Source organism: Massilia varians (assembly GCF_027923905.1).
Taxonomy (GTDB): Bacteria; Pseudomonadota; Gammaproteobacteria; order Burkholderiales; family Burkholderiaceae_D; genus Telluria; species Telluria varians_B.
The window spans coordinates 5,109,432-5,164,467 of record NZ_AP026966.1; the positions used below are offsets into that span (position 1 = coordinate 5,109,432).

The 55,036-nt window shown below is 66.5% G+C and carries 55 protein-coding genes and 1 pseudogene (2 of these 56 only partly in view); 23 read left to right on the forward strand and 33 right to left on the reverse strand.

What is annotated here, in order from left to right; genetic code table 11:
* Together MasN3_RS23025 and parC are read left to right on the forward strand one after the other, a co-directional pair.
* On the forward strand, positions 1–1,753 hold the 3' portion of the coding sequence (locus tag MasN3_RS23025; protein ID WP_281910528.1) for a DNA topoisomerase IV subunit B. 245 nt of this gene lie to the left of the window's left edge; the window shows 1,753 of its 1,998 coding nt (coding positions 246–1,998); the start codon falls outside the window, past its left edge; it ends in the stop codon at positions 1,751–1,753.
* A gap of 31 nt (positions 1,754–1,784) precedes the next feature.
* Complete coding sequence (gene parC, locus MasN3_RS23030; RefSeq protein ID WP_281910529.1) at positions 1,785–4,112, forward strand: DNA topoisomerase IV subunit A; 2,328 nt, start codon at positions 1,785–1,787, stop codon at positions 4,110–4,112.
* Between the two features lie 66 nt (positions 4,113–4,178).
* Here the strand turns inward: parC and MasN3_RS23035 are convergent, their stop codons facing one another.
* Positions 4,179–4,667 carry a hypothetical protein gene (locus MasN3_RS23035; RefSeq protein WP_281910532.1) on the reverse strand — a complete coding sequence of 163 codons (489 nt, stop codon included), beginning with the start codon at positions 4,665–4,667 and terminating at the stop codon, positions 4,179–4,181.
* A gap of 142 nt (positions 4,668–4,809) precedes the next feature.
* A complete protein-coding gene (locus MasN3_RS23040) occupies positions 4,810–6,225 on the reverse strand; it encodes an IgA Peptidase M64 (RefSeq protein WP_281910533.1) in 1,416 nt (471 codons plus the stop codon).
* 116 nt (positions 6,226–6,341) lie between these two features.
* Between MasN3_RS23040 and MasN3_RS23045 the strand changes: the two genes are divergently transcribed.
* Entirely contained in the window at positions 6,342–7,385 is a 1,044-nt protein-coding gene (locus MasN3_RS23045) for an alpha/beta fold hydrolase (RefSeq protein WP_281910534.1), read from the forward strand.
* Positions 7,386–7,392: 7 nt separating this feature from the next.
* Here MasN3_RS23045 and MasN3_RS23050 read toward each other — a convergent pair whose 3' ends face one another.
* From MasN3_RS23050 to MasN3_RS23060, 3 genes are all read right to left on the reverse strand, one after another.
* Entirely contained in the window at positions 7,393–8,676 is a 1,284-nt protein-coding gene (locus MasN3_RS23050) for a cyanophycinase (protein WP_281910536.1), read from the reverse strand.
* Positions 8,677–8,743: 67 nt separating this feature from the next.
* Positions 8,744–9,181 carry a GNAT family N-acetyltransferase gene (locus MasN3_RS23055; protein ID WP_281910538.1) on the reverse strand — a complete coding sequence of 146 codons (438 nt, stop codon included), beginning with the start codon at positions 9,179–9,181 and terminating at the stop codon, positions 8,744–8,746.
* An 85-nt stretch (positions 9,182–9,266) separates the two neighbouring features.
* Entirely contained in the window at positions 9,267–9,845 is a 579-nt protein-coding gene (locus MasN3_RS23060; protein WP_281910539.1) for a hypothetical protein, read from the reverse strand.
* Between the two features lie 131 nt (positions 9,846–9,976).
* Between MasN3_RS23060 and argH the strand changes: the two genes are divergently transcribed.
* The 4 genes from argH to MasN3_RS23080 all read left to right on the forward strand — a co-directional run bounded on the left by argH (position 9,977) and on the right by MasN3_RS23080 (position 13,979).
* Positions 9,977–11,374, forward strand: coding sequence for an argininosuccinate lyase (gene argH, locus MasN3_RS23065; RefSeq protein WP_281910540.1), 1,398 nt, complete (start codon positions 9,977–9,979; stop codon positions 11,372–11,374).
* 78 nt (positions 11,375–11,452) lie between these two features.
* Positions 11,453–12,391, forward strand: a complete 939-nt coding sequence (locus MasN3_RS23070; RefSeq protein ID WP_281910541.1) for an HAD-IA family hydrolase — start codon at positions 11,453–11,455, stop codon at positions 12,389–12,391.
* 389 nt (positions 12,392–12,780) lie between these two features.
* A complete protein-coding gene (locus tag MasN3_RS23075) occupies positions 12,781–13,659 on the forward strand; it encodes a DUF535 family protein (protein ID WP_281910542.1) in 879 nt (292 codons plus the stop codon).
* 92 nt (positions 13,660–13,751) lie between these two features.
* Entirely contained in the window at positions 13,752–13,979 is a 228-nt protein-coding gene (locus MasN3_RS23080) for a hypothetical protein (RefSeq protein WP_281910543.1), read from the forward strand.
* Here MasN3_RS23080 and MasN3_RS23085 read toward each other — a convergent pair.
* The 13 genes from MasN3_RS23085 to paaA are packed head-to-tail and all read right to left on the reverse strand — an operon-like array spanning position 13,976 to position 26,178.
* Entirely contained in the window at positions 13,976–14,443 is a 468-nt protein-coding gene (locus MasN3_RS23085) for a cupin domain-containing protein (protein WP_281910544.1), read from the reverse strand. The genes MasN3_RS23080 and MasN3_RS23085 overlap by 4 nt on opposite strands.
* A 42-nt stretch (positions 14,444–14,485) precedes the next feature.
* Positions 14,486–16,537, reverse strand: a complete 2,052-nt coding sequence (paaZ, locus tag MasN3_RS23090) for a phenylacetic acid degradation bifunctional protein PaaZ (protein WP_281910545.1) — start codon at positions 16,535–16,537, stop codon at positions 14,486–14,488.
* A 23-nt stretch (positions 16,538–16,560) separates the two neighbouring features.
* A complete protein-coding gene (locus MasN3_RS23095) occupies positions 16,561–17,160 on the reverse strand; it encodes a phenylacetic acid degradation protein PaaY (RefSeq protein WP_281910546.1) in 600 nt (199 codons plus the stop codon).
* A gap of 2 nt (positions 17,161–17,162) precedes the next feature.
* Entirely contained in the window at positions 17,163–18,365 is a 1,203-nt protein-coding gene (gene pcaF / locus MasN3_RS23100) for a 3-oxoadipyl-CoA thiolase (protein ID WP_281910548.1), read from the reverse strand.
* 16 nt (positions 18,366–18,381) lie between these two features.
* The gene (gene paaK, locus MasN3_RS23105) at positions 18,382–19,695 is read right to left on the reverse strand and encodes a phenylacetate--CoA ligase PaaK (protein WP_281910549.1); all 1,314 of its coding nucleotides are present in this window, start codon (positions 19,693–19,695) and stop codon (positions 18,382–18,384) included.
* A gap of 31 nt (positions 19,696–19,726) precedes the next feature.
* A complete protein-coding gene (paaI, locus tag MasN3_RS23110) occupies positions 19,727–20,158 on the reverse strand; it encodes a hydroxyphenylacetyl-CoA thioesterase PaaI (protein ID WP_281910551.1) in 432 nt (143 codons plus the stop codon).
* Positions 20,151–21,689, reverse strand: coding sequence for a 3-hydroxyacyl-CoA dehydrogenase PaaH (gene paaH, locus MasN3_RS23115; protein WP_281910553.1), 1,539 nt, complete (start codon positions 21,687–21,689; stop codon positions 20,151–20,153). Before paaH ends, paaI begins: the two co-directional genes overlap by 8 nt.
* Before the next feature lie 4 nt (positions 21,690–21,693).
* Complete coding sequence (paaG, locus tag MasN3_RS23120) at positions 21,694–22,485, reverse strand: 2-(1,2-epoxy-1,2-dihydrophenyl)acetyl-CoA isomerase PaaG (protein ID WP_281910555.1); 792 nt, start codon at positions 22,483–22,485, stop codon at positions 21,694–21,696.
* A gap of 48 nt (positions 22,486–22,533) precedes the next feature.
* On the reverse strand, positions 22,534–23,610 hold the full coding sequence (gene paaE / locus MasN3_RS23125) for a 1,2-phenylacetyl-CoA epoxidase subunit PaaE (protein WP_281910556.1): 1,077 nt from the start codon (positions 23,608–23,610) through the stop codon (positions 22,534–22,536).
* Position 23,611: 1 nt separating this feature from the next.
* A complete protein-coding gene (gene paaD, locus MasN3_RS23130; protein WP_281910557.1) occupies positions 23,612–24,124 on the reverse strand; it encodes a 1,2-phenylacetyl-CoA epoxidase subunit PaaD in 513 nt (170 codons plus the stop codon).
* On the reverse strand, positions 24,124–24,876 hold the full coding sequence (gene paaC / locus MasN3_RS23135) for a 1,2-phenylacetyl-CoA epoxidase subunit PaaC (protein WP_281910559.1): 753 nt from the start codon (positions 24,874–24,876) through the stop codon (positions 24,124–24,126). Before paaC ends, paaD begins: the two co-directional genes overlap by 1 nt.
* Positions 24,877–24,884: 8 nt before the next feature.
* Entirely contained in the window at positions 24,885–25,169 is a 285-nt protein-coding gene (paaB, locus tag MasN3_RS23140) for a 1,2-phenylacetyl-CoA epoxidase subunit PaaB (RefSeq protein ID WP_027865558.1), read from the reverse strand.
* 19 nt (positions 25,170–25,188) lie between these two features.
* Entirely contained in the window at positions 25,189–26,178 is a 990-nt protein-coding gene (paaA, locus tag MasN3_RS23145) for a 1,2-phenylacetyl-CoA epoxidase subunit PaaA (protein WP_281910561.1), read from the reverse strand.
* 91 nt (positions 26,179–26,269) lie between these two features.
* Between paaA and paaX the strand changes: the two genes are divergently transcribed.
* From paaX to MasN3_RS23160, 3 genes are read left to right on the forward strand one after another with little or no spacing between them, the layout of a single operon-like run.
* Positions 26,270–27,187 (forward strand): phenylacetic acid degradation operon negative regulatory protein PaaX, encoded by a 918-nt coding sequence (gene paaX, locus MasN3_RS23150; protein WP_281910562.1) that lies wholly within the window; start codon positions 26,270–26,272, stop codon positions 27,185–27,187.
* 52 nt (positions 27,188–27,239) lie between these two features.
* The gene (locus MasN3_RS23155) at positions 27,240–28,379 is read left to right on the forward strand and encodes a M14 family metallopeptidase (RefSeq protein ID WP_281910563.1); all 1,140 of its coding nucleotides are present in this window, start codon (positions 27,240–27,242) and stop codon (positions 28,377–28,379) included.
* Positions 28,380–28,389: 10 nt separating this feature from the next.
* Complete coding sequence (locus MasN3_RS23160; protein ID WP_281910564.1) at positions 28,390–28,626, forward strand: hypothetical protein; 237 nt, start codon at positions 28,390–28,392, stop codon at positions 28,624–28,626.
* Between the two features lie 63 nt (positions 28,627–28,689).
* Here MasN3_RS23160 and MasN3_RS23165 read toward each other — a convergent pair whose 3' ends face one another.
* Together MasN3_RS23165 and pmbA are read right to left on the reverse strand one after the other, a co-directional pair.
* A complete protein-coding gene (locus MasN3_RS23165; RefSeq protein WP_281910565.1) occupies positions 28,690–28,929 on the reverse strand; it encodes a hypothetical protein in 240 nt (79 codons plus the stop codon).
* A 21-nt stretch (positions 28,930–28,950) separates the two neighbouring features.
* Positions 28,951–30,315, reverse strand: coding sequence for a metalloprotease PmbA (gene pmbA, locus MasN3_RS23170; protein ID WP_281910566.1), 1,365 nt, complete (start codon positions 30,313–30,315; stop codon positions 28,951–28,953).
* Positions 30,316–30,422: 107 nt separating this feature from the next.
* Between pmbA and yjgA the strand changes: the two genes are divergently transcribed.
* Genes yjgA through MasN3_RS23185 form a run of 3 tightly spaced genes read left to right on the forward strand, consistent with a single transcriptional unit; the run spans position 30,423 to position 32,302 of the window.
* A complete protein-coding gene (yjgA, locus tag MasN3_RS23175; RefSeq protein WP_281910567.1) occupies positions 30,423–31,022 on the forward strand; it encodes a ribosome biogenesis factor YjgA in 600 nt (199 codons plus the stop codon).
* Complete coding sequence (gene mog, locus MasN3_RS23180; protein WP_281910568.1) at positions 31,000–31,620, forward strand: molybdopterin adenylyltransferase; 621 nt, start codon at positions 31,000–31,002, stop codon at positions 31,618–31,620. The genes yjgA and mog overlap by 23 nt, the downstream gene beginning before the upstream one ends.
* Positions 31,621–31,636: 16 nt before the next feature.
* Positions 31,637–32,302 carry an alpha/beta hydrolase gene (locus MasN3_RS23185; RefSeq protein WP_281910570.1) on the forward strand — a complete coding sequence of 222 codons (666 nt, stop codon included), beginning with the start codon at positions 31,637–31,639 and terminating at the stop codon, positions 32,300–32,302.
* Positions 32,303–32,401: 99 nt separating this feature from the next.
* On the opposite strand, the gene MasN3_RS23190 is transcribed toward MasN3_RS23185, so the two are convergent.
* Complete coding sequence (locus tag MasN3_RS23190; RefSeq protein ID WP_281910571.1) at positions 32,402–33,727, reverse strand: aspartate aminotransferase family protein; 1,326 nt, start codon at positions 33,725–33,727, stop codon at positions 32,402–32,404.
* 127 nt (positions 33,728–33,854) lie between these two features.
* Here MasN3_RS23190 and MasN3_RS23195 point away from each other — a divergent pair, with 127 nt between their 5' ends.
* Positions 33,855–34,409 (forward strand): carboxymuconolactone decarboxylase family protein, encoded by a 555-nt coding sequence (locus MasN3_RS23195; RefSeq protein WP_281910572.1) that lies wholly within the window; start codon positions 33,855–33,857, stop codon positions 34,407–34,409.
* Positions 34,410–34,413: 4 nt separating this feature from the next.
* Here MasN3_RS23195 and MasN3_RS23200 read toward each other — a convergent pair whose 3' ends face one another.
* From MasN3_RS23200 to MasN3_RS23210, 3 genes are all read right to left on the reverse strand, one after another.
* Entirely contained in the window at positions 34,414–35,262 is an 849-nt protein-coding gene (locus tag MasN3_RS23200) for a fumarylacetoacetate hydrolase family protein (RefSeq protein ID WP_281910573.1), read from the reverse strand.
* Positions 35,263–35,343: 81 nt separating this feature from the next.
* Positions 35,344–35,703: a c-type cytochrome gene (locus MasN3_RS23205; protein ID WP_281910574.1), complete on the reverse strand. Its 360-nt coding sequence runs from the start codon at positions 35,701–35,703 to the stop codon at positions 35,344–35,346.
* The gene (locus MasN3_RS23210; protein ID WP_281910575.1) at positions 35,700–36,266 is read right to left on the reverse strand and encodes a c-type cytochrome; all 567 of its coding nucleotides are present in this window, start codon (positions 36,264–36,266) and stop codon (positions 35,700–35,702) included. Before MasN3_RS23210 ends, MasN3_RS23205 begins: the two co-directional genes overlap by 4 nt.
* Positions 36,267–36,408: 142 nt before the next feature.
* Between MasN3_RS23210 and MasN3_RS23215 the strand changes: the two genes are divergently transcribed.
* From MasN3_RS23215 to MasN3_RS23230, 4 genes are read left to right on the forward strand one after another with little or no spacing between them, the layout of a single operon-like run.
* The gene (locus MasN3_RS23215; RefSeq protein ID WP_281910576.1) at positions 36,409–36,759 is read left to right on the forward strand and encodes a c-type cytochrome; all 351 of its coding nucleotides are present in this window, start codon (positions 36,409–36,411) and stop codon (positions 36,757–36,759) included.
* 5 nt (positions 36,760–36,764) lie between these two features.
* Complete coding sequence (gene coxB / locus MasN3_RS23220) at positions 36,765–37,694, forward strand: cytochrome c oxidase subunit II (protein WP_281910577.1); 930 nt, start codon at positions 36,765–36,767, stop codon at positions 37,692–37,694.
* The gene (gene ctaD, locus MasN3_RS23225; protein ID WP_281910578.1) at positions 37,691–40,216 is read left to right on the forward strand and encodes a cytochrome c oxidase subunit I; all 2,526 of its coding nucleotides are present in this window, start codon (positions 37,691–37,693) and stop codon (positions 40,214–40,216) included. The genes coxB and ctaD overlap by 4 nt, the downstream gene beginning before the upstream one ends.
* 3 nt (positions 40,217–40,219) lie before the next feature.
* Positions 40,220–40,549, forward strand: a complete 330-nt coding sequence (locus tag MasN3_RS23230) for a hypothetical protein (protein ID WP_281910579.1) — start codon at positions 40,220–40,222, stop codon at positions 40,547–40,549.
* Between the two features lie 23 nt (positions 40,550–40,572).
* On the opposite strand, the gene MasN3_RS23235 is transcribed toward MasN3_RS23230, so the two are convergent.
* From MasN3_RS23235 to MasN3_RS23250, 4 genes are all read right to left on the reverse strand, one after another.
* Positions 40,573–41,889 (reverse strand): PQQ-dependent sugar dehydrogenase, encoded by a 1,317-nt coding sequence (locus tag MasN3_RS23235; protein WP_281910580.1) that lies wholly within the window; start codon positions 41,887–41,889, stop codon positions 40,573–40,575.
* 82 nt (positions 41,890–41,971) lie between these two features.
* Positions 41,972–43,255, reverse strand: a complete 1,284-nt coding sequence (locus MasN3_RS23240; protein ID WP_281910581.1) for an MFS transporter — start codon at positions 43,253–43,255, stop codon at positions 41,972–41,974.
* Positions 43,256–43,295: 40 nt separating this feature from the next.
* Positions 43,296–44,702 (reverse strand): KamA family radical SAM protein, encoded by a 1,407-nt coding sequence (locus MasN3_RS23245; RefSeq protein ID WP_281910582.1) that lies wholly within the window; start codon positions 44,700–44,702, stop codon positions 43,296–43,298.
* A 204-nt stretch (positions 44,703–44,906) separates the two neighbouring features.
* Complete coding sequence (locus MasN3_RS23250; protein ID WP_281910583.1) at positions 44,907–46,871, reverse strand: acyltransferase family protein; 1,965 nt, start codon at positions 46,869–46,871, stop codon at positions 44,907–44,909.
* A gap of 243 nt (positions 46,872–47,114) precedes the next feature.
* Between MasN3_RS23250 and MasN3_RS23255 the strand changes: the two genes are divergently transcribed.
* The gene (locus tag MasN3_RS23255; RefSeq protein WP_281910584.1) at positions 47,115–47,570 is read left to right on the forward strand and encodes a cache domain-containing protein; all 456 of its coding nucleotides are present in this window, start codon (positions 47,115–47,117) and stop codon (positions 47,568–47,570) included.
* 36 nt (positions 47,571–47,606) lie between these two features.
* Complete coding sequence (locus tag MasN3_RS23260) at positions 47,607–49,337, forward strand: methyl-accepting chemotaxis protein (protein ID WP_281910587.1); 1,731 nt, start codon at positions 47,607–47,609, stop codon at positions 49,335–49,337.
* 3 nt (positions 49,338–49,340) lie between these two features.
* Here MasN3_RS23260 and MasN3_RS23265 read toward each other — a convergent pair whose 3' ends face one another.
* On the reverse strand, positions 49,341–49,910 hold the full coding sequence (locus tag MasN3_RS23265) for a DNA-3-methyladenine glycosylase (protein WP_281910588.1): 570 nt from the start codon (positions 49,908–49,910) through the stop codon (positions 49,341–49,343).
* Positions 49,911–50,074: 164 nt separating this feature from the next.
* Between MasN3_RS23265 and MasN3_RS23270 the strand changes: the two genes are divergently transcribed.
* Both MasN3_RS23270 and MasN3_RS23275 read left to right on the forward strand, forming a co-directional pair.
* Positions 50,075–50,932 carry an HDOD domain-containing protein gene (locus MasN3_RS23270; protein WP_281910590.1) on the forward strand — a complete coding sequence of 286 codons (858 nt, stop codon included), beginning with the start codon at positions 50,075–50,077 and terminating at the stop codon, positions 50,930–50,932.
* 72 nt (positions 50,933–51,004) lie between these two features.
* Positions 51,005–52,174, forward strand: a complete 1,170-nt coding sequence (locus tag MasN3_RS23275; protein ID WP_281910592.1) for a tetratricopeptide repeat protein — start codon at positions 51,005–51,007, stop codon at positions 52,172–52,174.
* A 31-nt stretch (positions 52,175–52,205) separates the two neighbouring features.
* On the opposite strand, the gene MasN3_RS23280 is transcribed toward MasN3_RS23275, so the two are convergent.
* The 3 genes from MasN3_RS23280 to MasN3_RS25340 all read right to left on the reverse strand — a co-directional run bounded on the left by MasN3_RS23280 (position 52,206) and on the right by MasN3_RS25340 (position 54,161).
* Complete coding sequence (locus MasN3_RS23280) at positions 52,206–52,763, reverse strand: hypothetical protein (protein WP_281910594.1); 558 nt, start codon at positions 52,761–52,763, stop codon at positions 52,206–52,208.
* 77 nt (positions 52,764–52,840) lie between these two features.
* Positions 52,841–53,410 carry a DNA-deoxyinosine glycosylase gene (locus MasN3_RS23285; protein ID WP_281914581.1) on the reverse strand — a complete coding sequence of 190 codons (570 nt, stop codon included), beginning with the start codon at positions 53,408–53,410 and terminating at the stop codon, positions 52,841–52,843.
* A 91-nt stretch (positions 53,411–53,501) separates the two neighbouring features.
* Positions 53,502–54,161: a TolC family protein gene (locus MasN3_RS25340; RefSeq protein ID WP_370662312.1), complete on the reverse strand. Its 660-nt coding sequence runs from the start codon at positions 54,159–54,161 to the stop codon at positions 53,502–53,504.
* 162 nt (positions 54,162–54,323) lie between these two features.
* Between MasN3_RS25340 and MasN3_RS25345 the strand changes: the two genes are divergently transcribed.
* Positions 54,324–54,656: a hypothetical protein gene (locus MasN3_RS25345; RefSeq protein ID WP_370662313.1), complete on the forward strand. Its 333-nt coding sequence runs from the start codon at positions 54,324–54,326 to the stop codon at positions 54,654–54,656.
* 81 nt (positions 54,657–54,737) lie between these two features.
* Here MasN3_RS25345 and MasN3_RS23295 read toward each other — a convergent pair.
* Positions 54,738–55,036: pseudogene (locus MasN3_RS23295) on the reverse strand (efflux RND transporter permease subunit); its annotated part runs 1,999 nt beyond the window's last position; the annotation flags it as partial.

A 55,036-nucleotide genomic window follows, 5' to 3' on the forward strand; every position in this document is an offset into this window, starting at 1 on the left:
ACTGCACCCGGAAGAAAACGTGCCGACCGTCGAGATCGTCTTCACCCGCCTGCACGCGGGCGGCAAGTTCGACAAGGGTTCGGGCGGCGCCTACGCCTTCTCGGGCGGCCTGCACGGTGTCGGCGTCTCGGTCACCAATGCGCTCTCGACGCGCCTGGAGATCACCGTCTGGCGCAAGGACGATGACGGCAATGGCGTGCACGAGCTGGCCTTCGAGAACGGAGACCTGGTCGAGCCCCTGGCGTCGCGCCCCCTTGAACGCGGCGGCAAGAAGAACGGCACCCGCGTCACCGCCCGCCCCGACCCGAAGTATTTCGATTCGCCCAACATCCCCCTTGGCGACATGCAGCGCCTGCTGCGCTCGAAGGCCGTGCTGCTGCCGGGCGTGACGGTCACGCTCACCAATGCCAAGACCGGCGACGTCCAGACCTGGCGCTACGACGAAGGCCTGCGCGGCTACCTCACCGAGGCACTGGCCCAGGCGTCCAACGGCCAGACCCTGATCCCGCTGTTCGAGGGTGCGCAGTACGCGGCCGCCAGCGACGAAGGCTTCGCCGAGGGCGAAGGCGCGGCCTGGGTGGTGGCCTGGACCGAGGAAGGCAGCGTGGTGCGCGAGTCCTACGTCAACCTGATCCCGACCGTCAGCGGCGGCACCCACGAATCCGGCCTGCGCGACGGCCTGTTCGGCGCCGTGAAAAGTTTTGTGGAGATGCACTCGCTGCTGCCGAAAGGCGTCAAGCTGCTGCCGGAAGATGTGTTCGCACGCGTCTCCTTCGTGCTGTCCGCCAAAGTGCTGGACCCGCAGTTCCAGGGCCAGACCAAGGAACGCCTGAACTCGCGCGACGCGGTCAAGCTGGTCTCCACCTTCACCCGGCCGCCGCTCGAGTTGTGGCTGAACCAGCACGTCGAATACGGCAAGAAGCTGGCCGAACTGGTCATCAAGCAGGCCCAATCGCGCCTGCGTTCGCTGCAGAAGGTCGAGAAGAAGAAATCCTCGGGCGTGGCCGTGTTGCCGGGCAAGCTGACCGATTGCGAATCGACCGACATCACCCGCAACGAGCTGTTCCTGGTCGAGGGCGACTCGGCGGGCGGCTCGGCCAAGATGGGCCGCGACAAGGAATTCCAGGCCATCCTGCCGCTGCGCGGCAAGGTGCTGAACTCCTGGGAGACCGAGCGCGACCGCCTGTTCGCGAACAACGAGATCCACGACATCGCGGTGGCGATCGGCGTCGACCCGCACGGCGCCGACGACAACCCCGACCTGACCGGCCTGCGCTATGGGAAGATCTGCATCCTGTCGGACGCGGACGTGGACGGTTCGCACATCCAGGTGCTGCTGCTCACCTTGTTCTTCAGGCACTTCCCCGCCCTGTTCCGCAACGGCCACATCTGCGTGGCGCGTCCGCCGCTGTACCGCGTCGACGTGCCGGCGCGCGGCAAGAAGCCGCTGCAAAAGCTGTATGCGCTGGACGACGGCGAACTGCTGGCGATCGAGGACAAGCTGAAAAAAGAAGGCCTGAAGGAAGGCGTGTGGAGCATCTCGCGCTTCAAGGGCCTGGGCGAGATGAACGCGGAACAGCTGTGGGAAACCACCATGAACCCGGACACCCGCCGCCTGCTGCCGGTCGCCTTCGGCCAGTACAGCCTGGCCGAATCGGGCTCGCGCTTCAATATGCTGATGGGCAAAGGCGAAGCCGCCGCCCGCCGCGCCTGGCTGGAAGAACACGGCAACGAAACGGAAGCCGACATCTGACGTCGCGCCCGCCGAACAGAACGAATAGATCATGACGACGCAAGCAAGCCTCTTCGAACAACAGAACGCGCCTTCGGACGATTCCGAGACGCTCACCCTTTCCACCTTCGCCGAGCGCGCCTACCTCGACTACGCCGTCTCGGTGGTCAAGGGCCGCGCGCTGCCGGACGTCTCGGACGGCCAGAAGCCGGTCCAGCGCCGCATCCTGTACTCGATGCACGAACTGGGCCTGGGCCACACCGCCAAGCCGCGCAAGTCGGCCACCGTGGTCGGCGACGTGCTCGGTAAACTGCACCCGCACGGCGACCAGTCGGTGTACGACGCGCTGGTGCGCATGGCCCAGGACTTCTCGCTGCGCTACCCGCTGATCGACGGCCAGGGCAACTTCGGCTCGCGCGACGGCGACGGCGCCGCGGCGATGCGCTATACCGAAGCGCGCCTGACGCCGGTGTCGCGCCTGCTGCTCGACGAACTCGACATGGGCACGGTGGACTTCCAGCCGAACTACGACGGCTCCACCACCGAGCCGCGCCAGCTGCCGGCGCGCCTGCCGATGGTGCTGCTCAACGGCGCCTCGGGCATCGCGGTCGGCATGGCCACCGAGATCCCCTCGCACAACCTGCGCGAAGTGGCGACCGCTGCCGTGGCCCTGATCCGCAACCCGAAGATCACCCACGCCGAACTGATGACCCTGATCACCGGTCCGGACTTCCCGGGCGGCGGCCAGATCATTACCCCGGCCTCGAACATCGCCGACATGTACGCCACCGGCCGCGGCTCGCTCAAGGTGCGCGCGCGCTGGAAGATCGAGGAACTGGCGCGCGGCCAGTGGCAGGCGGTGGTCACCGAACTGCCGCCGGGCTGCTCGGCCCAGCGCGTGCTGGAAGAAATCGAGGAACTCACCAATCCGAAGGTCAAGGCCGGCAAGAAGGCCCTGCTGCCGGAGCAGCTGGCGCTCAAGCAGACCATCCTCGGCGCGCTCGATACCGTGCGCGACGAATCGGGCCGCGAGGCGGCGGTGCGCATCGTGTTCGAGCCGAAGTCGAAGAACCAGGACCAGAACGAGTTCATGCTGATGCTGCTCGCGCATACCTCGCTCGAGACCTCCAGCCCGATGAACCTGGTGATGATCGGCGGCGACGGCCGTCCGCGCCAGAAAGGCCTGACCGACATCCTGCAGGAATGGGTCGACTTCCGCTTCGTCACGGTGCGCCGCCGTACCGAGTTCAGGCTGGGCAAGGTCAACGACCGCATCCACATCCTGGAAGGCCGCGAGACCGTCCTGCTGAACATCGACGAGGTCATCGCCATCATCCGGAACTCGGACGAGCCGAAGGCTGCGCTGATCGAGCGCTTCCGCCTGTCGGAGCGCCAGGCCGAGGACATCCTCGAGATCCGCCTGCGCCAGCTGGCGCGCCTGGAGGCGATCAAGATCCAGCAGGAGCTGGCCGAGCTGCGCGGCGAAAAAGAGAAGCTCGAGGACATCCTCGAGAACCCGTCCTCCATGAAGCGCCTGATCATCCGCGAGATCGAAGCCGACGCCAAGCAGTACGGCGACGAGCGCCGCACCCTGATCGAGGAAGCCGAGCGCGCCGTGGCCGAGCAGAAGATCATCGACGAGCCGGTGACGGTGATCGTGTCCGAGAAGGGCTGGGTGCGCGCGCGCACCGGCATCGGCCACGACCCGGCGCAGTTCACCTTCAAGGCCGGCGACTCGCTGCTCCAGGCCTTCGAATGCCGCACGGTCGATTCCCTGATCGGCATCGGCAGCAACGGCAAGAGCTTCTCGGTGCCGGTGAGCGCGCTGCCGGGCGCGCGCGGCGACGGCGTGCCGATCACCACCCTGGTCGACCTGTCGGGCGGCGTGCGCATCCTGCATTACTTCGCGGGTAATCCGGAAACGCGCCTGCTGCTGGCCTCGTCGAACGGCTTCGGCTTCATCGCCAAGGCCGGCGACATGGTCAGCCGCCTGAAGGGCGGCAAGTCCTTCATCACGCTGGACGAAGGCGCCGTGCCGCTGGCGCCGCGCATCGTCAGCGACAGTGCCGGCGCGATCGCCTGCCTGTCCGAAAAGGGCCGCGTACTGGTGTTCGGCATCGACGAGATGAAGGTGCTGACCAACGGCGGCCGCGGCGTGACGCTGATGGAACTGGAGCCGAAGGAAACCCTGCTGGCGGTGCAGCCGATCAACCAGAAGGGCGTGAACGTGATCGGCACCTGGGCCGGCTCCAAGCCGCGCACGGTGGAGCTGTTCGCGTCCGGCCTGGAGCCGCACTTCGGCAAGCGCGCGCGCAAGGGCAAGCCGCTGTCGGCCAAGCTCAAGGCGCAGGACCTGGCGATGCGCTCGACCGACGCTTGAGGCGTGTGAACGCACAATGAAAAACGCCGGCTTGCGAGCCGGCGTTTTTATTCGGGCGGCGTCGGCTTAGTGCTTGGCAGCCGCCTTGTGCACCTCGGCCACCGCTTCGGCACGCGCCTGCTCGGTCTTGGCCGCGGCGGTCGCCTGGTCGGCCGCTGCCTCGACCTGGGTCTTGAGCAGCTTCTCGTCCGCCTTGATCATTTTCTTGTCGGCCTTCAGGTTGGCGTCGGCGATTTTCTCCTGTGCCTTGGCCGCCGCCTTGGCGCGGTCTTCCGGATCGGCCTTCGCTACCTTCTCGACCGCGTCGGCGTGGGTCTCGGCCGCCTTGTTGTAGGCTTTTTCCTTCTTCTCGTTGGCGTCGGCCACGGCCTTGTTCACCTTCTTGTCGGTCTTGGCGATGACCTTCATTTCCTTTTCCTCGGCCTTGGCGATGTCCTTCTCGGCCTTGGCTTCGGCCTTCACGACTTCCTTGCTGGCGGCCGGGGTGGCGGCGGTCTGGGCGTGGGCGGCGGTGGCGAACAGGCCGGCGATGAGGGTGGCGATCAGTTTGTTCATGGCGTTTCCTTTCCGGTGAGTGGTCGCGCGGTGCAGCTATTGCGCAAATAATTGTTGTGACGACGGGTCCAGAATACGGACTCCTCACTCATCGGGTCTGTTAGCCACCCCACTTAGATCCTTGACATTTTGTAAGCAAAGTTTACGGTCGCGTTGCTCCCGCATACAGGTCGATGATGTCGTTCACGCCATCCCGGCACACTGGGCAGAAGGCCTCGCTGCGGTCGAACATCAGGCACTGCATCGCCGGCCGGTAGTAGCCGGTGGCCTCGTAGTTCGCGCCTTCGAAGGCGCCCACGTCGTGCCGATGCGGCCGGCCCGCGAACAGTGCGTTGGTCGCCTTCAGGTCCTCCATGAACAGAGCGTTCATCTCGCTCTCCGGCCGGTTCGCCGCGCGCAGCGCCGCACGCTTTTTCTGGTAGGCGCGCGAGGCCTCCTCGTACTCAAGCTTGGGCCAGGGCGTCGGCAGCGGCGTGCCGGCCTTCACGTGGCGCTTCCATTTGATCTTGGCCGGGTCGCGCAGCGCCGTGACGTTCGGCTCCCACGGTTCCATGCGCGTGGTCGCAGCTGCGTAGGCGACTGGCGAGGTGTAGTACTCGTCGGCCAGGCCCGCGAAGTGGTGGCCGAATTCGTGGACGAACAGGTAGTTGGCCCAGCCGTTGCCAGCCGCCGCGGTGCTGAACTGGCCGAAGATGCCGCCCCCGCCATAGGTCTCGTTGTTGACCAGGATTTCGATGAACTCGTAGGGCGCGTGCTGGGCGATGTCGCGCAGCGCGCGGTTGTCCAGGGTGAGCACGTAGCGTTCGCTGCCGAAGATGTCGTAGCGGGTGCCCAGTGGCGACGCATGGTGCACGCCGGTGGACGGCCGGCTGATGCCGGATTCGCTGGTGGGCAGCGCCAGCGCCCACACGTTGAAGTCCCTGGCGCGCTCCTTGAAGGGCGAGACCGAGAACAGGTATTGCGTCAGGCGGCGCGCGTCCGCCTCGAACTTCTTCATTTCCGCGGCAGTGTAGCCGTCGCCCATGATCAGGAGGTCGACCTTGTCGGCGGACGGACCGCTCACGTACACCGGAATCGGTTTTGCAGGCAGGTCCGGCTGCTTCTTCACGACCTCCTGGGCATCGGTGTCGACCTCGACGCTCCAGGCCACCGAGAACCCGTTGCGCTCGTCGCGCTTGAGGATGCGCACGCGCACCGGGCGCTCCGGTTTGGGAAAGCGCACCGATTCCTGGAAGCTGCGGCTGATCTTGCTGGCTTCGTCGGTCGTGCGCCACTCGCCGAAGACGGTCGAGAAGCCGCGCGAGTACAGCAGGTCGCCGGTCTTCGCGTCCACCACCTCGACCCGGTTCTGGCCGCGGTTGGTCTCGTCGACGTTGCGTGCGGTATTCCCCGGCCAGGGCAGCGGCTCGATGACGACGCGTTCCAATGCATACTGGTCGGACAAGGCATTGCCGCTGTGCGTATAGTCGACGCGGACAGTGGCCGGCTGGGCTGCGCAGGCAATGCCGGTGACCAGCGCCAGCGCGGCAACGAAGAATTGGAGTGGCAGACGGAACATGGTGATCCCCATTCGGTGCGGAAGCTGCATTGTAGAACGGCCGCGGCACTGTCGGAAATGACAGTTGTACCCATCAGGCCCGCGAAGTAGAATCGCCTGGATACCCGGGAGACGACATGCACCTGTTCACACGCAGCCTATTTACCGCACTGGCCCTGGCTTCCCCACTGGCGCACGCGGCCCTGCCCGCCGCCTGCAAGCCGGGCCAGGCAATCCACGACAGCGGCTATGTCAAGATCGGTGGCATCGAGCAATGGATCTCGATCGACGGCGCCGACTGCGCCAAGCCGGCGCTCCTGCTGGTGCATGGCGGTCCCGGCAATCCGCTCTCGGTCTACGAGAACGGCCCCTACGCGTCCTGGACCAGGGATTACGTCGTCGTCCACTGGGACCAGCGCGCTAGCGGGCTGACCTGGTCGCGCAACGCGCCCGATGAAGACACGCCCCTGCGCCTGGAGCGAATGCGCGACGACGGCATCGAGCTGTCGCGCCACCTGCTCGAACGCCTGGGCAAGCGCAAGCTGGTCCTGCTCGGCAGCTCCTGGGGCTCGATCCTGGGCGGACACATGGCCACCAAGAGCCCGGAACTCTACTGCGCCTGGATGCCGGTGGCGCAGGTCGTCAACAATACCGAGACCATGCGTGTCTCGCGCGACGCCATCCTGGCGCGCGCCCGCGCGGCGGGAGACGGGGCCACCGTCGAGAAGATCGAGGCGCTCGGCACGCCGCCGTGGACCAACCCGCGCAACTTCGGCATCCTGCGCCGTGCAATCCGCAAGTACGAAGCCATGGTGTCCGATCCGGCGCCTGCTGCCTGGCTCGAATGGAAGGCCGCGCGCGGCACCCCGAAGGCGCGTGCCGACTACGAGGCGGCCGAGGACTACTCATACATCCAGTTCATCGGCATGAAGGGCGACGGCATCGCTTCGCTGGTGGACATGGAGCGCCAGGCGGCCAGCTTCAAGCTTCCGGTCTACATGGTGCATGGCGAGCAGGACCTGCTGGGAACAAAAGAGATCGCGCAGCGCTACTTCGACCGGATCTCGGCCCCGCGCAAGCAGCTGGCGATCGTCCCGCGCGCCGGACACGATCCGAACCTTCCCCTGGTCGATGCCCAGGCGCGCATGCTGGCCAGCCAGCTGGGCGGCCGCTGCGAATGATCCGCTCCTACCTGGCGGCATCGGCCCGGCTGGCGCCGGAACCGCCGTCCGCCACGGTCTCGAGCTGCCGGTACTGGTACAGCGGCCGCTGCACCACGATCGGCCGGATGTCGAGCCGCATGTTGTAGACCGAGTACTGCTCGGTGAACGAGGACTGGTAGCCCACGCTGTCGCCCGTGCGGGTGAGCTTGAACTCGAAGCCGAGGTCGGGCTGGATGCCGTGCGGGCTGTCGAGCGAGAGGCCGATGGCGGCAAGCTGGTCGCTGTCGATCAGCTTGGCCATCAGGTCGACCACCGTGCTGTTGCCGAGGATGTCGGCCGAGAACAGCGGTTCGCGATAATAGGGCCGGGCCGGGTCGATCCGGTTGTCCAGCTTGTCGGGCGAGGGCGTGAAGGTCCGGGTGAGCAGGTTGAAGCGGTCGCCGCTGTCCAGGTAGCTCAGGCGCACGTTGCCGATGCTCAGCGGCCCTCCCTGCGCCCCGTCCTGCGGCACCGCCCCCGACAGGTCGACCAGCAGCGCGCCGCGGTAGCCGATCACCTCGACGTCGCGGGCCGGGCCGACCACCATGGCGGTGTTCTCGTCGATGCCCAGGCCCAGCTTGTAGCCCTTCTTGAGCATGGCCGGCACCATGCGCGCGAAACGGCCGCGCACCAGGAGGTGCTGGTCGATGAAGACGTCGTCGCCGATGAAGCCGAGGCCGGGCGCGATCTCCGTGCCCTCGTCGATGCCGAGCTTGAGCGTGGCCAGCACCGTCTTGGGACGGCCGAACATGGTGCTGCTCATGATGGCGGCGCCGGCGCTCGATCCGGCGATCATGCCGCCGCGCCGGTACAGGTCCCACAGGGCGTCGAGCATGCGGGTATTGGCGCCGTCCTCGCGGCGCAGCGCGCGCGTGATGCGGCCCTGGTCGCCGCCGGCGAAATAGGCGCCGCCGGCCGCGCGTACCGCGCTGGCCAGCGCCGGATCCTCCGCCGCCGTCTGGTAGTCGGTGCCGGACAGGCGCACGGCCACCGGCACGAAAAAGGCCCTGGCGCCATAGTGGTTGAAGCGCTCGACCAGGAATTTGCCGGCTTTTTCAGGGTTGGCCGAGGCCGAGGCGAACACGGCGATGCGGGCGCCCTTGCCGCCCGCCAGCTGGACCATGCGCTCCCACACGGCGGCATTGTCGGCACGCAGTGCGCCGCCGATGATGACGAGCGAGCCTTTCGGTTGCGGGGTATCGGCCGCGGCAAGCGGCTGGCTTCCCAGCAAGGCAAACACCAGCAGAGCACGGACGACGGCGCGAAGCATGCGAATCCTCCCGGTTCAGGCACATCGTAAGCCTGATTCCAGAAGGGAGTCGCCGTGTTGAGTATGCTCAGGACAAATATATGTTCGGAAAGTACCGCTCCATCATCGTCTCGGGACGCTGGGGCGCGGTGAAACCGAAGCGCTCGTACAGGCTGTGCGAATCGCTCGTGTTGAGCGTGAAGCGGCGCAGTTTCTGCAGGCTGGGGTGGCGCAGTACCGCCCCGATCAGCTGCTTGCCGTAGCCGCGGCCGCGGTACTCGGGCACCACGAACACGTCCACCAGGTTGGCGAAGGTGGCGAAGTCGGTGATGACGCGTGCAAAAGCGATCTGGCGCCCGTCGAGATAGCCGCCGAAACACAGCGAATTCTCGATGGCGCGCTCGACCACCGGACGCCCAATGCCGACTGCCCAGGTGGATTGTTCGCTCAGGAAGCGGTAGATCATCGGGATGTCCAGCCGCGACTGGTCGGTACTGACCTGGAAGCTCGAATCGTTGGTAATCATGAAGGCTTGGAATATGGCTTAAAAACCAATTCTAGCGCCGTTCTCTTGATGCATAAGTTTCAATTGGACGGCGTTCCCGGGCAGCTCAGCCGTTGCGCAGGTAGCGCTCAGGCAGCTGCAGCTTGGCATCCTCGGCCTGCCAGACCAGGTTCAGCACGTACCAGCGCTTGCCGTCATGGATGAGCTGGATACTGTTGATCCCGCGCATGAAGGGCTTGGCATCGTCCTTGGCGTGGCGCGCCTCGTAGGTGCTGAACACGTGGGCGATCTGGCCGAAGGTCTCCATGGTGCGCGCCTTTTCGGTCTCGAAGAAACCCATGGTGGCGAAGGCCTTGGTGTTGCGGGCGATGTAGTCGTCCGGGCTCATGGCGCGCAGGACATAGCTGCCGTCCGGGCGCGCGGCCATGGCGCCCATGCGCCCCTCGGGCGCGAACAGCGACCGCAGGCGGTCCCAGTCGCGCGGCACGCCGGCCGGGCCCGAGATCACGTCGTAGACGGCGGCGATGATGGCGTCGATCGAGGCGACGTCCGACGCCCTGGCGGCCGGCATGCCGGCGGCCGCCGGCGCCGCCGGTGCGGCGATCGCGGTGGGCGTGGCCTGCTGCGCCAGGGCCGCGGGTGCGGCAAATGCCAGTGCCAGGCCGAGTCGGGCCAAACGGTTCATGCGTCCCCCTATTGTTGTCATTTGATGAATAGTGAATACATCATCATGCATTTCCAGGCGCTTGTCATCCACCTCGGGTGGGGGTCGGGCGGGCCAGTTATAATCGTGGGATACCTAACAGGGATCCCACCATGACCGATCAATTCTCCAAGAAAGCCGAAGCCTGGTCCGCGCGCTTCACCGAACCCGTCTCCGACCTCGTCAAGCGCTACACCGCCTCCGTGTTCTTCGACAAGCGCCTGGCGCCCTTCGACATCCAGGGCTCACTCGCCCACGCCGAGATGCTGGCCGCGCAAGGCATCATCAGTGAACAGGACCGTGCGGAGATCGAGCGCGGCATGGCCCAGATCAAGGGCGAGATCGAGGCCGGCAGCTTCGAATGGCTGCTCGACCTGGAAGACGTGCACCTGAACATCGAGAAGCGCCTGACCGAGCTGGTGGGCGACGCCGGCAAGCGCCTGCACACCGGCCGTTCCCGGAATGACCAGGTGGCGACCGACATCCGCCTGTACGTGCGGGCGGCGATCGACGACATCCTCGGCCTCCTGGGGAGCCTGCGCGGCGCGCTGCTCGATCTGGCCGAGCGCCATGCCGACACCATCATGCCGGGCTTCACCCACCTGCAGGTGGCCCAGCCGATCACCTTCGGACACCACATGCTGGCCTACGTCGAGATGTTCGGGCGCGACGCCGAGCGCATGCAGGATGCGCGCCGGCGCGTAAACCGCCTGCCGCTGGGCGCGGCCGCGCTGGCCGGCACCACCTTCCCGATCGACCGCCTGCGCGTGGCGAACACCCTGGGCTTCGAGGACGTCTGCCACAACTCGCTGGACGCCGTCTCGGACCGCGATTTCGCCATCGAATTCACGGCAGCGGCCTCCTTGATCATGATGCACGTGTCGCGCTTCTCGGAAGAACTGGTCATGTGGATGAGCCCGCGCATCGGCTTCATCGACATCGCCGACCGCTTCTGCACCGGCTCGTCGATCATGCCGCAGAAGAAGAACCCGGACGTGCCGGAACTGGCGCGCGGCAAGACCGGCCGCGTCTACGGCCACCTGAACGGCCTGCTGACCCTGATGAAAGGCCAGCCGCTGGCCTACAACAAGGACAACCAGGAAGACAAGGAACCGCTGTTCGACACCATCGATACCCTCACCGACACCCTGCGCATCTTCGCCGACATGGCGGGCGGCATCACGGTCAAGGCCGAGAACATGCGTGCGGCGGCGCTGCAGGGTTATGCCACCGCGACCGACCTGGCCGACTACCTGGTCAAGAAGGGCCTGCCCTTCCGCGACGCCCACGAAGCGGTGGCGCACGCGGTGCGCGCCTGCGACATCGCCAAGTGCGACCTGTCGGAGATGTCGCTGGAGCAGTTGCGCGAATTCTCGCCGCTGATCGAGCAGGACGTGTTTGCGGTCCTGACCCTGGAAGGCTCGGTGGCGGCGCGCGACCACGTCGGCGGCACCGCGCCGAACCAGGTGCGCAAGGCGATCGCGCGCGTGCGCAAGCAGCTCGAACAGTGATTTTCGTAGGGTGGGCAGGGGAAAACAGTCCAGTGGACTGTTTTCCGCCCACGCGTTCAAATCCCACAATGAACGGACGTGACGTCTATTCACGTGCTGGCTGAACGCGTGGGCGGGAAGACCCGCCCACCCTACGTTAAAGAAGTCATCAACCACCGCGCTTGTCGCGGCCGGGCAGCTCTGCGCCAGGGCCGCGATGTCGTTGAAGGACAAGTCCAGCCCATCATCGTCCGCATCCGGCTGCCAGGCGCGCAGCCCGGCGTCAAGGGAAGCGAAGATGCCGCGCCTTTTGCGCTAAGCTGGGCGCCCCGATTCCACAACGAGACCGCTTCCGTGACCCCGACCAATCCTTCCGTCCTGCCCTCGCGCGACTATGCCGCCTTCCTGTTCGACATGGACGGCACCATCCTGACCTCGATCAAGTCCGCCGAGCGGGTCTGGAGCGCATGGGCGCTCCGGCATGGACTCGATCCGGTGACGTTCGTGCCGACCGTGCACGGCAAGCGCACCGAGGATACCATCCGCCAACTCGGCCTGCCCGGTGTCGATCCGGTGGCCGAGGCGCTGGGCATCGCGCTGGCCGAGATCGAAGACGTCGGCGACATCGAGGAGATCGCCGGCGTGGGCCGCTTCCTGGCCAGCCTGCCGACGGACCGCTGGGCCATCGTCACCTCGGCCTCGCGCGCGCTGGCCACGGCGCGCATCGCCGCCGCCGGCCTGCCCTTGCCGCCGCTGCTGGTATCGGCCGACGACGTCAAGCGCGGCAAGCCCAACCCCGATCCTTTCCTGCTGGGCGCGCAGAAGCTGGGCGTGGCGCCGCAGGATTGCCTGGTGTTCGAGGATACGACGATCGGCCTGGCCGCCGCAGAAAGCGCGGGCATGGACAGCCTGATCGTGACCGCCACCCATGTCCATCCGGTAGAGACGCATGCCGCACCGATACCGGATTACACCGACCTGATGGTCGTTGCCACCGAGAGCGGTCGCCTGCGGGTGCAAAGACGGATCGGTCACTGACAAGCAGCCGCGCTAGCGGTGCAAAGGGGCGAAGCGGCTGAAACACGGCCCCGTCCCGATACACGGGCACGGGGTGCCCGCCGGACCTGTTGCGCCTCGCGTGCACGTCCGCACGACAATGGGTGGAATACCCCGCCTCGATTCAGACAATTTCCTATAATGAAACTATTGTATCTAATCTACAACTAGATTCTATCGATTAATTTTTTGATGTTTACGCTTGCTGAAAGGAATTGATACACTTCGTTACATTGATTTACATAGATTTACGTAATGCCTGATGGGTAAGCCTGCCCATCGGCGCGTAGCCAGACAGCATGCCGCCCTTGACCCATGATCGTTCCCCGCCAGCGCGGGCAACCGCGTCCTCCCCACGTGTGACACTCAGGATGGGAATATCGCGCAAGCAGGGACGGATTCCCTATGTGCGCGAGCTGCTCAAGCTGAAAGTGCGCTCGCTGGCCTATCCGCATGCGACGCGCCGCTGGCTCAGGCTGCTCAACTCGCATCCGGCCTTCGCCGATTACGTCCAGCACTGCCCGCGCCTGCTCTACAAGATCTACCGCCCTTACATGACCCTGCATCTGCCGATCGAGGCCAGGCTGGACGCGCTCACCGTGCATTACCAGACGGTGTTCGAACGTGGCATGGGCGAGCTGGTGACGCAGGCAGCCAGCGGCCCGGTGTCGCTGGTGTCCTTTGCGGGACGCGATGGGGATACCTACGACATTGCCCTGCGCGCTATCGGCCTGCTGGAGCGGGAGGGCGAACTGGTCCTGCAGCTGCGCGCGGCCGGCACCCCGCTCTACGCGGTCGCCTTCACTTTCGCCCGGCGGGAGGGCCGGCTGGCGGTCAACGTCGGCTGTATCCAGGGAGCCGCCGGGGAAGCGGTGCGCGAAGCGATCCGGCGGGCGACCCGGCAGTTGCACGGCTTGCGCCCAAAACAATTGCTGGTCAGCATAGTAAGCGTGCTGGGCCACGCGCTCGATTGCGGCGAGATGCGCCTTGTCGGCAATGCCAACCGTGTCGTGCGCAGCGCCATCCGCAATGGCAGCGTCCATGCCGACTACGACCAGTTGTGGAACGAGATGGGAGCCCGCCGCCTTGCCGACGGCGACTACAGTCTTCCCTGCGGCCCCCTGGCCGAACCGGATTTCACGGCCGTGGAGTCGAAGAAGCGGGCGGAAGCGCGCCGGCGCCACGCACTGCTGGCCTTCCTGTCGGCCGCCGTGGCCGGCCGCCTGCAGCCGGTCCCGATGGCAGCCTGAAGGCGCGGCCCGGCAGCCCAGGGCGGCGGCATCTTGTGCCGCCGCGGACGATACCCACATACCGGATATCGGCCTACACCCTGGAGGTGAACATGCAGCGCTATCGCAATACGAGCGGCGAATCCGGCGTTGTCGCCTACGACATCGACGCGAACGCGATTACCGTCCGGTTCACCGGGGGCGACTGTTACCTGTACACGGAACGCAGTGCCGGCGCCGAGAACATTGCCAAGATGCAGGAACTGGCGCGCCAGGGTCGCGGGCTGTCGACCTTCATCAGCCAGCACATCCGCAGCCACTACGCGCGCAAACTGAACTAGGCCTCGCGTGGCGGGTACGGCGTGCCGTCCTTGCGTAAATAGGTGCCGGTGGCGCCGTCGTAGTGCAGGTCGATGTCCGGATACGTCGCCTGGTCTTCCTTCACGCGCGCACCGACGCACAGGAACACGCCCGGCCCCCAGCTGCGGTTGACCAGATGGTGCCCGTTCGGCTTTCCTGCCGGGAAAGCCGCGCAGTCGCCTGCGCGCATCAGGGTCTCGCCTTCGTCGGTCACCAGCACCAGCTCGCCCGACACCATCATCACGAATTCATCCTCGTGCGAATGCCAGTGACGCTGCGAGGACGCCGCGCCGGGCTGCAGCTCGACAAGATTGACGCCGAACTGGCTCAGGCCGCCGGCGTCGCCCAGGGCCTGTTTGGTGCGTCCGTCCACCATCTCGGCAAAGGGCTCCGGATAGCCGGTGCCCCGCACCACGGGAATGTTGCTCAGGTCCAGTCTCGACATGCAAGGTCTCCTCGGTTGGCGGCGGACGGCGCCTTGGGCGTCCTAGCCGCGTTTCTGTACCAGCGTCAGGATATCGTAACTCGCCACGAGTTCCTCGTGTTGATTCGTCACCTGCACGTCCCAGGCCACCACGCCCTGGCCGCGGCCCTGCTCGTCGGTGCGGTTGCGGTCAACCTTGCGCTTGCAGGTGAGCCTTGCGCGGATGGTGTCGCCGATCGCCACCGGCGCCACGAAGCGCAGGTTGTCCAGGCCGTAGTTAGCCAGCACCGGACCCGGCGCCGGCGACACGAACAGGCCGGCCGCCGCCGACAGCACGAAGTAGCCGTGGGCGATGCGCTTGCCGAACTGGGTGTCCTTGGCCGCGATCTCGTCGAAGTGCATGTAGAAGTAGTCGCCCGAGACGCCGCCGAAGTTGACGATGTCCGCCTCGCTCACGGTGCGGCGGTGGGTCAGCAGCGAGTGGCCGACTTCCAGATCTTCGAACCAGCGGCGGAACGGGTGGATCTCGGTTTCCTTGACCGCGCCGCCACGCACGTACTCGCCGGTGACGGCGCCCAGCATGGTTGGCGAGCCCTGCACCGCGGCGCGCTGCAGGAAGTGTTTCACCGCGCGGATGCCGCCCAGCTCCTCGCCGCCGCCGGCGCGGCCCGGGCCGCCGTGCTTGAGCTGCGGCAGCGGCGAGCCGTGGCCGGTGGAATCCACCGCCGACTCGCGCTCGAGGATGTGCACGCGGCCGTGCGAGGCGGCAGCGACCGGCACCGCGTGGGCGGCGATGGCCGGGTCCCTGGTCACGAGCGTCGTCACCAGGCTGCCCTTGCCGCGCGCGGCGAGCGTCAAGGCTTCGTCGATGTCGCGGTAGGTCATCAGGGTAGAGACCGGGCCGAAGGCTTCGATGTCGTGGACCGCGTCGTTGTCCAGTGCGTTACGGCACAGCAGCAGGGTCGGCGCGAAGAAGGCGCCGTTGGCACAGCCTTCGCCCACGGGATTGAAACCGTCGCGGGCGCTGAACAGGACTTCGTTGCCGCGCGCGAGCATCTCGACGCGTTCGGAGACGTCGCGGTGCTGGTCCATCGAGGCCAGCGCTCCCATGCGCACGCCCTCGACTTTCGGATTGCCGACGGTGATCTTGGCCAGGCGCTCGCGCAGGCGGCTGCCGACCGCATCGGCGTGCTGCTCGGGCACGATGACGCGGCGGATGGCGGTGCACTTCTGGCCGGCCTTGCCGGTCATCTCGCGCGCGACTTCCTTCACGAACAGGTCGAATTCCGGATCATCCGGGCTGACGTCGGGAGCCAGGATGGCGCAGTTCAGCGAGTCGGCTTCGGCCGTGAACGGGACCGATGCGCGGATCAGGTTCTGGTTGGCCTTCAGTTTGGCGGCGGTGTCGGCCGAGCCGGTGAAGGTGACGGCATCGAAGCCGCCCAGGCGGTCGAGCAGGTCGCCGGTCGAGCCGATGACCAGCTGCAGCGCGCCTTCCGGCAGCAGCTTCGACTCCATCATCATCCTGACGGTGGCATGGGTCAGGTAGCTGGTCGCGGTGGCCGGCTTGACGATGCACGGCATCGCGGCCAGGAAGCTCGGCGCGAATTTTTCCAGCATGCCCCAGATCGGGAAGTTGAAGGCGTTGATGTGCACCGCCAGGCCGCCGCGCGGCACCAGGATGTGGGTGCCGGCGAAGCCGCCGCGCTTGCCCAGGGCGATCGCCGGGCCTTCGTGCAGCACGTTCGACGAAGGCAGTTCGCGCGAGCCCATGCTGGCGTAGGCGAACAGGGTGCCGATGCCGCCTTCGACGTCGACCCAGCTGTCCGGGCGGGTGGCGCCGGTCAGGTGCGAGATCTCGTACAGTTCTTCCTTGCGCTCCATCATGTACAGGGCCAGGGCTTTCAGGACCTGGGCGCGCTTCTGGAAGTCGAGCCGCATCAGGGCCGGGATGCCGGTCTTGCGGCCGTAGCTGACGGCTTCGTCGAAGTCGATTTTCTCGGCATGGGTGTGATAGATCAGTTCGTTGTTCAGCGCGCTGTGCAGCGCGGTAGCCGCCTCGGCACCGTGCCAGCGGCCGGCGATCAGGCTTTGCAGGGTTGCGATGTTGCCCATGTTGTTGTCTCCGTTCTGTCTCTTCAGGATTTCGGTTTGTGCATGCCGTTCGGATCGAACGCGATGCCCTTGCGATCCGGCTCGGGTTCAAGCAAGGCCTCGACTTCGCGCATCGTCTGCAGCGAGCGCAGGTTCAGTTCGTGGTACTGGCGCGTCCCGAAGCTCTTCCACTTCACGTCTTCCTCGGTGAGCGCGCGCATGATCTTCGCGGGCGTGCCCATCACCATGCTGCGCGGCGGGATGATCATCCCGGCCTTCACGAAGCTCATCGCGGCCACGATCGATTCCTCGCCCACGACCGCCTTGTCCATCACCACCGCATTCATGCCCACCATGGCGTTACGCTTGACGCGGCAGCCGTGCAGCACCGCGCCGTGGCCGATGTGGCCGTCGACTTCGACAACCGTGTCCTCGCCCGGGAAGCCGTGCATCACGCAGGTGTCCTGCAGGTTGGCGCCCTCTTCCAGGATCAGGCGCCCGAAGTCGCCGCGCATCGAGGCCAGCGGGCCGATGTAGCAGCGCGGGCCGACGATCACGTCGCCGATCAGGACGGCGCTCGGGTGCACGTAGGCGCTGGGATGCACCACCGGCCGCACGCCGTCGATCTCGTACACCTTGACCATGTTTATACCCGCTCGACGATGATCGCGATGCCCTGGCCCACGCCGATGCACATGGTGCACAGGGCGTAGCGGCCCTTGATGCGGTGCAGCTGGTTGACCGCGGTGGTCACCAGGCGCGCGCCGGATGCGCCCAGCGGGTGGCCGAGGGCGATGGCGCCGCCGTTCGGGTTCACGTGCGCCGCGTCGTCGGGCAGGCCGAGGTCGCGCATCACGGCCAGGCCCTGCGCCGCGAACGCTTCGTTCAGCTCGATCACGTCCATCTGGTCGAGGCGCAGGCCGGTCTGCAGCAGCAGCTTCTTCACGGCCGGCGACGGGCCGAAGCCCATGATGCGCGGCGCCAGGCCGGCGGTGGCCATGCCGACCACGCGCGCGCGCGGGACCAGGCCGTTGCGCACCGCGGTCGTTTCCGATGCCAGCAGCAGCGCGCAGGCGCCGTCGTTCAGGCTCGAGGCATTGCCGGCGCTGACCGTCCCGTCGGGCTTCACCACGCCCTTCAGCTTCGCCAGCGCTTCCATGCTGGTCTCGCGCGGCTGTTCGTCGGTGTCGAACACGCGCGACTCGCCTTTCTTGGAGTGGATCGTCACGGGAACGATCTCGTCCCGGAAGACACCCTCGGCATGGGCGCGCGCCCAGCGCTGCTGGCTGCGCAGCGCGAACGCATCCTGGTCCAGGCGGTTGATGTTGAATTCCACCGCCACGTTTTCGGCGGTTTCAGGCATCGAGTCGATGCCGTATTTCGCCTTCATGAGCGGATTGACGAAGCGCCAGCCGAGGGTGGTGTCCTCGATTTTTGCGGCACGAGAAAAGGCGCTGTCGGCCTTGGCCATGACGAAGGGCGCGCGGGTCATGCTTTCGACGCCGCCGGCGATGATCAGGTTCGCCTCGCCGGCCTTGATCGCACGCGCGGCGCCGCCGACGGCGTCCATGCCGGAGCCGCACAGGCGGTTGATGGTGTTGGCCGGCACCGCCGCGGGCAGCCCGGCCAGCAGCGCGGCCATGCGGCCGACGTTGCGGTTGTCTTCGCCGGCCTGGTTGGCGCAGCCGTAGAACAGGTCGTCCACCGCGTCCCAGTCCACGTCCTTGTTGCGCTCGATGAGCGCGGCGATCGGCAGCGCGCCCAGGTCGTCGGCGCGCACGCTCGACAGCGAGCCGCCGTAGCGGCCGAAGGGGGTGCGGATGGCGTCGCAGATGAATGCGTCAGTCATGGTGTCTCCTCGGGTTCTAATTTTTGGGACGCTTGTCGACCACGCGCCGGGCCTTGCCGGTCAGCGTGCGCTCGATTCCGCCGGGCGGCGTCAAGCGCACGCGCGTGCTCACGCCCACATGGGTCTTGATGCGGTGCTGGAGTTCGCGGCTGAGCAGCTCGACGTCGCTGCCCGACATGGACGCGTCGCGCAGCTCGCTCAGCACTTCCAGCGTGTCGAGGTGGCCGTCGCGCGCCACCACCAGCTGGTACTGCGGCGCCAGCGCCGGCATCTTCAGGATGATTTCCTCGATCTGGCTCGGGAACACGTTCACGCCGCGGATGATCAGCATGTCGTCCGAGCGGCCCGTGATGCGGCCCATGCGGCGCATCGAGCGCGAGGTGGGCGGCAGCAGGCGCGTCAGGTCGCGCGTGCGGTAGCGGATGATCGGCAGCGCTTCCTTGGAGAGCGAGGTGAACACCAGCTCGCCCTCCGCGCCGTCGGGCAGCACTTCGCCGGTGTCGGGGTCGATGATCTCGGGGTAGAAATGGTCTTCCCAGATGACCGGGCCGTCCTTGCTCTCGATGCACTCGCTCGCCACGCCCGGCCCCATCACTTCCGACAGGCCGTAGATGTCGACCGCGTCGATGCCGGCGCGGGCCTCGATCTCGCGGCGCATGGCGTCGGTCCAGGGTTCGGCGCCGAAGATGCCGACCTTCAGCGAGGAAGTCGCCGGGTCGATGCCCTGGCGCGTGAACTCCTCGACGATGTTCAGCATGTAGGAAGGCGTGACCATGATGATCGAGGGCTTGAAGTCCTGGATCAGCTGCACCTGCTTCTCGGTCTGGCCGCCGGACATCGGGATCACCGTGCAGCCGAGCTTCTCGGCGCCGTAGTGCGCGCCCAGGCCGCCGGTGAACAGGCCGTAGCCGTAGGAGATGTGCACCATGTCGCCCGCGCGGCCGCCGGCCGCGCGGATCGAACGCGCCACCACGCCGGCCCAGGTGTCGATGTCGCGCTGGGTGTAGCCGACCACGGTCGCCTTGCCGGTGGTGCCGCTCGAGGCGTGGATGCGCACCACCTGTTCGCGCGGCACCGCGAACAGGCCGAAGGGGTAGTTGTCGCGCAGGGTCTTCTTGTCGGTGAAGGGGAACTTGGCGAGGTCGGACAGCGACTTCAGGTCGCTGGGGTGCACGCCGGCCGCGTCGAAGGCGGCGCGGTAATGCGGCACGTTCTCGTAGGCGTGGTGCAGCGACCACTTCAGGCGCTCCAGCTGCAGGGCCTGCAGTTCGTCGCGGCTGGCGCGCTCGATCGGTTCCAGCTCGCTCGGCGCTGGATTACGTTGGACCATCTTCGACCTCCTCGTCGTCTTGCAAATAAGCTTACAGCTCGGCCACCATGCCGCTGACGCGGTGCGACTTGCCGCGAAACAGCGCCACGGTGCGCCCCTCCTGGTTGATGACCTTGATGTCGTACACGCCCGTCTTGCCCTGCAGGGCCTGCTCCACCGCCTCGGCCGTCAGCACATCGCCTTCACGGCCGGGAGACAGGTAATCGATGCTGCAGCCGGCGCCCACGGTATTGAAGTTGTGCGAATTGCAGGCAAAGGCAAAAGCGCTGTCGGCCAGCATGAAAATGTAGCCGCCGTGGCAGGTGGCGTGCCCGTTGAGCATGTCGGCGCGCACGCGCATCGACATGCGCGCATAGCCGGGGCGGATCTCGTCGAGCAGCATGCCCAGGGCCTGGCTGGCCGGGTCGCGCTCGTACATGGTCTTGCCGGCGAGCGTAGCCAGCGCCTGCGGGTCGCTAAGCATGGAAGCGCGCTCCGTGCGGATTGGCGGCGATCTTGCGGCGCAGCAGCGGCGACACCCGATAGCGGTCTTCGCCATAGGTCGCGGCGAGGTTGGACAGCACCGCCACGATGTGCTCCAGGCCGACGCTGTCGGCCCAGGCCAGCGGACCGCGCGGGTAGTTGACGCCTTTTTGCATCGCGATGTCGACGGCCTGGGCGCTGCACACGCCCTGGTTGACGGCGTCGGCGGCTTCGTTGGCCAGCATGGCGACGGTGCGCATCACGGCCATGCCGGGCACGTCGTCCAGGCGGGTGACGGCAAAGCCGGCGGCCTGGAACATGCCGACCACCGCGTGATAGGCGGCGTCGCTGCACTGGTCGGCACGCGCCAGCGCAATGCGGGTAGCACCATGCGCGTCCAGCAGCAGGTCGTACAGGACGGTGTCGTCATGCCAGCTCTCGGCGGCGCGCTCGGTGGCGCTGCGGCCGTCGGTGAGATAGACCGCGGCGCCGTTGCACACGAAGCCGGGGGACGCATCCAGGGTCTCCTCGCGCGGCAGCGCGTAACCGGCAGCGGCCAGGCGCGCGGCCAGCGCCGCGATCGCGTCGGATTCGTTGCCGACGATCGACACCGATTCGGGCTTGGCCTGCGGCGCTTCCAGCTGCACCGCAGGCTTGTCGACACCCTCGCCGTAACGGTAGAAGCCCCGGCCCGTCTTGCGGCCCAGGAAGCCGGCGTTGACCAGCTCCTGCTGCAGGATCGAGGGCGTGAAGCGCGGGTCGCCGAAGTAGGCGTGATAGACCGAATTCGTGACCGAGAAGTTAACGTCGTGGCCGATCAGGTCCATCAGCTCGAAGGGCCCCATGCGGAAGCCCCCGCAATCGCGCAGCACGGCGTCGATGGTGGCCGGCTCGGCGGCCTGTTCCAGCAGCAGGCGCAGGCTTTCGGCGTAGTACGGGCGGGCCACCCGGTTGACGATGAAGCCGGGCGTGGATTTGGCGTGCACCGGGTTCTTGCCCCAGGCCTCGGCGGTGGCGTAGACGGTGTCGGTCACCGCCTTGTCGGTGGCGATGCCGCTGATGACCTCCACCAGCGCCATCAGGGGCACCGGGTTAAAGAAGTGCATGCCGGCCACGCGTTCCGGGCGGCGCAACTGCGCGGCGATGGCGGTGACCGAGATCGACGAGGTGTTGGTGGCCAGGATGCAGCCGTCCGCCACGATGCCTTCGAGCTCGGCGAACAGGGCGCGCTTGGCATCGAGGTTCTCGACGATGGCTTCGACCACCAGCGCGGCGCCGCCGGCTTCCTGCAGGCTGCCGATGCGCTTCAGGCGCGCGCGTGCATCATCGGCCGCGGCGGCGTCCATGCGGCCCTTCTCGACCAGTTTGGCGTAGGTCTTGCCGATGTCGGCGATGGCCTTGTCGGCGGCGTCGGTCCGGGTATCGAACAGCAGCACCTGGTGGCCGGCGCTGGCCGCCACCTGGGCGATGCCGCTGCCCATGGCGCCGCTGCCGACGACGGCGACGATGGCGTCTTTCGGGAGTGCCTGCATGGTCTTATTCTCCCTTGAAGTGCGCCGGGCGCTTGGCGATGAAGGCGGCGACGCCTTCGCGGTAGTCATGGCTGTAGCCGAGCTCGCGCATCATGTCGCCTTCCAGTTTCAGCTGTTCCGGCAGGGTGTTCGACCAGCTGGCGGCAAGGGCCTTCTTGGTAAACGCCAGCCCCTTCGTCGGCGCGGCCGCGAAGTGCTCGGCCATGGCCATGGCCTGGTCCATCAGGGCTTCATCCGGCACGCAGGCCCAGATCAGGCCCCACTGCTCGGCCTTCTCGGCGCTGAGTTTTTCGCCCAGCATGGCCAGCCCCATGGCGCGCGCCGGGCCGATCAGGCGCGGCAGGTGCCAGGTGCCGCCGGTGTCGGGAATCAGGCCCAGCTTGCAGAAGGCTTCGATGAAGCTGGCCGATTTGGCGGCCAGCACGATGTCGCAGGCCAGGGCCAGGTTGGCGCCGGCGCCGGCGGCCACGCCGTTGACCGCGCAGATGACCGGCATCGGCAGCGACTTCAGGGTCATCACCAACGGGGCGTAGAACTTCTCGACCGATTCGCCGAGGTCGACACCGGGGGCGCCCGGCGCCACGGCGCGGTCCTGCAGGTCCTGGCCGGCGCAAAAGCCGCGGCCGGCGCCGGTGAGCACCAGCACGCGCACGGACTTGTCGGCCTGGAGCCTGTCGAGGGCGTCGCGCACTTCGAGGTGCATGGCCTGGGTGAAGCTGTTCAGGCGATCGGGGCGGTTCAGGGTCAGGACGGCGATGCCGTTCTCGATCTTGAACTGGATGGATTCGTAGCTCATGGATGTCTCCAAATCTTATTGTTATCAGGTCCCGCAGGGACCCGCAGCTTACTCGGCGATGTCGAAATCGACCACGACCTTGTCGCTGATCGGGAAGCTCTGGCAGCTGAGCACGAAGCCGCGCGCCACTTCGTAATCCTCCAGCGCGTAGTTCACGTCCATCTCCACCTGGCCGTCGAGCACCTTGCAGCGGCAGGTCGAGCACACGCCGCCCTTGCACGAGTAGCGCATGTCGATGCCCGCGCGCAGGCCGGCGTCGAGGATGGACTCCTTGTCCTTGTCCATCGTGAAGCTGGCCGCATTGCCGTCCATGATGACGGTGACTTCGGTGTGGTGCTGCTGCCCTGCTTCGATTCTGCGCGGCTTGTGCTCGTGCTTCCGGATGCTGGCGGCGAACAGCTCGATGCGAATCTGCTCCTTTGCCAGCCCGGCCGCCTGCAGCGAACGCGACACGCCGTGCATCATGTCTTCCGGGCCGCAGATGAAGGCGATGTCGATGTCCTTGATGTCGATCCAGTGGCGCAGGAACAGGCCGCATTTCTCTTCGGTGATGCGGCCGTTGAAGAGTTCGATATCCTGCTGCTCGCGGCTCATCACATACACCAGCTTGAGCCGGTCCATGTAGGTGTCCTTGAGGTCGGTCAGTTCATCGCGGAAGATCACGCTCGACGAGGCGCGGTTGCCGTAGACGATGGTGAAGCGGCTCTTCGGCTCGGCCCGCAGGGTCGTCTTCACGATCGACAGGATCGGCGTGATGCCGCTGCCGGCGGCAAAGGCCAGGTAGTGGCGTTCGCTGCTCGGGTCGAGCGGCACGTTGAAGTGGCCCATCGGCGGCATCACCTCGAGGGTGGCGCCCGGTTTCAGGTGCTCGTTGGCCCAGCTCGAGAACTGGCCGCCGGCCACCCGCTTGATCGCCACACGGAGCTGTTCGTCCTGCACCGCCGAGCAGATCGAATAGGAGCGGCGCACGTCCTCGCCGTCGATCATCGCGCGCAGGGTCAGGTGCTGGCCCTGCTGGTAGGCGAATTCGGTTTTCAGTTCGGCGGGGACGTCGAAGGTGACGGCGATGGCGTCGCGGGTCTCCTGCTTCACCTTCGCCACGGTCAATGGATAGAATTTGCTCATCTTAGTGACACTTGAAATAGTCGAAAGGCTCACGGCAGTCGAGGCACTTGTACAGCGCCTTGCAGGGCGTCGAGCCGAACTCGCTGGTCAGCTGGGTATGCGGCGAGCCGCAATGCGGGCAGGCTACGATCGGCGCGGCGCGGCGGCGGATGCCGGCGTGCAGGCCGCTGATGTCGATCGCCTGCTGCACTGGCGGCGCGATGCCGTAGCCCTTCAGGGCGGCCTTGCCGGCTTCGCTCATCCAGTCGGTGGTCCAGGCGGGCGCCAGGCGGCTGACGATGCGGACATCCATCAGGCCGTGCGCCTGCAGCGCTTCCTTGACCGCGTCCGCGATGACCTGCATCGCCGGGCATCCCGAGTAGGTGGGAGTGATCGTCACGACGCAGGCGTCGCCGTCGAAAGCGACGTCGCGCACGATGCCGAGGTCCACCACCGAGATGACCGGGATCTCCGGATCGGCGACTTCGCCGAGCCAGCTCCACACCTGCTCCAGGCTGACGCCCACCGCGCTCATTACCACTGCGCTCCCGGATAGGCGCGCTGCAGGAACTGCATCTCGGCCAGGATGTAGCCCAGGCGCTCGCTGTGCCGGCCCTGCTTGCCGCCGCGCTGCATCCAGGCGCCAGGGTCGGGCATGGCGAGCGTCGCTTCCGCGAAGACTTCCGTCATGTGGTCGAGGCAGCTCTTGCGCAGCGGCTCCGCGGCCGGCGCCACGCCCTGCTCCACCATCGCCTCATCGATGGCGTCGTAGAGGAACATCTCGCCGCTGTACATCCACAGCTCGTCCAGCGCCGCCTGCATTTTCGCGTGGCTGACGTCGCTGCCGTCGCCCAGGCGCACCACCAGGTCGCCGGAGCGGCGCAGGTGGTAAGTGACTTCCTTGATCGACTTCTGCGCGATCTCGGCGATGCGCGCATCGCTCGAGCGGGTCAGGCCGTCCATCAGGAAGTAGTGCCAGGTATCGAACAGGAACTGGCGCATCAATACCTCGGCATAGCTGCCGTTCGGCTGCTCGACCAGCAGGCAGTTGCGGTAGTCGTGGGCGTCGCGCAGGAAGGCCAGGCGGTCTTCGTCGCGGCCCTTGCCTTCCAGCTCGCCCGCATAGCTCAGCCACATGCGGGTCTGGCCCAGCAGGTCGAGCGCGACGTTCGACAGCGCCATGTCTTCTTCCAGCGCCGGGCCCTTGCCGCACAGCTGGCACAGCTGCTGCGACAGGATCAGCGCATTGTCGCCCTGGCGCAGCAGGTATTCAATCTTGGCATCCACGGCGCGGCTCACAGGTTCTTGACTTCTTCCGGCATCGGGAAGAAGGTCGGGTGGCGGTAGACCTTGCTGTTGGCCGGCTCGAACAGCGCTTCCTTGTCGTTCGGGCTGCTGGCCACGATGTCCTGGGCGCGTACGACCCAGATCGAGACGCCCTCGTTGCGGCGGGTGTAGACGTCGCGCGCGTTGTTGATCGCCATCTCGGCGTCAGGCGCGTGCAGGCTGCCCACGTGCTTGTGGGCCAGGCCGTGCTGGCTGCGGATGAAGACTTCCCACAGCGGCCATTCTTTGCTCATCTCAAGTATCTCCGTTGATTTATGCGGCTGCCTGGCGGGCGGCTTTCTTCTCGGCGTGGGCGACCAGCGCGTCGCGGAACCACTCGCCGTCTTCATATGCTTTCACGCGGGTGCGCAGGCGCTCGCGGTTGCAGGGGCCGTTGCCCTTCAGGACGTTGTGGAATTCGCTCCAGTTGATCGCGCCGAAGTCGTAGTGGCCGCGCTCCTCGTTCCATTTCAGGTCGGGGTCGGGAATGGTCAGGCCCAGGTATTCGGCCTGCGGCACGGTCTGGTCGACCATGCGCTGGCGCAGCTCGTCGTTGGAGAACAGCTTGATGCGCCAGGCGGTCGACTGGGCGCTGTTCACCGACTCGGCATCCGACGGGCCGAACATCATGAGCGAAGGCCACCACCAGCGGTTCAGCGCATCCTGGGCCATCGCCTTCTGCTCCGGCGTGCCCCTGGCCAGGGCCATCATGATGTCGTAGCCCTGGCGCGCGTGGAAGGACTCTTCCTTGCAGACGCGGATCATGGCGCGCGCGTACGGACCGTACGAGCAGCGGCACAGCGGGATCTGGTTGATGATGGCCGAGCCGTCCACCAGCCAGCCGATGGCGCCCATGTCGGCCCAGCTCAGGGTCGGGTAGTTGAAGATGCTCGAGTATTTTGCCTTGCCCGAGTGCAGTGCCTGCAGCAGCTCGTCGCGCGACACGCCCAGCGTCTCGGCGGCGCTGTACAGGTACAGGCCGTGGCCGGCCTCGTCCTGGATCTTGGCCAGCAGCACCGATTTGCGCTGCAGCGTCGGTGCGCGCGTCACCCAGTTGCCTTCCGGCAATTGCCCGACGATCTCGCTGTGCGCGTGCTGCGAGATCTGGCGGATCAGGGTTTTACGATAGGCCTCGGGCATCCAGTCCTTGGGCTCGATCTTGATGCCGGCATCGATGCGCGCCTGGAATGCTGCCTCCTCAAGGCTCATGTCTTCTTCGGTTCGGACTTTCTTGAGTCCGGTCTCCACCATTTGTGCGTACATGCTGGTCTCCGTTGCGAACTTCTTCAATCCATAATACGATACAAAAAATCGGATGTACACCAAAATCTTGAATCATATTGAGGCCCCATCAATGGCACAACCCAGCAGCGCGGAGTGGATAGACCGCTTCCTGACGAACGACCCGCCGCGCCACAAGTCGCTGGTGATGACGGTGTGCGGCGACGCCATCGCCCCGCACGGCGGCGCCTTCTGGTTGGGCAGCATGATCGACCTCCTGGGCCCGCTGGGCGTGTCGGAGCGGCTGGTGCGCACCAGCGTGTTCCGCCTGGTGCAGGAAGGCTGGCTGACCGCCAGCCGCGAGGGCCGGCGCAGCCGCTATGCGCTCGAACCGAAGGCCCTGCCGCGCTTCGAGCGCGCCAACCGCCGCATCTATTCGCCGCCGGGACTGGACTGGGATGGCCGCTGGACCTTCGTGCTGGCGTCCAACGGCAGCATCGATGGCGACCTGCGCGCCCTGCTGCGCAAGGAACTGGCGTGGGAAGGCTTCGCCATGCTGGCCACCGGCGTGATGACCCACCCGGCGCCCGACCGCGACACCCTGCGCGAGATCCTGGCGCGCGCCGGGGCCGACGGCAAGGTGTTCGTCTGCGATGCGGCCGGGCTGCCCGGCGTCGGCGCGCGTCCGCTGCCCGAGCTGGTGGGCGACGCCTGGGATCTGTCCGGGGTGGTGGCCGGCTACCGCGGCTTCATCGAGACCTTCACACAGCTGGCGGACATGGACCCGGACATCGCCCCGCAGGACGCCTTCGCGATCCGCACCCTCCTGATCCACGCCTACCGCCGCGTGCAGCTGCACGACCCGATGCTGCCGCTCGGGCTGCTGCCCGACCCATGGCCGGGCAGCGACGCCTATGAACTCGCCGGGCGCATCTACCGCCATACCTACGCGCGGGCCGAGGAACACATCATGGCGATGCTGCGCAAGGAAGACGCATCCACGCCGGAAGCGGACCAGGACTTCCATGAGCGATTCGGCGGCCTCGCCTGATTCGTGCAGTATGATTAGCGTTTTACCCAACACCAATAATCCAGGACACACCATGTCTATCAAGATCAGCAGCCAGTTCGACGCTGGCGCCATCGAAGTCGTCAACGCCACCAGCGCGAACGCCATCGACCTGAACATCCGCAAGGATTCGCACGCCGATATCGTGCAATGGTTCTACTTCCGCCTGCAGGGCGCGCAAGGCCAGGCCTGCACCATCCGCTTCCTGAACGCGGGCCAGGCCGCCTATCCGGCCGGCTGGGAAGGCTACCAGGCGATGGCGAGCTACGACCGCGTCAACTGGTTCCGCGTGCCGACCTCCTACGACGGCCAGGTGATGACGATCGAACACACCCCGGGCATGGACAGCGTCTACTACGCCTACTTCGAACCGTATTCGTGGGAGCGCCACCTGGAACTGCTCGACCGCGCCCAGATGGCCGAGCACGTGCGCATGCTGGACCTCGGCTCCACCGTCGACGGCCGCGACCTGAACATGCTGGTGATCGGCGAACCCGCGCCCGAGAAGAAGAAGGTCTGGGTGATCGCACGCCAGCACCCGGGCGAAACGATGGCCGAGTGGTTCGTCGAAGGCATGCTCGATGCCCTGCTCGACCCGGCCCACCCGTTCGGGCGTCAGTTATTGAAGGAATCGGTGTTCTACGTGGTGCCGAACATGAACCCGGACGGCTCGGTGCGCGGCAACCTGCGCACCAACGCGGCCGGCGCCAACCTGAACCGCGAGTGGATGAACCCGACCATGGAGCGCAGCCCGGAAGTCTTCCTGGTGCTCAAGAAGATGCACGAGACCGGCGTGGACCTGTGCCTGGACGTGCACGGCGACGAGGGCCTGCCCTATGTGTTCGTGGCCGGCAGCGAGTCGCTGCCCACCTGGACCGACGCCCAGGCCGCGCAGCAACAGCGCTTCATTGAGGACTTCAAGATCGCCAGCCCGGACTTCCAGGACGTGCACGGCTACGGCCAGACCCCGTTCACCGACGAGACCCTGACCATGGGCTCCTCGCACATCACCCACGCCTTCGGCTGCCTGTCCCTGACCCTGGAACTGCCGTTCAAGGACAACGCCAACGACCCGGACCCGCAGGTGGGCTGGGACGGCGCCCGCAGCGCGCGCCTGGGCGCGGCGGTGCTGCAGCCGGTGCTGAACGCGGTGCGCGCGCTGGGCACGAAATAAGGAGCGGACGATGAGCGTGTTCTCCGCGTCCGTGTTCGACGCCACCGTCATCTTCGAAGGCCAGGAGCTGTTCAAGGGCCGCGGCGCGGCCCAGACCTGGGCCGAAAAGGTCGCCAAGGAGCTGGAAACCGAGGTGACGGTCGAGAAGATCGGCACCGGCTGGGCCCTCAAGGCCACGGTCGACGGCGAGCCGGTCACCTGGGGCATCTACGGCCAGCGCCTGAGCCGCATCGGACAGGCCGGCTGAGCGTCGCCAGCCCCGGCACAGCCCACCCGACCGTGCGGTCCGGTGGGCTTTTTTTCGCGTGTCTTAGAGTTCCACGCCCAGGTGCTTGTGGACCCAGGCATTGGCGTCCTCGAGCACGTCGAAATGCAGGGTGGCGATGGTGGTCTTGTCGGGCGCCAGGAAACTCACATAGGCCTTGCGCGCCTCGTTGCCCGAGCTGAGCAGGTCGGAGGGCTGCGACAGCTCGACGGTGGCCACCAGGTCGAGGTTGAGCAGGACGCTCTTCTGGCTGTTTTCCTTATCGATGCGAACGAACTTGCTCATATATATTCTTCTCCGGTGTAATCAACTGCCGGCCACGACCATTTTTTCGATCAGGATCGAACCGGTCGATTTGTTGCCGCGTGCCAGGACATCGTTGCCGATGGCGACGATCTGCTGGAACATCTCGCGCATATTGCCCGCGATGGTGATTTCTTCCACCGGATACTGGATCACGCCGTTCTCGACCCAGTAGCCGGACGCGCCGCGCGAATAGTCGCCGGTAACGTAGTTGACGCCCTGGCCCATCAGTTCCGTGACCAGGAGGCCCGTGCCCATCTTGCGCAGCATGCCTTCGAAGTCGTCGGCGCGGCGGGTATCCCTGGAGACGATGTCGAGGTTGTGCGAACCGCCGGCGTTGCCGGTGGTCTGCATGCCCAGCTTGCGCGCCGAGTACGAGGACAGGAAGTAGCCCTGCAATACCCCATTCTCCACGACCTTGCGGCGGGTGGTGCGCACGCCTTCCTCGCCGAACGGCGCGGAGCCGACCGCGCCGATCAGGTGCGGGTCTTCGACGATGCTGATGTGCTCCGGGAACACCTGCTTGCCCAGCGAGTCGAGCAGGAAGCTCGACTTGCGGTACAGTGCGCCGCCCGAGACGGCCTGCACGAAGGCGCCCAGCAGGCCGGCGGCCAGCGGGGCCTCGAACAGCACCGGGCAGGTGCGGGTATCGAGCTTGCGCGCGTTCAGGCGCGCCAGCGCGCGCTCGGCGGCGTAGCGGCCCACGGCTTCCGGCCGGGCCAGCTTTTTCGGGTCGCGCGCCGAGGTGTACCAGTCGTCGCGCTGCATCTTGTTGCCCTTGCCGGCGATCGGCGCGACCGAGATCGTATGGCGCGAGAACGGATAGCCGCCGATGAAGCCGCGCGAGTTGGCGCCGACGAAATGCGACTGCTGCACGTAGACGCTGGCGCCTTCGCTGTTGCCGATGCGCGGATCGACTTCGAAGGCGGCGTTCTCGCAGCGCTGGGCCAGTTCGACCGCTTCCTCGGTCGAAATCTGCCAGGGGTAGAACAGGCGCAGGTCGCGCGGATTGGTTTCCAGCAGCTCGGCATCGGGCAGGCCGGCGCAATCGTCCTCGGCGGTGAAGCGGGCGATGTTCCAGGCCGCTTCCACGGTGTCCTTCAGGGACCTGGTGGAGAAGTCGGAGGTGTTGGCATTGCCGCGCCGCTGGCCGAAATAGACGGTGACGCCGATGCCCTTGTCCCTGTTCTGTTCGATGGTCTCGATCTTGCCTTTACGCACGGAAACCGACAGGCCGCTGCCTTCGCTGATCTCGACCGATGCATCGGTGGCGCCCTGCTCTTTCGCAAACGCCAATACGTCGCGGGCGAGCTGTTTCAGCTGGTCCTGGGTATGGGTAAACGCTGAGGTGATCGCGGAGTCGTTCATGTCGTGTTTTTCGTAGCTCGCCCTAAAACAGTTATCATAGCAGCCGTTTACTATTTTCACTGACCGGCTCTACGCCAATCGGATCGATCCGGGTCAATCCATAGATCATGCCTAATCCAAACCGCGGCTCCGTGGGCTTCCAGTCCAACGAGTTCGAGCAAGAATACGAACGTCCTTCCAAGTCCGAAGCCAAGCGTCAGTCGAACGAGCTGCAAAAGCTCGGCGAACAGCTGGTGGACGCGCCGCGCGACCGCGTCAAGCGCGTCGAGATGCCGGAAGACGTCAAGGAAGCCATCCTCACCTGCCAGACCATCACCAACCACGAAGGCCGCCGCCGCGCCCTGCAATTCGTGGGCAAGAAGATGCGCACGCTGGACGAGGCCGAAGTCGAGGTGATCAAGCGCACCATCGAGGGCTGGAAGGGCGCCTCGAAGGCCGAGACCGCCGCCCTGCACGCCCTCGAGCGCCGCCGCGAAAAGCTGCTCGCCGACGACAAGGCCCTGACCCAGCTCTTGGCCGAGAACCCGGAGCTTGACGCGCAGCACCTGCGCACCCTGATCCGCAACGCGCGCAAGGAACAGGCGGAGAACAAGCCGCCCAAGGCCTACCGCGAGATCTTCCAGATCCTGAAAGACCTGGGCAAGAAGCAGAAGCAGGCCGCGGACACCGAGGAAGAAGCCGGCGATGACGAATCCGACGACGAGTAATCCTGAACTGGTGATTGGCCTGGTGTCGGTCTCGGACCGCGCCAGCGGCGGCGTCTATGAAGACAAGGGCATCCCGGCCCTGCACGACTGGCTGGCGCAGGCGATCACCACGCCGTTTCGCGTCGAAACCCGTTTGATCCCCGACGAACGGGCGGAGATCGAGCGTACCCTGGTCGACCTGGTCGACAACGTGCGCTGCCACCTGGTGCTTACCACCGGCGGCACCGGTCCGGCGCGGCGCGACCTCACGCCCGAGGCGACGCTGGCCGTGGCCACGAAAGAGATGCCGGGCTTCGGCGAACAGATGCGCCAGATCAGCCTGCGCTTCGTGCCGACCGCGATCCTGTCGCGCCAGACCGCGGTGATCCGCGAGACGGCCGATCATGCGGCCCTGATCATGAACCTGCCGGGCCAGCCCAAGTCGATCAAGGAAACGCTCGAAGGCCTGAAGGACGAGGCCGGCAACACGGTCGTCGGCGGCATCTTCGCCGCCGTGCCCTATTGCATCGACCTCATCAAGGGGCCTTACATCGAGACCAATCCGTCCATCAGCAAGACCTTCCGCCCGAAGTCGGCGCTGCGTCCTCCTGCTGCCTGAACGAACAAAGGAACCCATGGAACTGCTGCAAAACATCGAGATCGAAACCGCGCCGAACCCGCAAGTGGCGGTCATCTGGCTGCACGGCCTGGGCGCCGACGGCAACGACTTCGTGCCGCTCGTGAACGAACTGGATCTGTCCGGCCTGCCCGGCATCCGTTTCGTGTTCCCGCATGCGAAGACCATGCCGGTGACGATCAACGGCGGCTACGTGATGCGCGCCTGGTACGACATCACCGGTGCCGAGCTGACCCGCCGCGAGGACGAAGGCGGTCTGCGCGCCTCGCAGCGCGACGTCGAAGCCCTGATCGCGCGCGAAAAGGCGCGCGGCATCCCGGCCTCGCGCATCATCCTGGCCGGCTTCTCGCAGGGCTGCGCGATGACCCTGCAGACCGGCATGCGCCATCCGGAAAAGCTGGCGGGCATGCTGTGCCTGTCGGGCTACCTGCCGCTGGCCAACGTGGTCGCCAACGAACGTACCCCGGAAAGCCTGGCCACGCCGGTCTTCATGGCCCACGGCACCCACGACAACGTGGTGCCCTTCGCGCGTGCGCGCGAATCGAAGGAGCTGCTGGTCTCGCTCGGCTACGGGGTCGAGTGGCACGAGTACGCCATGCAGCACTCGCTGTGCCTGGAAGAGGTGCAGGATATTTCGAAGTGGCTGAGAAAAGTAATCGCGTAGGGTGTTCGGCTCTGCCGAACGCGCGTTCAAATCACCGTTGAATAGACGCTACGGCCGATCTTGCACCGGTTGAACGCGCGGACGGCATAGCCGTCCACCCTACTGTTTCAACGCCGCGTCCACCGCATCGGCGAGCCGCGACACGATCTCCGACAGATCCGCCGCCGTTGCAATGAAGGGCGGCGCCAGCAGCACATGGTCGCCAAGCTGTCCGTCGATGGTCCCGCCCATCGGGTAGACCATCAGCCCGTTCTCCATCGCCTTGGCCTTGATCGCCGCATGCAGCTTGCGCTCCGGCGCGAACGGCGCCTTGGTGGCGCGATCCTGGACGAATTCCAGCGCCAGGAACATGCCGCGCCCGCGGATGTCACCCACGTGCTCGTGGGTGCCGAACACGTCGCCCAGCATGCGCCGCAGCGTGGCGCCGCGGCTGCGCACCCGCGCCAATAGATCATCGCGCTCGATCACCTTCTGCACTTCCAACGCCGCGCTTGCTGCCACCGGATGCCCGATGTAGGTGTGCCCGTGCTGGAACATGCCGCTGCCACCCCGCAGGCAGTCGACGATGGTCTGGTGCGCCAGCACCGCGCCGATCGGCTGGTAGCCCGCGCCCAGGCCCTTGGCGATGGCGATGATGTCCGGCGCCACGCCATCCTGCTCGATCGCGTACATGGTGCCGGTGCGGCCCATCCCGCACATCACCTCGTCGGCGATGAGCAGGATGCGGTAGCGGTCGCAGATGTCGCGCACGCCCTGGAAGTAGCCCGGCGTCGGCGGGATCGCGCCGCCGGTGGCGCCCACCACCGGCTCGGCGACGAAAGCGATGATGTTCTCCGGCCCAGCCTTGAGGATGTTGGTTTCCAGCTCGTCGAGCAGGCCGGCGGTATAGTCGTCCACGCTCTGGTGGGCGGCGCGGCCGCGGTATTCGTAGCAGGCGCTCACCCGCACGGTGTCCATCAGCAGCGGTGCGAAGGCCTTGCGGCGCCATTCGTTGCCGCCCACCGCCAGCGCGCCCAGGGTGTTGCCGTGGTAGCTCTGGCGCCGCGCCATGAACAGGTGGCGCTGCGGCTCGCCCGCTTCCACCCAGTACTGGCGGGCCAGCTTGAGCGCCGTTTCCATCGCTTCCGAGCCGCCCGAGACCAGGTACACGCCGCCAATATCCTGCGGCGCGCCGGCGATCAGGCGGTCGGCCAGCTCCTCGGCCACGTCGGTAGTGAAGAAGGCGGTGTGGGCGTAGGCGCAGCGGTCGATCTGGCGGTGCATGGCAGCGATCACGTCCGGGTGGCCGTGGCCCAGCGAGGACACGGCGGCCCCGCCGCTGGCGTCGATGTAGACCCGGCCGGCCTTGTCGCGCATGTGAATGCCGCTCGCCGACACCGCGGTCGGCGGCACCTGGCGCAGGTTACGGTGGAGGATATGGCTCATTGCGGCTCCCTTGGTCAGAACAAGAGTTTGACAATAAGCGTGCCCGGCGCCGGTTCTTTTGATTTTCGACGGACGCTGTGCAATTATTTTCCAATTACAACACGCTTTTCTCACCACCTTCCACGCCATGACCGACCGACTCGGACCGATTGCGCTCGCGGACATGAGCCCGTCCCAGCGCGCCGCGGCGCAGGCCATCATCGACGGGCCTCGCGGAGCCCTGTACGGCCCCTTCGTGCCGTTGCTGCGCAGTCCGGAGCTGATGGAATACGCCCAGCGCATGGGCGAGTACCTGCGCTACCGCAGCGCGATCGGGGTACGGCTGTCGGAACTGGCGATCCTGGTCACCGCACGCCAGTGGAACCAGGGGGTGGAATGGGCGATCCATGCGCCGATCGCGGGGAAGAATGGCATCCCGGCCTCGGTGATCCGTGCGATCGCCGAGCGGCGCAGACCAAGCGACATGCTGGTCGACGAAGCGGTGGTGCACGACTTCTGCATCGAGCTGCACGAGGCCAAATCGGTGTCGGACCGGGTGTATGCCGATGCGCTCGCGCTGTTCGGCGAGCATGGCGTGGTCGATCTGATGGGCATCAACGGGTACTACACCTTCCTGGCCATGGTGATGAACACGGCCAGGACGGCGGTGCCGGCGGAATGCGAAGCGCGCCTGCCGGACTAGGGTCTTACTTCGGGAAAGCGACCACTTCCTGCTGCTGCTCGCCCAGTCCGGCGATGCCGAGCCTGAGCTTGTCGCCCTTCTTCAGGAAGCGCTGCGGCGAGCGTCCCATGCCCACGCCCGGCGGGGTGCCGGTGGTGATGATGTCGCCCGGCTCCAGGGTCATGAAGCGCGACACGTAGCTGACGATTCTAGCAACCGTGAAGATCATGTTCGACGTATTCCCGGTCTGCATGCGCTTGCCGTTCAGTTCCAGGTAGAGGTCCAGGTCCTGCACGTCATAGATTTCGTCGCGCGTGACCAGGAAGGGGCCGACCGGACCGAAGCTGTCGCAGCCCTTGCCCTTGTCCCACTGCGAGCCCATCTCGAACTGGAAGGCGCGCTCGGACACGTCGTTGACCACGCAGTAGCCGGCCACGTACTTGAGCGCCTCGTCTTCGCTCACGTACTGCGCGCGGGTGCCGATCACCACGCCCAGTTCGACTTCCCAGTCGGTCTTCTTCGAGCCCTTGGGCAGCTGGACCGGATCGTCCGGACCGGACAGGCTGCTGATCGCCTTGGTGAAGAAGATCGGCTCCTTCGGCACCTCGCCCCCCGTCTCGGCAGCGTGGTCGGCATAGTTCATGCCGATGCCGATGAACTTGCCGACGCCCTTGACCGGCACGCCCAGGCGCGGATTGCCGCGCACCAGCGGCAGCGTCTTCCAGTCGATCTTCGCCAGCTTGCGCAGCGCCTTGTCCGAGAGCTGCGACGCGTCGACGTCGTCGATGATCCCGGACAGGTCGCGCAGGCGGCCCTCTTCGTCGAACAGGCCCGGCTTTTCCTTGCCCGGGCGGCCATAGCGCACCAATCTCATTCTTGTCTTCCTTGTATAGCAAACGCCGAACACGCCCAGCATGGGCCAGCGGGCGATGATACCAAGGATCGGGCGGCCAGGTTATTGGCTCAGCAGATATGCGCTGATATCGAGCGCATCGCGTGCGCTCACGCCCATGTTCGGCATGGCGGTATGCGGATCGATCGACTGCGGGTCGCGGATCCAGCGCACCAGGCCGTCCTGGCCGCCCGGCACCGCTCCCGCCAGCACCTTGCGCCCGGCCATGCCTTCGAGCGGGCGGCCGACGTAGACCTTCGAGCCGGGCACGCCGGGAATCATATGGCAGGACTGGCAGGCATACTGCGTCACGGCGATCTTGCCGCGCTCCGGGTCGCCCTGCACGCCGACCGGCGGCCGCTTGGGCGAGCAGGCGGCCAGGCCCGCCAGCGCCAGTGCCGCCGCGATGCGCAAGACGCTCATTTCGCTCCTCCCTGCGCCAGCGCCGGCGCGCCAGGCGCCGCCGTCCAGGCGCGGAAATCCTGCGCGCTCATCGCCGGCATGGCCCTCACGAAGGCCACCACCGCCCAGATCTCGTCCTCGCCCAGGTGGTATTCCCAGGCCGGCATGCCGCTCATCTTGATGCCGTTCTTCGTGATCCAGTACAGCTCGCGCGCTTCCCAGTGCTGGTTGGCGTCCACCAGCGGCCCCGGAATCGGCTGCATGCTCATGCCGATGGTGGACTGGGCCACGCCCGGGCCGCCGTGGCATTGCAGGCACTTGTCGCGGTAGACCGCGGCGCCGATGCGCAGCTGCTGCTCGTCCCCGAGGCGCGGCACCCGCACCTCGCGTGCGTGGTGGCGCACCGAGTTGGCCATGCCCTCTTCCAGCACCGTGTACACGAAGGGGAAATGCTGGGCGGTGGCCCCGATGTTGTACCAGCCGCCGAAAAGGACCGCGAGGCCGGCCGCACCCGCGGCGGCGCCCGCCGCGAGCAGCGTCAGTACAGCGGTCTTCACGATCAGCCATTGGCGGTTGGAGAGCATGTCGGGGTGCGTCCGATTGGATTCGTTAAAAAAAATACATTGTTGTTTGTGTATTATAAAAGCCACTCCACAATGTCGAATTTCAAACGTGCGCCCCCGTCTTTACCGCGACTCTCTCCGCACCGCCACACAGGCCGCCTTGATGCTGGCTTGTACCGTCTTGCTCGCCGGGTGCAAGGACGACGCGCGCCCGGTCGTCCCCGGCGGCGACGTGCAGGTGGGCCTGCGGCTGGTCACCCAGTACCAGTGCGGCGCCTGCCACGTGATCCCGGGCGTGCAGGGCGCGGACGGCAAGTCGGAGGACGCCGGCCCTTCGCTCGACTACATCGGCCGCCTGAGCTACATCGCCGGCGGCATCCCCAACCAGCCCGCCAACATGGTGCAATGGCTGCGCGTGCCGCATGCCGTCAAACCCGGCACCGAGATGCCGCCCATGGGCCTGACGGAACAGGAAGCGCGCCACATCGCGGCCTTCCTGTACACCCTGAGGTGAGCGCCATGACCGGCACCCTGCACTCGGCCCTGGAGCCGGCCGGCTGGGACGCGGCCATCATCAGCCAGTTCGCCTGGGTGATGTTCGGCGCCGGCGCCGTGATCTTCGCCGCCGTGATGGCGCTGCTCTACCTCAGCCTGCGGCGCCAGGAGCGACCGGCGCGCGCGCTGCTGTGGATCGGGGGCGGCGGCATCGCCTTCCCGGTGGTGGTGCTCACCGCGCTCCTGGGGTGGAGCACCTGGCGCAGCGCCCAGCTGGCGCCGCAGACTTCGCGCGACGCGCTCACCATCTCGGTCACCGCCAAGATGTGGTGGTGGGAAGTGCGCTACCACGACCCGGCGAGCGGACGCGAGATCGCCACCGCCAACGAGATCCACATCCCGGTCGGCCGCAGCGTCTACCTCGGCCTGAATTCGGCCGACGTGATCCACAGCCTGTGGGTGCCCTCGCTGGCCGGCAAGCGCGACATGGTGCCGGGCCGCGTCACCGGCCTGACCCTGCGCGCCGACAAGCCGGGCATCTACCGCGGCCAGTGCGCCGAATACTGCGGCGCCCAGCATGCCAAGATGGCGCTGCACGTGGTGGCGCTGGCGCCGCAGGAATTCGAGGCCTGGCTGGCGCGCCAGGCGCAGCCGGCCAGGCCCGCGGACAACGCAATCCTCGCACGCGGCCGCGCCGCCTTCCTCGAGCAGCGCTGCCAGGCCTGCCATACGATCCGCGGCGTGGCCGAAGGCTCGCGCCTGGGTCCGGACCTGACCCACGTCGGCAGCCGCATGCACATCGGCGCCGGCACCCTGCGCAATCACCGCGACACGCTGGGAGGCTGGATCGCCGACCCGCAGGCCGCCAAGCCCGGCGTCTTCATGCCCGGCTCGCAAGACCTCGACCGCGACACGCTGCGCGCGCTGGCCACCTACCTCGAGCACCTGAAATGACCCAGCCGCTGCCCACGCATTTGCCTAGTTCACTGCCCCGCCCGGAGGGCGAATTCGAGCGCCTGAAGGAAGTCTGGCGCACGCCCACCGGCTGGCGCTTCTTCACGTCGGTGAACAACACCAGCATCGGCCTGCTCTACATCGGCACCGCCCTGCTGTTCTTCATCCTGGCCGGCATCCTGGCGCTGGTCATGCGGGTACAGCTGGCGGTGCCCGACAACACCCTGCTCAGCCCCGATACCTACAACCAGGTCTTCACCATGCATGGCACAGTGATGATGTTCCTGTTCGCGATCCCGATCGTCGAGGCCTTGGCCGTCTACCTGCTGCCCAACATGCTGGGCGCGCGCGACCTGCCCTTCCCGCGCCTGTCCGCCTATGCCTACTGGGCCTATGCCTTCGGCGGCCTGGCCTTCTTCTGCACCATCTTCGTCGGCCTGGCGCCGGACGGCGGCTGGTTCATGTACCCGCCCTACACCGGCAACACCTATTCGCCGGGCCTGAACGCCGACTTCTGGCTGCTGGGGATCGGCTTCATCGAGATCTCGGCGATCGCCGGCGCGATCGAACTGATCATCGGCATCCTGTTCACCCGCGCGCCGGGCATGACGCTGCGCCGCATGCCGGTTTACGCCTGGGCCATGCTGGTGGTGGCGGTGATGATCGTGTTCGCCTTCCCGGCGGTGATCGCCGGCACCGCCCTGCTGGAACTGGAGCGCGCCTTCGACTGGCCCTTCTTCATCGCCGAGCGCGGCGGCGACCCGATCCTGTGGCAGCACCTGTTCTGGTTCTTCGGCCACCCCGAGGTCTACATCATCTTCCTGCCCGCCGCCGGCATGGTCTCGACCATGATCCCGACCATCGCCGGCACGCCGCTGGTGGGACGGCGCGCCATCATCGTGGCCCTGGTGGGCGTGGGCTTCTTCAGCTTCGGGCTGTGGGCCCACCACATGTTCACCGCCGGCCTGGGCGTGCTGGAGATGAGCTTCATCTCGGCCGCCAGCATGGCCGTCGCCATCCCGACCGGCATCCAGGTGTTCGCCTGGATCGCCACCCTGTGGAACGGGCGGGTGCGCATGACGTCTCCGGCGCTGTTCCTGATGGGCTTCATGTTCATCTTCGTGCTGGGCGGCCTGACCGGGGTGATGGTCGCCGTGATCCCGTTCGACTGGCAGGCCCACGACACCTATTTCATCGTGGCCCACCTGCACTATGTCCTGATCGGCGGCATGGTGTTCCCGGTGTTCGCCGGGATGTACTACTGGCTGCCGCTGGTCAAGGGCCAGCCCCTGTCCGAGAAGCTGGGGCGCTGGGTGTTCTGGATGATGTTCGGCGGCTTCAACCTGGCCTTCTTCCCGATGCACATCACGGGCCTGTACGGCATGCCGCGCCGGGTCTACACCTATGACGCGCACCTCGGCTGGAACCTGCTGAACATGCTCTCCACGGTCGGCGCCTTCATCTTCGCCTTCGGCGTCCTGCTGTTCATCGTCGACGCCGTGCGCGCGCTGCGCCGGCCGGAAAAGGAAGTGGGCAATCCGTGGAACTCGCCGACCCTCGAATGGCTGCCGTCCGAATCCTACGGCAACCGCAGCATCCCGCGCATCCACTCGACCAATCCGCTGTGGGACCAGCCGACCCTGCCGGAAGAGGTCGAGCGCGGCCAGCACTACCTGCCCGGCACCGCCACCGGCCTGCGCGAAACCATCGCCACCAGCCCGGTCAAGGCCGAGCCGCGCTACCTGATGGTGCTGCCGGGCGACAGCTGGCTGCCGGTCATCGCCGCCCTCGGCACCGCCGGCTTCTTCCTGCTGCTGACGGTCAAGGCGATCCTGCCGGCCTTCATCTTCGGCCTGATGGCGGTGGGCGGCACCGTCGCCTGGCTGTGGGAATCGGACCGCAAGCCGCCCATCGAGCAGGCGCGGGTCGCCGACGACCTGGTGCTGCCGGTGAACGCCAAGACCACGGCCTCGCAGTCGTGGTGGGGCACGATGGTGATGCTGATCGTCGACGCCTGCATCTTCGCCTCCTTCGGCTACGCCTACATCCACGTGTCGATGCGGCTGCAGGTCTGCCCGCCGCCGGGCGCCGCCCTGCCGGAACTGTCCTCGCAGCTGGTCTCGGCCGGCCTGTTGGCGGCCAGTTCGGTGCTGATGCTGCTGGCCGTGCGCGCGCTCGGCAAGCGCCGCCTGCCCTGGCTGGTGCTGCTCGCGCTGGGCTGTACCGCGGCCTCCTTCCTGTTCGATCTGCGCGGGCACCAGTTCGCCGGCCTCGATCCGACGGCCAGCGCCTGGGGCGCCGCGATCGGCGGGCTGCTCGGCTACCAGGGACTGCACGTGGTGGTGCTGGCGATCGCCGGTCCCTACCTGGTGCTGCGCGCTTGGCGCGGCATGCTTACCGAGCGCAGCCGCGCAACGCTCGACAACGTCGCCCTGCTCTGGCACTACACGACGCTACAGGGCCTTGCCGGCATGGCGCTGGTGCAGGGCTTGCCGGCGCTGATGCCGTGGCTGATGGAGTAGACCATGCAAGACCATTTCTTCCGGCAGCTCATGCGCGGCACCCTGTCCCTGCTGGTGTGGGCGGCGCACTTCAGCTTCTGCTATCTGCTGGCGGCGGCGCAATGCACGCCGGCGGCGCTGCGCGCGGACGGGCCGAACCGGGTGCTGCTGGGAATCGCGACCGTGGCGGCGCTGGCCATCTGCCTGTGGCTGGCCTGGCGCGAGCGCGGCATCCTGCGCAACGCCACGGAAGCGGCGCTGCTCGACTGGGCGGCGGCGCTGGGGGCGGTGCTGGCCTTTGTCGGGATCCTGTGGACCGGGATGCCGATCCTGCTGGTCAGCGGGTGCGCCTGAGTGATCTGGTCCAGTGGACCAGATCACGGAGCGGCGGGCGTCACGCGCCAGACCACGTTGCCGACGTCGTCCGCCACCAGGATCGCTCCCTTTCCGTCCACCGCGACACCGACCGGCCGGCCCTGCGCCTCGCCGTCCTGGTTCAGAAAACCGGTGAGCAGCTCGACCGGTTTCCCGGCCGGCTTCCCCTCCCTGAACGGCACATACACCACGTTGTAGCCCGACAGCGGCTTGCGGTTCCAGGAACCGTGCTGGCCGATGAGGGCGCCGTTCGTGAACTGGGGCAGTAGCGCGCCGGTATAGAAGGCCAGGCCCAGCGCCGCCACATGGGCGCCCAGCGCATAGTCCGGCACGATCGCCCTGGCCACCAGCTCGGGACGCTGCGGCCGGACGCGCGCGTCCACGTGGCGGCCATACCAGCTGTAGGGCCAGCCGTAGAAACCGCCGCCCTTCACCGAAGTGAGGTAGTCGGGCACCAGGTCGCTGCCGATCTCGTCGCGTTCGTTCACCACCGTCCACAGCACCCCGGTTTCCGGGTTCCAGGCCAGGCCGTTGGGGTTGCGCAGGCCGCTGGCGAAGAGGCGGGTCTTGCCGCTGGCGATGTCCACTTCGAGGATGGCGGCGCGGTCGACTTCCTGGTCCATGCCGTTCTCGGCCACGTTGCTGTTCGAACCCACGGTGGCATACAGCTTGCGCCCGTCCGGGCTGGCGATGATGTTCTTGGTCCAGTGATGGTTCAGCGGCCCGCCCGGCAGCAGCGCCACCGGCTCCGCCGGCGCGCCGATCGCGGTATCGCCCGCGCGGTAGGGGAAGCGCACGATGCCGTCGGTGTTCGCCACGTACAGCGTGTCGCCGACCAGCGCCATGCCGAAGGGCGAATTCAGGCCTTTCAGGAACACGGTTTTCACTTCCGCCACGCCGTCGCCGTCGGCGTCGCGCAGCAGCGTGATGCGGTTCGCGCTGGGCACGCCCGCGCCCGCCCTTTCCATCACCTTTTTCTGGACCCAGGCCTTGATGCCCGTCTTGGCCGGCTGGCGCGGCGCATTGCTCTCGGCGACCAGCACGTCGCCATTGGGCAGCACGTGAAGCCAGCGCGGATGGTCGAGGCCGGAAGCGTAGGCCTGCACCGCCAGTCCCTCCGCCGCCGCCGGCCTGGCGCCGGGCGGCCAGCCCTTCGCGGGAGCGATGTCCACGGTCGGGATCAGGGAGCTGACCGGCGACACCAGGAGCGGGTGGGTGCCGACGTCGGCGCCGGGGGACAGCGTGGAGCGGTCGCCGCAGGCGGCCAGCAGCAGGAGCATCGCGCCGCTGGCGATGCGAGGCAGGAGGTGGTCGCGCATGGTGTTCTCTCGGTGGGGGCGGACAGCACGATACTAGCCAATCCGGCAATATCGCGCCATCCCTTCCGGCGAGAGAAGCGGTTCAGGTGGGAACCGCCTGGACCTCCTCGACATCCTCGGCGGCCGGCGCGCTGTAGCGCCGGCGCCGCCGCACGAATCCGACCAGGCCCGGCAACTGCACCAGTACCAGCACGGCAAAGGCCATGCGGTAGGCCATGGCGGGAGTCTGGCCGGCATCGTCCAGGGGCCACAGGCCGACCAGCAGGCCGAAGCCCGCCTGCACCACGAAGGCGCCGATGAAGATCAGGAGGTTCAGGCAGGTCGCCGCGCGTCCGGTCAGCTCGCGCGGCATCGACTGCGCGATGATGGCGTACTCGATTCCCGTAATGGTCCCGACCAGCGTGAACAGCACCGACAGCAGCTGGAAGCTCGGCTTGTAGTTGAGCACGAAGGCGGCCTGTACCAGCAGGAACACGGCGATGCCGGCGGCGGCCACGTCGAGCGGAGCAATGCCGCGCCGGCCGGCCCATTCGGTGATCATGCCCACCCCGATGGCGCCGAAGATCACCGACGCCATCCCCATGTAGAGCAGGTAGGCGACCGCGTCGTCGGGGAAGCGCGCGACGTCCGACAGCCAGCGTCCGATCCACAGCCCCTGGATGCCGAAGAACACCGCATGCGGGATCAGGACCAGCGAGGCCGTGCTGCGGAACACCGGCGCCCGGAACACCTCGCGCAGCGCCTGCCCCAGCGGTCCGCGCTTGGGCTGCGGTCCCTTGTCACGAGGATACAGGAGCGCGATCAGCAGGCCGGAACATGCGGTCAGCCCGGCCAGGATGGCGAACAGGCCGCGCCAGTCGGTATAGTCGAGCACCAGCCGCACCGGCATGGTCGCGCTGGCGGCACCGAGCCCGCCGACGGCGATCAGGTAGCCGTGCACCGAAGGCAGCTTGGCCGGGGTGATCCAGGTGGACACCGCCTTCACCGCCGCCATGAAGCAGCCGCCCAGGCCCAGGCCCATGATGGCGCGCGCCACCAGCAGCTGCCCGAAGCCGGTGCCGCGCGCGAACAGCAGCGCGCCGAGCGCGCCGACCAGCATCATCGACAGCTGCACCCTGCACGGCCCCCAGCGGTCGAGGGCGATCCCGACTGGCAACTGGACCAGCGCGAAGGCGAAGAAGAAGGCGCTGGTGAGCAGCCCCAGCTCGCCCGGTGTGAGCGCGAGCGTCCCCATCAGGTCGGGGGCCAGCACCGCGTTCACGTTGCGCAGCAGCGTCGACAGATAGTGTCCCAGCGCGAACGGCAGGAACACGTAGAAACAAACCGCCACGCCGGTCAGGCGTGGCGCGGTGGCGGTATCCTGCATGGGCCAAGTCCCGGTCGGGTGCGTGGAGGCGCGTCCGGGTTCAGGCTGCGTCCTGGGTAGCGCCGCCGGCTTCGCTGCATGCCTGTCCCGCCGGCACCAGCGGGATCACACGTCCGCCGGGTCCGCGCAGCGGGCCTTCGCTCTCCTGCTCGAAGAAGAACTTGTCGCGCCCGAAGGCCGGCTTCAGGTGGTCGAGCCAGGTGGCGTCCGGATCGTACTTGGCGAAGAAGGGACGGCGCACCCATTCCGGATTGCGCGCCTGCAGGAACTGCAGCGCGAACAGCTTCTCGCCATTGATCGTGACCACACCGTCGATCACCACCTTGCCCGGGAAAGCGCTCATCGAGGGGCCGCGCACCGTGCGCGACAGGCCCGACACCATCGAGTAGGCCTCCTGGAAGATCTGGTGCGCGCGCGCCAGCGGCAGCGAGAAGTAGTCGCGCGGCCCGGTGTCGCGCTCGACGAACATGTAGTACGGGATCGCGCCCAGGCGCACGCCGGTGGTCCACAGCTCGGCCCAGCTCTTCGGGTCTTCGTTGATGTGGCGGATCAGGGGCCCCTGCATGCGCAGCGTGGCGCCGGTGCCGACGATGCGCTTGACCGCCTGCTGGGCGATCGGATGGCGCAGCTCGACCGCATGGTTGTAGTGGCCCATGATCGCGAGGTTCTTGCCCGACCTGACCACCTTCTCGAACAGGCGCATCAGGTCGTCGCTGTCCTTGTCCGACACGAAGCGCTGCGGCCAGTAGGCCACCGACTTGGTGCCGATGCGGATGTTCTGGATGTGCGCCAGGTTCGGTTCGAGCAGCGGCTCGAGGAACTCGGCCAGCGAACGCGTGTTCATGATCATTGGGTCGCCCCCGGTGATCAATACGTCGGTGACGTCCTGGTGGGTCTCGAGGTAGGACACCAGCTCGCTGCATTCGCGCGCATCGAACTTCATGTCGTCCATGCCGACGAACTGCGGCCAGCGGAAGCAGAAGGTGCAGTAGGCGTGGCAGGTCTGGCCCGAGCTCGGGAAGAACAGCACGGTTTCCTTGTACTTGTGCTGCAGGCCCTTGAGCGGCGCGTCGTTGACGCGCGGGACGTTGTGCGTCATCTGGCCGGCCGGGTGCGGGTTCATGCGCATCCGGATGCCGTGCACCAGCTTCGCAATGGCCGCCTCGTCCTTCTTGTACAGCACCAGGTCGCGCAGCTGTTCGTATTCGCTGGCGGGCAACATGTCGCGGTGCGGGAAGGTGAGCCGGTAGATCGGATCGTCCGGCACCTTGTCCCAGTCGATCAGCTCCTCCAGCACGTAGGCGTTCACGCGGAACGGCAGCACATGGGACACCACCTGGACGGCTTCCTGCAGCTCAGGCGTCAGCCATTGCCATTGGCGCGCCGAGTGGATCGTCTGGCGGGTATAGGGCTTGAACTTGGAGGGCGTCGATTCGGTCGTGATCACAGGGATTCTCCAGGAAACGAGGGATGAATTAGTCGGCATGGGTAAAACGTTGCCGGTAAGAATTCATCTTATGTTGCGAGAAGCCTCGGAGAATTGCCGTCAATCAATCAGATTGTTCCTACGGTGGGGGTTAAAACAAGGGGAGGCAAAACGGGACAACTACTGGACAAGACGACCCGGAGCGCATGGTCCGGGCCGTCCATCTTATTGCGGCGCGCGCCGGCGCATCCATTCGGCAAAGTGCCTGCCGACCAGCAGGTCGCCGTCGTAGCTCAGGTGGTTGTTGTCGCGGTACATCAGGCGTCCGTCGATCATGGCGTGGCAGGCGCTGTCGTCGCACAGGGCCGTGGACGAATCGAACCAGGCGATCTGCGGGAACTCGCGGGCCAGGGCGCCCAGCACTGCGCGGTGCGACACCATCTGCTGCTCCCAATCGGCGCGCGTGATCGCGCAGGGCATGCGGGTAGCCGACGAGGCCACGCCGGCGCGCTTGATGCAGGAACGCGGGTCGAAGCTGATGATGGGCACGTCGTTCATGAAGATCACCCGCTTGCCGGCCGCGTTGAAACGGCGGAAGGTTTCGCGCGCCGCATCCACCCAGACCCGCTGCTCGGGCGCGCTGCCGAAGCGCAGGTGGGTCGAGAACACCACGGTCTTCACCGAGGGCATGCCGAGGGCCAGTTCCAGCATCGGCTGGGTCGCCTGCTGGTAGGGATCGCCCTGTGGGTCGAGCCCCCAGTAGGGATGGCGGGTACCCAGCATCAGCAGGTTCTCGCCGACGCTGCTGTAGTACTTCGTCAGGCCGGCTACCACGTGGTAGGCATGGCTATCGCCCAGCAGTATCACGGTCGGGTCCTGCGCGGGATCGGCCTGCAGGCAGTATTCATAGATCGAGTCGAAACCGTAGCGCTTCTTGCAGGCCTCGGCATTGGCCTTGTCCTCGACCAGCACCAGGGCCTTGTGGTTGGCCAGGTTGTCCTGGACGGGCTTGCGCGCCGGCAGGCCGTCGTTCAGGTAGATGTAGCCGCCAACGGCGGCGCAGGCCAGCATCATCGCGCTCAGCGCCGCGACTTTGGCACGGCCGCCGCCGCCGCGCAGCGGGCGCTCCACCACCCGGTAGGTCAGCCAGGCCAGCAGGAGGGCCAGCAGCACCGCCGCGGCGCGGATGGCGGGCGCCGGCTCGCGCGATTCGACGATCTGGGCAAAGGACAGCAGCGGCCAATGCCACAGGTAGAGCGGATAACTCACCAGCCCGATCCAGACCATGAGGCGGTTCGACAGCAGCACGCGGTTGAGCCAGGCCTGCGGCCCGGCGCCGATGAGCAGGAGCGCGCCCAGCGCGGGCAGCAGCGCGCGCCAGCCGGGGAACGGGTCTTCCCGGGTAATCAGGACCAGGCCGGCGGCCAGCAGGGCCGCGCCAAGCCAGGCCAGCAGGTTCGGCGCCGGCGCCAGGCGCGGCGCGGCGGCGCCCGGGCGCGCTTGCAGGCAGGCCAGGCCGGCGCCCAGCAGCAGTTCCCAGGCACGGCTGGCGGGTGAATAGAAGGTAGCGCTGGGGTGGCCGGCGATGCCGCCCAGGTTGACGGCGAACGAGGCCAGCGCCAGCACCGCGGCCACCGTCAGCAGATTCATGCGCAGCCGCCAGCCCAGCAGGAGGACGACCGGCCACAGGATATAGAACTGCTCCTCGATGCCGAGCGACCACAGGTGCAGCAGCGGCTTGGTGTCGGCCGCGGTGTCGAAGTAGCCGACCTGGGCCCAGTAGAAGAAGTTGGCCGCGAAGCCAGCGCCGCCGACCACGTGCTTGCCGAGCTGCTGATATTCGTCAGGGAACAGGGCCAGCCAGCCGAAGGCCAGGCAGGCGCCGAGCACCAGCACCAGCGCCGGGAAGATGCGCCGCACGCGGCGGGCGTAGAAGCCGGCGAAGCTGAAGCTGCCCGCCTCCAGTTCGCGCAGCAGGATGCTGGTGATCAGGAAGCCGGAAATCACGAAGAAGATGTCGACGCCGATGAAACCGCCCCGCAGCACCGCAGGGAAGGCGTGGAACAGCACCACCGACAGCACGGCGACGGCGCGCAGGCCGTCGATGTCGCGGCGGTAGGCCAGGTGCCCCGCTGTGTGGGCTGCTTTTCCCAGCGGATCCGCGATGGGGATCTGTGTCTCTCGCTTCATGCCAGCTCATCAATAAAAGCTGACGATTCTACATGAGCTGTTTACATTGAAACAACGACCTCTGCCTGAAAACAACATCAGCCTTGATTTGCATGCAATGTGGATGAGACACGAATGCGCAAGCTTCCTGCCCCGACTCCGCAATGCGATTGCGCGATCGCAACTCGCGCTCGTCACAGCCCGGTACATTTGCCAATGCACTTTAGCAATATTGATCCCAGAACATTCACTCAAGGAGTCAACATGAAACTGTTCGCCACCGCCGCCGCCCTGTGCCTGGCCATCGCCGCCACCCCTGCCCTTGCCAACGGCCCGACCGAGAAGGACGCCATCGCGATGGTCGAACGCGGCGTTGCCCTGGTCAAGGCCAAGGGCAAGGACGAAATGATGAAGAAGATCAACGCGAAGGATGCGGAATATGTCCAGGGCGAGCTCTACATGGACATCCGCGACCTGAAGACCGGCATCGTGCTGGCCCACCCCTACAACCCCTCGATCGTCGGCAAGGACCTGACCGACGTGCCGGACGCAAACGGCAAGAAGTACCGCCGCGAGATCATCGAACTGGCCGCCGCCAAGGGCAAGGGCTGGGTCGACTACCAGTACAAGAATCCGACCAGCGGCAAGATCGAGCCGAAGACGACCTTCATCCAGCGCGTCGACGACGTGGTGCTGGAAGTCGGCATCTACAAGAAATAAAGCGTCCCGCCCTTTCGTCCACGCCCGGAGTCAAGCATGCTGAACAAACTGAGGATCGGCCCGAAACTCCTGCTGGCTCCGGGCCTGGTGCTGGTGCTGCTGACGCTGCTGTCGGCAGCCGCTTATTACGGCATGGTGCGCCAGAACGCCTCGCTCGAGCACATGGTGCAAGTGCGCGCCGCGCGCCTGCAGGCCGTGGCCGACGTGGCCGGCGAAGCGCGCTTCGCGCATGCCAACATCTACCAGCTGCTGGCCTGGGTGAACGGCAGCTTCGCGAAAACCCGCCTGGACGCCCTGACCGCCGACATCCACAAGAAGCATGGGGCGGTCAAGAACAAGCTGGATGAACTGTCGAAGGGCGCCGCACCGGGCGAGCGCACGCCGATCGAGAACGCGCTGGCCGCGCTGGCGGGCTACCGCAAGATGGTGGCCGAGACCATCGAACTGGCTCAGGTCGACCAGTCGATCGCCACCAATTCGATGCAGAAGGCCGAGAAGCAGTTCGTCGCCCTCGACAGCGGCCTGCAGACCCTGGCGGCGCTGGAAAAGAAGCTGAGCGTGGATGCGCACGCCGCTGCCAAGGCCGAGTTCCGTACCCTCGGCCTGAGCATGGCCGGCCTGGTGCTGCTGTCGATCACCTTGTCCCTCCTGGTGACGATGCTGGTGCGGCGCGCCATGCTGGCCGATATCCAGTCGATCGCCACCGTGGTGAACGACCTGGCCGAGGGCCGCCTGCGCCCGTCCGGCACCCCGGGCGGCGGACGCGACGAGATCGCCGACACCTCGCGCGCGCTCGACCATTCCATCTCGCGCCTGAACGGCGCCCTGAACAGCATCCTGCACTCGGTGCGCTCGATCGACACCGCGTCGAAGGAAATCGCCACCGGCAACCTGGACCTGTCGACCCGCACCGAGCTGCAGGCCGGTTCGCTCGAACAGACCGCCAGCACCATGGAAGAACTGACCACGGCGGTGAAGGAGAACGCCAACAATGCGCGCCTGGCCTCGAACCTCGCGGCCGAGGCGCAGCAGCTGGCCTTGAACGGCGGCCAGGCGGTCGGCCGGGCGGTGGCGACGATGGAATCGATCCAGGCCAGCTCGCGCAAGATCGTCGAGATCACCGGCGTCATCGACGGCATCTCCTTCCAGACCAACCTGCTGGCCCTGAACGCCGCGGTGGAAGCGGCGCGCGCCGGCGAACAGGGACGCGGCTTCGCGGTGGTGGCCGCCGAAGTGCGCACGCTGGCCCAGCGCTCGGCGGCGGCGGCGCGCGAGATCAAGGGGCTGATCGCCGACTCGGTGAAGATCATCGAGGACGGCAGCGCCTCGGTGAGCGAGGCCGGCGCCAGCATGGGCGACATCGTCGCCTCGGTGCGCCAGGTGAACGACATCATCGGCCGCATCAGCATCGCCAGCACCGAGCAGGCCGACGGCATTGCCGAAGTGAACAAAGCGGTCGGCCAGATGGACGGCATGACCCAGCAGAACGCGGCGCTGGTGGAACAGGCCGCGGCGGCGGCCGAAAGCCTGCACGAGCAGACCGTCAACCTGGCCAAGGCGGTGTCGATCTTCAAGTTCGACGGCGACGACGCCGACGTCATCGCGGAGGCGCAGGCCGAGGATGGGCAAGAAGCGGAAGAGGACGGCGACGAAGGCTTCCAGGGCCTGCGCGAGCGGCGCGCGGCCGGCAGTCCGATGCGCGGACGCGCGCTGGCGGCGCTGCCGGCTGCCCCTAGCAAAGGCGCGCAGCGGCGGCGCAGTGCCTGAGGGTCAGCGGAACGGACGGCTCACGTAACGCGAGCCCGCGAGCCCGAAACGCCAGGGTACGTCCATCGCCTTGGAAATCCCGATACGCGGCCCGGTCACGACCTCCAGTCCCGGCGGGGCGGGAAGGATCTCGAACGGCGGCTGCGAGATGGCCATGCCGTTGAGGGCGCGGGTCACGCCCAGGGCCTGGCACAGCTTGCCCGGACCGGAGCACAGCAGCCACTCATCCATCGCATCGCGGCGCCGGCGCATCTCGTCCAGTCCGGCGAGCGGCTCCAGCGCGCGGATCAGCACCCCGGCGCCGTGGCCCTCTTCACGGCACACGAAATTCAGGCACCAATGGATGCCGTAGGAGCGGTAAACATAGGCATGGGCGGGCGGCCCGAACATCGAGGCATTGCGCTCGGTGGGACCGGAAAAGGCGTGCGAAGCCGGGTCTTCGCGGTCGTAGGCTTCGGTCTCGACGATCCTGCCGCCGACGCCGTCCACCAGCACCGTCACGCCGATCAGCTGGCGCGCCACGATGTCCGCCGGCTGGGAAAAATCGATTCCTGCTATTGTCGAAATGGCCATGCAGGGATTCTAACCCGGCCGATATGAGGGTGTCGCTTTGGTTAAATTGACACAAAATATGGTTTTAACGGCAAGCATTTTGCATTGCTTTGCTGCAATAAAATAAGTGCTGGGGTATAGTGGCACGGTTGGTTGCTCCCTTCCGCAATCCCTCCTGCCCGCCCATGAATACCGTCGCCGATCCCGTCCCGCACCTCGACCAGGTCGATGCCCTGATCAAATCGATCCGCATCCCACCGCGGCCGAGCCTGCTTGCCGACATGCAGCGCGAACTGGCATCGGAAGACCCCTCCCCTGAAGCGATCGGCAAGATCGTGGCGAGCGACGTCGGCATGTCCGGCGCGCTGCTCAAGCTGGCCAATTCGGCGATCTACGGCGGCCGGCGCAAGGCCAAGTCGATCGAGCAGGCGATCCTGTTCCTGGGCATTAATCAGGTGGCGGCCCTGATGACCGGCCTGCTGGCGCGCCAGGCGATTCCCGCCAACAGCGCCGCGCTGGCCAGCTTCTGGGACATCTCGACCCGCCGCGCCCAGGCCATGGTGTTCCTGTCGCGCCGTCTGCGCATCGGCGAGCCGGACGTGGCCCATACCTTCGGCCTGTTCTGCGACACCGGCGTGCCGCTGCTGATGGAGCGCTTCCCCGACTACGCCGCGACCTATGCCGCCGCCTCGCTGGAAACGCAGCGCGCATTCACCGTGCTCGAGGAGGAGCGCCACTCTACCTCCCACGCGGCGCTCGGCTGCCTGCTGGCGCGCAACTGGGGCCTGTCGGGCGACGTCGGCTGGGCCATCCTGCACCATCATGATTTTGCGGTGCTGGACGACGACGCCAGCGCCGCCGCGGTACGCTCGCTGGTTGCCCTGTCGGTGCTGGCCGAGAGCGCGATCTGCCGCTACCAGGGCCATGCCGAATCGCTCGAATGGAACAAGGGCGGCGCCGCCGCCTGCGCCTACCTCGGGCTGTCCGACGAGGAAACGGCCGAGCTGCTGGACGAGCTGGTGGAAGCCTTCCACGAGCAATAGATACATATCTTTACATCACTCCTGTACAGGTGGATACTGCCTGTAAGGACACCGCGTACCCCGGGAGTGATCATGAAGCGCATCGCCATCCTGCTGTCCCTGTCTCTGCTGGCGGGCTGCGCCAGCGTGCAGCCGCCAAGCGCCCCTCTCCCTCCCTTCGCCGACGCGCGCTTTGCGCCACCAAGCGCGCCGGTCGGCGCCAAGGACTTGTTCACCCTCAGTCCGGCGATGCTGTCCTACCTGAACAGCCAGTCGTTCCACAGGCACCTGCGCCAGAGCGGCCTGCGGCGCGGCCTGGTGGACGCGCTGTACAGCAAGACCGACCTGAAGCTCGAGTACGAATCCTCGAAGACGCGCACCGCCGCGGAAACCTATGCGGACCGCACTGGCAACTGCCTGTCGCTGGTGATCATGACCGCGGCCTTTGCGAAGGAACTGCGCATGCCGGTGCGCTTTCGCAGCGTCGACATCGGCAATGCCTGGAGCCGCGAGGCGGACCTGTACCTGGGCAGCGCCCACGTCAACGTCGCGGTCGGCGAACCGCTCGACAACGGCTTTCGCGACAACGGCCTGCACGAGTTCCTGGTGGTCGACTTCATCCCGCAGAACGAAGCGGAACGCCTGCGCATACGCGAACTGGACGAGGACGACATCGTCGCGCTGTACATGAACAACCGCGCGGCCGAGATGATGGTGCAGAACCGCCTCGACGACGCCTACTGGTGGGCGCGCGCCGCGGTGGACAAGCGCCCCGGCCTGATCGCGGCGCTCAATACCCTGGGCGTGATCTACAACCGGCACGGCGAACTGGCGCTGGCCGAACAGACCTACCGCGCGGCCTTGCTGCGCGAGCCGGAAAACGTGATGGTGATGCGCAACCTGCAGCCGGTGCTTGCCACGCTGGGCAAGCACGCCGAAGCCCAGGCGCTGGCGCAACGCATCGCCAGCATCGAGCCCTTTCCGCCCTATTACCACTTCGACCAGGGCATGCTGGCGCTGCGCGCGGGCGACTTCGACAAGGCGAGACGCCTGTTCGAGCGCGAACTGAAACGCGCGCCCTACAACGACGAGTTCCTGTTCTGGCTGGGCGTGACCCACCTGCGCCTGGGCGACGTGCAGCATGCGCGCGAACAGATCGCCAAGGCGGTCGACAACAGCACGCGGCAGGAGACGCGGCAGCTGTACTCGGCCAAGCTGGCGCAGCTAAGGCGGGTGAACGCGACGGGGACGCGGATTCGCTGATACAACGGGCTGCGCGAGCAACCCTGGTACTTTATGCTTTCGGCTCATCCAGAACCGTGAAGTCAAAATTCCAAATGTGATCGGGATTACGTGTGCAACGAACGAACGTCTTTGCGTTCTCTTTCGGCCCGATTTCCCTTAACTTCAGCTTTCCATCGCACCGAGGACAGTTCCCTTGCACCTTAGTAATGAACGTTTTCCCCGAACTATCCGCTTCAACATTGAACGGCAAATAAGGTAGACGAACAAAGCGGTGGCGGATCAGCGACACGCCGACTATCAAGAAAAAAAGAGCGATCGACAGTATAAGCACGAACAGGAACGAAAGCTCTTTCCAGAAACCTGCAATGGTCGCGATACTTCCAGTCACACCGAGGATACCTGAGACAACGATCCAGCCTGCTTGTAGTGGTGTCCCAAGCAAAGTGAGCGGTTTGGTGTACACGCGATCGATAATCGCGATCGCCTCTGCCGATTGACGTCCGTAGTGGTGGACATCTCCCACATGAAGATGAGAGTTTTTCACCGTACCCGAGCCGATATTGATGCTATGCGAGCCTGACGAGATTTTCGATTCTTCTTGGTCCATATCTTTCTCCAAAGCGACAAAAAGAGCATAGCGCATCACATCCGTTTTTTGCTGAGAACCGGCCAACGAAAGAATTTTTAACTTTTAAATTGATTTTTATCAGTTAGAGAATCCTGATCCAACCAATCCAATTGCATGCCCAACTGTCTGCTCCGCGGAGTCATCAGAACACGCCATTGATCGAGTTTCTGTTCAAAGCTCATCGCCATGTGCGCCGGTGAACTCGACGGCAGCACGAGGGTGCGATAGCCGGCCGCGGCGAACTGCGGCGCGAACTTGCCGGAGGCCTGGCCATTGAAGCCCACCGTTTCCAGTCGCGGGCAGAGGTCCCGCAGGCGCTCGAAGTCATTGGCGGCCGGATTGCGGATGGCGGAGTCGAGGCTGCCTTCACGTTCGCAGCCGGCCAGCACGTCCCACAGGCCGAAGCGGTGCGCCAGCAGGCGCGGCAAGCGTTCTTCATACGGCAGGCTTGCCAGGTCCTCCTTGATCACCGCCGAGATCAGGCGCCAAAATTGATTTCGCGGATGGGCATAGTAGCGCCCTGCGGCCAGCGAGGCGGCGCCGGGAAAGCTGCCGAGGACGAGGACGCGGGTGTCAGGTGCGAGCACCGGCGCAAGGCCAGTCAAGGAGGGAGTTCGATTCACCATGCCCCGATTGTAGCCGGACGAAAAAAAGCGGCGAGTACTCACGCACCCGCCGCAAAGGGCAAAACCCCTGGAGAGACAACAAGAACAGGTGCTACTTCATGGCGACGGCATCGCCATCCTTGCGGGCAGCATCCCAGCCGCCGCCCAGCGTACGGATCAAGGCCACCGTCGTCACCGCACTGTTGCCGCGCAGCTGGACGGCCGTGCGCTCGACCGCCGCCAGGTTGCGCTGGGCGTCGAGCAGCTCCAGGTAGCTGGAACGGCCGGCCTCATACAGCTTCTGCGCCAGATCGGCCGAACGGCGCGCCGACAAGAGCGCCGCGTCGATCTGCTCGGCCTGGCTGGAGAGGATGCGCAGACCGGCCAGGTTGTCCTCGACCTCGGCAAAGGCGGTGAGCACGCTCTGGCGGTAGGCACCCACCGATTCCTCCAGCACCGCGTAACTAGCCTCGACGTTGGCGCGGTTGCGGCCGCCGTCGATGAGCGGCATCGAGGTCAAGAGGCCCAGCACCCAGGAGCGGCTGCTCCATTTGAACACCTCCGACATGGCGCCGCCGACGCCGCCGCCGGCCGCGCTGATGGTCAGCGCCGGGAACATCGCGCCGCGCGCTACGCCGATGCGGGCATTCGAGGCTTCCATCGCGCGCTGGGCGGCGTTGATGTCGGGACGGCGCTCCAGCAGCGAGGACGGCAGGCCGGCCGGAATCGCGGGCAGCGCGGTCGCGTCGAGCAGCGGACTCTTGCCGGCCACGTAGTGCGATGCCGGTTTACCCAGCAGGACCGCCAGCGCGTGCTCGGCGGTCGCGCGCTGGCGCTGCCGGCCGATCGCTTCGGCACGCGCCGTCGCCAGCTCGGTGCGCGCCCGCGACAGGCGGTAAGGTTCGCCGTATAGCTCGTCACCGGCTGGGTCGGCGTGCCCTGCGGCAGTCCGCTGTCGAAGGCCGAAGGACGGGCGCGCTGGGCGCCGACGCCGATGCCGACCTGCGGCGCCCGGTCCGCTTGCGCGATGCCGGCAATTGCCCTGGCCTGCTTGACGCGGCTCGCCGCCACCGCCAGGTTGGCGTTGTTGGCGCCGGCCTCCTCGATCAGGGAAGTCAAGGCTGGGTCGTTAAAGGCGAGCCACCACTGGCCGCGCGGCTGCTGCTCGGCCGGCTGGGCCAGCCTCCAGCGCGCGCCTTCGATGCCGTCCACTTCGGCGGGCAGCTGCGACTCTCGGAAAGCCGTCGGCGTCTCGACGGCCGGCTGATTGAACTCCGGTGTGGCGCAGGCGGTCAGCAGCAGTGCCGCCAACAGCGGGGCCACGCCCCTTGCGATCATGCTGTTCATCTCAATGCACTCCTTCCAGGTCCAGGACCGGCGCTTTCGCCACCGGCGCTTTTTTCTCGAAACGCTTTCCCAGGGTGCGCAGCAGGACGTAGAACAGCGGCGTCAGGAACAGGCCGAAGAAGGTCACGCCCAGCATGCCGGCGAACACCGCCACGCCCATCGCATGGCGCATCTCGGCGCCCGCACCGCTCGAGAACACCAGCGGCACCACACCCATGATGAAGGCGATCGAGGTCATCAGGATCGGACGCAGGCGCAGGCGCGACGCTTCCGGCGCGGCCTCCAGCACGCTGCGGCCAT

What these genes read in the sequence shown, in the direction of transcription:
- pcaF (WP_281910548.1), bottom strand. Translation starts at nt 18,365, where the DNA reads ATGACTGACGCATTCATCTGCGACGCCATCCGCACCCCCTTCGGCCGC.
- paaG (WP_281910555.1), bottom strand. Translation starts at nt 22,485, where the DNA reads ATGAGCTACGAATCCATCCAGTTCAAGATCGAGAACGGCATCGCCGTC.
- paaX (WP_281910562.1), top strand. Translation starts at nt 26,270, where the DNA reads ATGGCACAACCCAGCAGCGCGGAGTGGATAGACCGCTTCCTGACGAAC.
- paaZ (WP_281910545.1), bottom strand. Translation starts at nt 16,537, where the DNA reads ATGGGCAACATCGCAACCCTGCAAAGCCTGATCGCCGGCCGCTGGCAC.
- MasN3_RS23095 (WP_281910546.1), bottom strand. Translation starts at nt 17,160, where the DNA reads ATGGTCAAGGTGTACGAGATCGACGGCGTGCGGCCGGTGGTGCATCCC.
- MasN3_RS23275 (WP_281910592.1), top strand. Translation starts at nt 51,005, where the DNA reads ATGAAGCGCATCGCCATCCTGCTGTCCCTGTCTCTGCTGGCGGGCTGC.
- MasN3_RS23040 (WP_281910533.1), bottom strand. Translation starts at nt 6,225, where the DNA reads ATGTTCCGTCTGCCACTCCAATTCTTCGTTGCCGCGCTGGCGCTGGTC.
- MasN3_RS23210 (WP_281910575.1), bottom strand. Translation starts at nt 36,266, where the DNA reads ATGCTCTCCAACCGCCAATGGCTGATCGTGAAGACCGCTGTACTGACG.
- MasN3_RS23155 (WP_281910563.1), top strand. Translation starts at nt 27,240, where the DNA reads ATGTCTATCAAGATCAGCAGCCAGTTCGACGCTGGCGCCATCGAAGTC.
- MasN3_RS23270 (WP_281910590.1), top strand. Translation starts at nt 50,075, where the DNA reads ATGAATACCGTCGCCGATCCCGTCCCGCACCTCGACCAGGTCGATGCC.
- paaI (WP_281910551.1), bottom strand. Translation starts at nt 20,158, where the DNA reads ATGCTTAGCGACCCGCAGGCGCTGGCTACGCTCGCCGGCAAGACCATG.
- MasN3_RS23035 (WP_281910532.1), bottom strand. Translation starts at nt 4,667, where the DNA reads ATGAACAAACTGATCGCCACCCTCATCGCCGGCCTGTTCGCCACCGCC.
- paaK (WP_281910549.1), bottom strand. Translation starts at nt 19,695, where the DNA reads ATGGTCCAACGTAATCCAGCGCCGAGCGAGCTGGAACCGATCGAGCGC.
- MasN3_RS23280 (WP_281910594.1), bottom strand. Translation starts at nt 52,763, where the DNA reads ATGGACCAAGAAGAATCGAAAATCTCGTCAGGCTCGCATAGCATCAAT.
- MasN3_RS23055 (WP_281910538.1), bottom strand. Translation starts at nt 9,181, where the DNA reads ATGATTACCAACGATTCGAGCTTCCAGGTCAGTACCGACCAGTCGCGG.
- MasN3_RS23200 (WP_281910573.1), bottom strand. Translation starts at nt 35,262, where the DNA reads ATGAGATTGGTGCGCTATGGCCGCCCGGGCAAGGAAAAGCCGGGCCTG.
- MasN3_RS23235 (WP_281910580.1), bottom strand. Translation starts at nt 41,889, where the DNA reads ATGCGCGACCACCTCCTGCCTCGCATCGCCAGCGGCGCGATGCTCCTG.
- MasN3_RS23250 (WP_281910583.1), bottom strand. Translation starts at nt 46,871, where the DNA reads ATGAAGCGAGAGACACAGATCCCCATCGCGGATCCGCTGGGAAAAGCA.
- MasN3_RS23075 (WP_281910542.1), top strand. Translation starts at nt 12,781, where the DNA reads ATGGGAATATCGCGCAAGCAGGGACGGATTCCCTATGTGCGCGAGCTG.
- MasN3_RS23265 (WP_281910588.1), bottom strand. Translation starts at nt 49,910, where the DNA reads ATGGCCATTTCGACAATAGCAGGAATCGATTTTTCCCAGCCGGCGGAC.
- MasN3_RS23255 (WP_281910584.1), top strand. Translation starts at nt 47,115, where the DNA reads ATGAAACTGTTCGCCACCGCCGCCGCCCTGTGCCTGGCCATCGCCGCC.
- coxB (WP_281910577.1), top strand. Translation starts at nt 36,765, where the DNA reads ATGACCGGCACCCTGCACTCGGCCCTGGAGCCGGCCGGCTGGGACGCG.
- pmbA (WP_281910566.1), bottom strand. Translation starts at nt 30,315, where the DNA reads ATGAACGACTCCGCGATCACCTCAGCGTTTACCCATACCCAGGACCAG.
- yjgA (WP_281910567.1), top strand. Translation starts at nt 30,423, where the DNA reads ATGCCTAATCCAAACCGCGGCTCCGTGGGCTTCCAGTCCAACGAGTTC.
- MasN3_RS23060 (WP_281910539.1), bottom strand. Translation starts at nt 9,845, where the DNA reads ATGAACCGTTTGGCCCGACTCGGCCTGGCACTGGCATTTGCCGCACCC.
- parC (WP_281910529.1), top strand. Translation starts at nt 1,785, where the DNA reads ATGACGACGCAAGCAAGCCTCTTCGAACAACAGAACGCGCCTTCGGAC.
- MasN3_RS23205 (WP_281910574.1), bottom strand. Translation starts at nt 35,703, where the DNA reads ATGAGCGTCTTGCGCATCGCGGCGGCACTGGCGCTGGCGGGCCTGGCC.
- paaE (WP_281910556.1), bottom strand. Translation starts at nt 23,610, where the DNA reads ATGAGCAAATTCTATCCATTGACCGTGGCGAAGGTGAAGCAGGAGACC.
- argH (WP_281910540.1), top strand. Translation starts at nt 9,977, where the DNA reads ATGACCGATCAATTCTCCAAGAAAGCCGAAGCCTGGTCCGCGCGCTTC.
- MasN3_RS23085 (WP_281910544.1), bottom strand. Translation starts at nt 14,443, where the DNA reads ATGTCGAGACTGGACCTGAGCAACATTCCCGTGGTGCGGGGCACCGGC.
- MasN3_RS23190 (WP_281910571.1), bottom strand. Translation starts at nt 33,727, where the DNA reads ATGAGCCATATCCTCCACCGTAACCTGCGCCAGGTGCCGCCGACCGCG.
- MasN3_RS23050 (WP_281910536.1), bottom strand. Translation starts at nt 8,676, where the DNA reads ATGCTTCGCGCCGTCGTCCGTGCTCTGCTGGTGTTTGCCTTGCTGGGA.
- MasN3_RS23080 (WP_281910543.1), top strand. Translation starts at nt 13,752, where the DNA reads ATGCAGCGCTATCGCAATACGAGCGGCGAATCCGGCGTTGTCGCCTAC.
- paaH (WP_281910553.1), bottom strand. Translation starts at nt 21,689, where the DNA reads ATGCAGGCACTCCCGAAAGACGCCATCGTCGCCGTCGTCGGCAGCGGC.
- MasN3_RS23165 (WP_281910565.1), bottom strand. Translation starts at nt 28,929, where the DNA reads ATGAGCAAGTTCGTTCGCATCGATAAGGAAAACAGCCAGAAGAGCGTC.
- mog (WP_281910568.1), top strand. Translation starts at nt 31,000, where the DNA reads ATGACGAATCCGACGACGAGTAATCCTGAACTGGTGATTGGCCTGGTG.
- paaD (WP_281910557.1), bottom strand. Translation starts at nt 24,124, where the DNA reads ATGAGCGCGGTGGGCGTCAGCCTGGAGCAGGTGTGGAGCTGGCTCGGC.
- MasN3_RS23230 (WP_281910579.1), top strand. Translation starts at nt 40,220, where the DNA reads ATGCAAGACCATTTCTTCCGGCAGCTCATGCGCGGCACCCTGTCCCTG.
- MasN3_RS23160 (WP_281910564.1), top strand. Translation starts at nt 28,390, where the DNA reads ATGAGCGTGTTCTCCGCGTCCGTGTTCGACGCCACCGTCATCTTCGAA.
- MasN3_RS23045 (WP_281910534.1), top strand. Translation starts at nt 6,342, where the DNA reads ATGCACCTGTTCACACGCAGCCTATTTACCGCACTGGCCCTGGCTTCC.
- paaA (WP_281910561.1), bottom strand. Translation starts at nt 26,178, where the DNA reads ATGTACGCACAAATGGTGGAGACCGGACTCAAGAAAGTCCGAACCGAA.
- ctaD (WP_281910578.1), top strand. Translation starts at nt 37,691, where the DNA reads ATGACCCAGCCGCTGCCCACGCATTTGCCTAGTTCACTGCCCCGCCCG.
- paaB (WP_027865558.1), bottom strand. Translation starts at nt 25,169, where the DNA reads ATGAGCAAAGAATGGCCGCTGTGGGAAGTCTTCATCCGCAGCCAGCAC.
- MasN3_RS23240 (WP_281910581.1), bottom strand. Translation starts at nt 43,255, where the DNA reads ATGCAGGATACCGCCACCGCGCCACGCCTGACCGGCGTGGCGGTTTGT.
- MasN3_RS23185 (WP_281910570.1), top strand. Translation starts at nt 31,637, where the DNA reads ATGGAACTGCTGCAAAACATCGAGATCGAAACCGCGCCGAACCCGCAA.
- MasN3_RS23285 (WP_281914581.1), bottom strand. Translation starts at nt 53,410, where the DNA reads ATGGTGAATCGAACTCCCTCCTTGACTGGCCTTGCGCCGGTGCTCGCA.
- MasN3_RS23215 (WP_281910576.1), top strand. Translation starts at nt 36,409, where the DNA reads ATGCTGGCTTGTACCGTCTTGCTCGCCGGGTGCAAGGACGACGCGCGC.
- MasN3_RS23260 (WP_281910587.1), top strand. Translation starts at nt 47,607, where the DNA reads ATGCTGAACAAACTGAGGATCGGCCCGAAACTCCTGCTGGCTCCGGGC.
- MasN3_RS23195 (WP_281910572.1), top strand. Translation starts at nt 33,855, where the DNA reads ATGACCGACCGACTCGGACCGATTGCGCTCGCGGACATGAGCCCGTCC.